Annotated in this window: 56 protein-coding genes and 1 rRNA gene (1 of these 57 only partly in view); 22 read left to right on the top strand and 35 right to left on the bottom strand. The window is 73.6% G+C overall.

Annotated features, from left to right (window positions below; all coding sequences use genetic code 11):
- From ACI8AG_RS07705 to ACI8AG_RS07690, 4 genes are all read right to left on the bottom strand, one after another.
- Positions 1–1682, bottom strand: the 5' portion of a protein-coding gene (locus tag ACI8AG_RS07705) for a vitamin B12-dependent ribonucleotide reductase (protein ID WP_456596548.1). 1201 nt of this gene lie to the left of the window's left edge; 1682 of the gene's 2883 nt are visible here — the first part of the coding sequence; the start codon lies at positions 1680–1682; its stop codon lies off the left edge, out of view.
- Between the two features lie 144 nt (positions 1683–1826).
- A complete protein-coding gene (nrdR, locus tag ACI8AG_RS07700; protein WP_456589378.1) occupies positions 1827–2348 on the bottom strand; it encodes a transcriptional regulator NrdR in 522 nt (173 codons plus the stop codon).
- Between the two features lie 514 nt (positions 2349–2862).
- Entirely contained in the window at positions 2863–3615 is a 753-nt protein-coding gene (locus ACI8AG_RS07695; protein WP_456596547.1) for a hypothetical protein, read from the bottom strand.
- A gap of 125 nt (positions 3616–3740) precedes the next feature.
- The gene (locus tag ACI8AG_RS07690) at positions 3741–4037 is read right to left on the bottom strand and encodes a LysM peptidoglycan-binding domain-containing protein (RefSeq protein ID WP_456596546.1); all 297 of its coding nucleotides are present in this window, start codon (positions 4035–4037) and stop codon (positions 3741–3743) included.
- Between the two features lie 421 nt (positions 4038–4458).
- Between ACI8AG_RS07690 and lexA the strand changes: the two genes are divergently transcribed.
- Positions 4459–5226, top strand: a complete 768-nt coding sequence (gene lexA / locus ACI8AG_RS07685; protein ID WP_456589375.1) for a transcriptional repressor LexA — start codon at positions 4459–4461, stop codon at positions 5224–5226.
- Between the two features lie 67 nt (positions 5227–5293).
- On the opposite strand, the gene ACI8AG_RS07680 is transcribed toward lexA, so the two are convergent.
- The 5 genes from ACI8AG_RS07680 to ACI8AG_RS07660 all read right to left on the bottom strand — a co-directional run bounded on the left by ACI8AG_RS07680 (position 5294) and on the right by ACI8AG_RS07660 (position 11537).
- Positions 5294–6082: an enoyl-CoA hydratase/isomerase family protein gene (locus ACI8AG_RS07680; protein WP_456596545.1), complete on the bottom strand. Its 789-nt coding sequence runs from the start codon at positions 6080–6082 to the stop codon at positions 5294–5296.
- Entirely contained in the window at positions 6079–7905 is a 1827-nt protein-coding gene (locus ACI8AG_RS07675) for an ABC transporter permease (protein ID WP_456596544.1), read from the bottom strand. The genes ACI8AG_RS07680 and ACI8AG_RS07675 overlap by 4 nt, the downstream gene beginning before the upstream one ends.
- 46 nt (positions 7906–7951) lie before the next feature.
- Positions 7952–9043, bottom strand: coding sequence for an ABC transporter substrate-binding protein (locus ACI8AG_RS07670; RefSeq protein WP_456596543.1), 1092 nt, complete (start codon positions 9041–9043; stop codon positions 7952–7954).
- A 68-nt stretch (positions 9044–9111) separates the two neighbouring features.
- Entirely contained in the window at positions 9112–10266 is a 1155-nt protein-coding gene (locus ACI8AG_RS07665; protein WP_456596542.1) for an ABC transporter ATP-binding protein, read from the bottom strand.
- Positions 10263–11537 carry a CaiB/BaiF CoA transferase family protein gene (locus tag ACI8AG_RS07660; protein WP_456596541.1) on the bottom strand — a complete coding sequence of 425 codons (1275 nt, stop codon included), beginning with the start codon at positions 11535–11537 and terminating at the stop codon, positions 10263–10265. Before ACI8AG_RS07660 ends, ACI8AG_RS07665 begins: the two co-directional genes overlap by 4 nt.
- 111 nt (positions 11538–11648) lie before the next feature.
- On the opposite strand from ACI8AG_RS07660, the gene ACI8AG_RS07655 reads away from it, so the two are divergent.
- Positions 11649–12404 carry an IclR family transcriptional regulator gene (locus tag ACI8AG_RS07655; RefSeq protein ID WP_456596695.1) on the top strand — a complete coding sequence of 252 codons (756 nt, stop codon included), beginning with the start codon at positions 11649–11651 and terminating at the stop codon, positions 12402–12404.
- Positions 12405–12408: 4 nt separating this feature from the next.
- Here ACI8AG_RS07655 and ACI8AG_RS07650 read toward each other — a convergent pair whose 3' ends face one another.
- The 3 genes from ACI8AG_RS07650 to hflX are packed head-to-tail and all read right to left on the bottom strand — an operon-like array spanning position 12409 to position 15695.
- Positions 12409–13452 carry a hypothetical protein gene (locus ACI8AG_RS07650; protein ID WP_456596540.1) on the bottom strand — a complete coding sequence of 348 codons (1044 nt, stop codon included), beginning with the start codon at positions 13450–13452 and terminating at the stop codon, positions 12409–12411.
- Positions 13424–14146, bottom strand: coding sequence for a phosphatase PAP2 family protein (locus ACI8AG_RS07645; protein ID WP_456596539.1), 723 nt, complete (start codon positions 14144–14146; stop codon positions 13424–13426). The genes ACI8AG_RS07650 and ACI8AG_RS07645 overlap by 29 nt, the downstream gene beginning before the upstream one ends.
- 58 nt (positions 14147–14204) lie before the next feature.
- Positions 14205–15695 carry a GTPase HflX gene (gene hflX, locus ACI8AG_RS07640; protein ID WP_456596538.1) on the bottom strand — a complete coding sequence of 497 codons (1491 nt, stop codon included), beginning with the start codon at positions 15693–15695 and terminating at the stop codon, positions 14205–14207.
- 114 nt (positions 15696–15809) lie between these two features.
- Here hflX and ACI8AG_RS07635 point away from each other — a divergent pair, with 114 nt between their 5' ends.
- Positions 15810–16016: a hypothetical protein gene (locus ACI8AG_RS07635; RefSeq protein WP_456589371.1), complete on the top strand. Its 207-nt coding sequence runs from the start codon at positions 15810–15812 to the stop codon at positions 16014–16016.
- A gap of 4 nt (positions 16017–16020) precedes the next feature.
- Here the strand turns inward: ACI8AG_RS07635 and dapF are convergent, their stop codons facing one another.
- The 3 genes from dapF to ACI8AG_RS07620 are packed head-to-tail and all read right to left on the bottom strand — an operon-like array spanning position 16021 to position 18568.
- A complete protein-coding gene (dapF, locus tag ACI8AG_RS07630) occupies positions 16021–16893 on the bottom strand; it encodes a diaminopimelate epimerase (protein WP_456596537.1) in 873 nt (290 codons plus the stop codon).
- The gene (gene miaA / locus ACI8AG_RS07625; protein WP_456596536.1) at positions 16890–17846 is read right to left on the bottom strand and encodes a tRNA (adenosine(37)-N6)-dimethylallyltransferase MiaA; all 957 of its coding nucleotides are present in this window, start codon (positions 17844–17846) and stop codon (positions 16890–16892) included. The genes dapF and miaA overlap by 4 nt, the downstream gene beginning before the upstream one ends.
- A complete protein-coding gene (locus tag ACI8AG_RS07620) occupies positions 17843–18568 on the bottom strand; it encodes a hypothetical protein (RefSeq protein ID WP_456596535.1) in 726 nt (241 codons plus the stop codon). Before ACI8AG_RS07620 ends, miaA begins: the two co-directional genes overlap by 4 nt.
- A 40-nt stretch (positions 18569–18608) precedes the next feature.
- On the opposite strand from ACI8AG_RS07620, the gene ACI8AG_RS07615 reads away from it, so the two are divergent.
- Positions 18609–20114, top strand: coding sequence for a DUF349 domain-containing protein (locus ACI8AG_RS07615; protein WP_456596534.1), 1506 nt, complete (start codon positions 18609–18611; stop codon positions 20112–20114).
- 73 nt (positions 20115–20187) lie between these two features.
- Here the strand turns inward: ACI8AG_RS07615 and miaB are convergent, their stop codons facing one another.
- Complete coding sequence (gene miaB, locus ACI8AG_RS07610) at positions 20188–21669, bottom strand: tRNA (N6-isopentenyl adenosine(37)-C2)-methylthiotransferase MiaB (RefSeq protein ID WP_456596533.1); 1482 nt, start codon at positions 21667–21669, stop codon at positions 20188–20190.
- Positions 21670–21741: 72 nt separating this feature from the next.
- Between miaB and ACI8AG_RS07605 the strand changes: the two genes are divergently transcribed.
- The 9 genes from ACI8AG_RS07605 to ACI8AG_RS07565 all read left to right on the top strand — a co-directional run bounded on the left by ACI8AG_RS07605 (position 21742) and on the right by ACI8AG_RS07565 (position 27661).
- The gene (locus ACI8AG_RS07605; protein ID WP_456596532.1) at positions 21742–22368 is read left to right on the top strand and encodes a DUF2975 domain-containing protein; all 627 of its coding nucleotides are present in this window, start codon (positions 21742–21744) and stop codon (positions 22366–22368) included.
- Complete coding sequence (locus tag ACI8AG_RS07600) at positions 22365–22613, top strand: helix-turn-helix domain-containing protein (RefSeq protein ID WP_456596531.1); 249 nt, start codon at positions 22365–22367, stop codon at positions 22611–22613. The genes ACI8AG_RS07605 and ACI8AG_RS07600 overlap by 4 nt, the downstream gene beginning before the upstream one ends.
- 115 nt (positions 22614–22728) lie before the next feature.
- Entirely contained in the window at positions 22729–23484 is a 756-nt protein-coding gene (locus ACI8AG_RS07595) for an amino acid ABC transporter ATP-binding protein (protein ID WP_456596530.1), read from the top strand.
- Between the two features lie 16 nt (positions 23485–23500).
- On the top strand, positions 23501–24394 hold the full coding sequence (locus tag ACI8AG_RS07590) for a glutamate ABC transporter substrate-binding protein (protein WP_456596529.1): 894 nt from the start codon (positions 23501–23503) through the stop codon (positions 24392–24394).
- Between the two features lie 75 nt (positions 24395–24469).
- Positions 24470–25120, top strand: a complete 651-nt coding sequence (locus tag ACI8AG_RS07585; protein ID WP_456596528.1) for an amino acid ABC transporter permease — start codon at positions 24470–24472, stop codon at positions 25118–25120.
- Positions 25117–26028, top strand: a complete 912-nt coding sequence (locus ACI8AG_RS07580; protein WP_456596527.1) for an amino acid ABC transporter permease — start codon at positions 25117–25119, stop codon at positions 26026–26028. The genes ACI8AG_RS07585 and ACI8AG_RS07580 overlap by 4 nt, the downstream gene beginning before the upstream one ends.
- A gap of 78 nt (positions 26029–26106) precedes the next feature.
- The gene (locus ACI8AG_RS07575) at positions 26107–26595 is read left to right on the top strand and encodes a hypothetical protein (RefSeq protein ID WP_456596526.1); all 489 of its coding nucleotides are present in this window, start codon (positions 26107–26109) and stop codon (positions 26593–26595) included.
- Positions 26596–26669: 74 nt separating this feature from the next.
- Complete coding sequence (locus ACI8AG_RS07570; RefSeq protein ID WP_456596525.1) at positions 26670–27047, top strand: nuclear transport factor 2 family protein; 378 nt, start codon at positions 26670–26672, stop codon at positions 27045–27047.
- A gap of 71 nt (positions 27048–27118) precedes the next feature.
- On the top strand, positions 27119–27661 hold the full coding sequence (locus tag ACI8AG_RS07565) for an AAA family ATPase (RefSeq protein ID WP_456596524.1): 543 nt from the start codon (positions 27119–27121) through the stop codon (positions 27659–27661).
- A gap of 31 nt (positions 27662–27692) precedes the next feature.
- Here the strand turns inward: ACI8AG_RS07565 and ACI8AG_RS07560 are convergent, their stop codons facing one another.
- From ACI8AG_RS07560 to ACI8AG_RS07545, 4 genes are all read right to left on the bottom strand, one after another.
- Positions 27693–28304, bottom strand: a complete 612-nt coding sequence (locus ACI8AG_RS07560) for a regulatory protein RecX (protein ID WP_456596694.1) — start codon at positions 28302–28304, stop codon at positions 27693–27695.
- Positions 28305–28350: 46 nt separating this feature from the next.
- A complete protein-coding gene (gene recA / locus ACI8AG_RS07555; RefSeq protein WP_346619486.1) occupies positions 28351–29388 on the bottom strand; it encodes a recombinase RecA in 1038 nt (345 codons plus the stop codon).
- A 176-nt stretch (positions 29389–29564) separates the two neighbouring features.
- Entirely contained in the window at positions 29565–29759 is a 195-nt protein-coding gene (locus ACI8AG_RS07550) for a DUF3046 domain-containing protein (RefSeq protein WP_456589355.1), read from the bottom strand.
- Between the two features lie 146 nt (positions 29760–29905).
- Positions 29906–31183, bottom strand: a complete 1278-nt coding sequence (locus tag ACI8AG_RS07545) for an MFS transporter (RefSeq protein ID WP_456596523.1) — start codon at positions 31181–31183, stop codon at positions 29906–29908.
- 88 nt (positions 31184–31271) lie between these two features.
- Between ACI8AG_RS07545 and ACI8AG_RS07540 the strand changes: the two genes are divergently transcribed.
- Positions 31272–35867, top strand: a complete 4596-nt coding sequence (locus tag ACI8AG_RS07540) for an ATP-dependent helicase (protein WP_456596522.1) — start codon at positions 31272–31274, stop codon at positions 35865–35867.
- 16 nt (positions 35868–35883) lie between these two features.
- On the opposite strand, the gene ACI8AG_RS07535 is transcribed toward ACI8AG_RS07540, so the two are convergent.
- Entirely contained in the window at positions 35884–36420 is a 537-nt protein-coding gene (locus ACI8AG_RS07535; protein ID WP_456596521.1) for an antibiotic biosynthesis monooxygenase, read from the bottom strand.
- A gap of 149 nt (positions 36421–36569) precedes the next feature.
- Between ACI8AG_RS07535 and ACI8AG_RS07530 the strand changes: the two genes are divergently transcribed.
- Positions 36570–37427: a DNA-formamidopyrimidine glycosylase family protein gene (locus tag ACI8AG_RS07530; RefSeq protein ID WP_456596520.1), complete on the top strand. Its 858-nt coding sequence runs from the start codon at positions 36570–36572 to the stop codon at positions 37425–37427.
- 4 nt (positions 37428–37431) lie between these two features.
- On the opposite strand, the gene ACI8AG_RS07525 is transcribed toward ACI8AG_RS07530, so the two are convergent.
- Complete coding sequence (locus ACI8AG_RS07525) at positions 37432–38268, bottom strand: PspA/IM30 family protein (protein ID WP_456596519.1); 837 nt, start codon at positions 38266–38268, stop codon at positions 37432–37434.
- A gap of 118 nt (positions 38269–38386) precedes the next feature.
- On the opposite strand from ACI8AG_RS07525, the gene ACI8AG_RS07520 reads away from it, so the two are divergent.
- Positions 38387–39394 (top strand): PfkB family carbohydrate kinase, encoded by a 1008-nt coding sequence (locus ACI8AG_RS07520; RefSeq protein ID WP_456596518.1) that lies wholly within the window; start codon positions 38387–38389, stop codon positions 39392–39394.
- Complete coding sequence (locus ACI8AG_RS07515; protein WP_456589348.1) at positions 39391–39909, top strand: GNAT family N-acetyltransferase; 519 nt, start codon at positions 39391–39393, stop codon at positions 39907–39909. Before ACI8AG_RS07520 ends, ACI8AG_RS07515 begins: the two co-directional genes overlap by 4 nt.
- On the opposite strand, the gene ACI8AG_RS07510 is transcribed toward ACI8AG_RS07515, so the two are convergent.
- The 6 genes from ACI8AG_RS07510 to ACI8AG_RS07485 form a co-directional block, all read right to left on the bottom strand.
- The gene (locus tag ACI8AG_RS07510) at positions 39885–40418 is read right to left on the bottom strand and encodes a TetR family transcriptional regulator (protein WP_456596517.1); all 534 of its coding nucleotides are present in this window, start codon (positions 40416–40418) and stop codon (positions 39885–39887) included. The two genes, ACI8AG_RS07515 and ACI8AG_RS07510, sit on opposite strands and share 25 nt — an antisense overlap.
- A 72-nt stretch (positions 40419–40490) precedes the next feature.
- Complete coding sequence (locus tag ACI8AG_RS07505) at positions 40491–40898, bottom strand: helix-turn-helix domain-containing protein (RefSeq protein WP_456589346.1); 408 nt, start codon at positions 40896–40898, stop codon at positions 40491–40493.
- A 106-nt stretch (positions 40899–41004) separates the two neighbouring features.
- A complete protein-coding gene (locus ACI8AG_RS07500) occupies positions 41005–41544 on the bottom strand; it encodes a CinA family protein (RefSeq protein WP_456596516.1) in 540 nt (179 codons plus the stop codon).
- Between the two features lie 6 nt (positions 41545–41550).
- Positions 41551–42216 (bottom strand): CDP-diacylglycerol--glycerol-3-phosphate 3-phosphatidyltransferase, encoded by a 666-nt coding sequence (pgsA, locus tag ACI8AG_RS07495; RefSeq protein ID WP_456596515.1) that lies wholly within the window; start codon positions 42214–42216, stop codon positions 41551–41553.
- A 5-nt stretch (positions 42217–42221) separates the two neighbouring features.
- A complete protein-coding gene (gene rimO, locus ACI8AG_RS07490) occupies positions 42222–43679 on the bottom strand; it encodes a 30S ribosomal protein S12 methylthiotransferase RimO (protein WP_456589343.1) in 1458 nt (485 codons plus the stop codon).
- A 76-nt stretch (positions 43680–43755) separates the two neighbouring features.
- On the bottom strand, positions 43756–46269 hold the full coding sequence (locus ACI8AG_RS07485; protein ID WP_456596514.1) for a DNA translocase FtsK 4TM domain-containing protein: 2514 nt from the start codon (positions 46267–46269) through the stop codon (positions 43756–43758).
- Positions 46270–46355: 86 nt separating this feature from the next.
- On the opposite strand from ACI8AG_RS07485, the gene ACI8AG_RS07480 reads away from it, so the two are divergent.
- On the top strand, positions 46356–48296 hold the full coding sequence (locus ACI8AG_RS07480; protein ID WP_456596513.1) for a dipeptidyl-peptidase 5: 1941 nt from the start codon (positions 46356–46358) through the stop codon (positions 48294–48296).
- On the top strand, positions 48293–48826 hold the full coding sequence (locus tag ACI8AG_RS07475) for a GNAT family N-acetyltransferase (RefSeq protein WP_456596512.1): 534 nt from the start codon (positions 48293–48295) through the stop codon (positions 48824–48826). The genes ACI8AG_RS07480 and ACI8AG_RS07475 overlap by 4 nt, the downstream gene beginning before the upstream one ends.
- On the opposite strand, the gene ACI8AG_RS07470 is transcribed toward ACI8AG_RS07475, so the two are convergent.
- From ACI8AG_RS07470 to thyX, 5 genes are all read right to left on the bottom strand, one after another.
- The gene (locus tag ACI8AG_RS07470) at positions 48801–50501 is read right to left on the bottom strand and encodes a ribonuclease J (protein WP_456589339.1); all 1701 of its coding nucleotides are present in this window, start codon (positions 50499–50501) and stop codon (positions 48801–48803) included. The genes ACI8AG_RS07475 and ACI8AG_RS07470 overlap by 26 nt on opposite strands.
- A complete protein-coding gene (dapA, locus tag ACI8AG_RS07465; RefSeq protein WP_456589338.1) occupies positions 50498–51412 on the bottom strand; it encodes a 4-hydroxy-tetrahydrodipicolinate synthase in 915 nt (304 codons plus the stop codon). Before dapA ends, ACI8AG_RS07470 begins: the two co-directional genes overlap by 4 nt.
- Positions 51413–51421: 9 nt before the next feature.
- Complete coding sequence (locus ACI8AG_RS07460) at positions 51422–51925, bottom strand: dihydrofolate reductase (RefSeq protein ID WP_456589337.1); 504 nt, start codon at positions 51923–51925, stop codon at positions 51422–51424.
- 35 nt (positions 51926–51960) lie between these two features.
- A complete protein-coding gene (locus ACI8AG_RS07455; RefSeq protein WP_456596511.1) occupies positions 51961–52767 on the bottom strand; it encodes a thymidylate synthase in 807 nt (268 codons plus the stop codon).
- Positions 52768–52841: 74 nt separating this feature from the next.
- A complete protein-coding gene (thyX, locus tag ACI8AG_RS07450; RefSeq protein WP_456596510.1) occupies positions 52842–53594 on the bottom strand; it encodes an FAD-dependent thymidylate synthase in 753 nt (250 codons plus the stop codon).
- Between the two features lie 39 nt (positions 53595–53633).
- Here thyX and ACI8AG_RS07445 point away from each other — a divergent pair, with 39 nt between their 5' ends.
- Complete coding sequence (locus ACI8AG_RS07445; RefSeq protein WP_456596509.1) at positions 53634–54065, top strand: DUF1232 domain-containing protein; 432 nt, start codon at positions 53634–53636, stop codon at positions 54063–54065.
- Here ACI8AG_RS07445 and ACI8AG_RS07440 read toward each other — a convergent pair.
- Positions 54028–55251, bottom strand: a complete 1224-nt coding sequence (locus ACI8AG_RS07440; protein WP_456596508.1) for a winged helix-turn-helix domain-containing protein — start codon at positions 55249–55251, stop codon at positions 54028–54030. The genes ACI8AG_RS07445 and ACI8AG_RS07440 overlap by 38 nt on opposite strands.
- A 65-nt stretch (positions 55252–55316) precedes the next feature.
- Between ACI8AG_RS07440 and ACI8AG_RS07435 the strand changes: the two genes are divergently transcribed.
- Both ACI8AG_RS07435 and ACI8AG_RS07430 read left to right on the top strand, forming a co-directional pair.
- Positions 55317–55874: an N-acetyltransferase family protein gene (locus ACI8AG_RS07435; RefSeq protein ID WP_456596507.1), complete on the top strand. Its 558-nt coding sequence runs from the start codon at positions 55317–55319 to the stop codon at positions 55872–55874.
- Entirely contained in the window at positions 55871–56536 is a 666-nt protein-coding gene (locus ACI8AG_RS07430) for a DUF2461 domain-containing protein (protein WP_456596506.1), read from the top strand. Before ACI8AG_RS07435 ends, ACI8AG_RS07430 begins: the two co-directional genes overlap by 4 nt.
- Positions 56537–56679: 143 nt before the next feature.
- On the opposite strand, the gene rrf is transcribed toward ACI8AG_RS07430, so the two are convergent.
- A 5S ribosomal RNA gene (gene rrf, locus ACI8AG_RS07425) occupies positions 56680–56796 on the bottom strand.
- Positions 56797–56805 lie beyond the last annotated feature (9 nt).

The raw sequence follows: 56805 nt of genomic DNA, 5'->3' as shown, positions 1-56805 counted from the left end.
ATCATGAAACCGATCGTGCCGGTGGGGGCCAGCACCGAGGCCTGGGCGTTGCGCCAGCCGTTCTCGGCGCCGATCTCCAGGCACTCCTGCCACTGCTGGGTGGCGACCTTCAGCACGTCGGCGTCGTCGGCGCCCACCGGGCGGATCGCGTCGTTGGCCGCGGCGTGCTTGCGCATGACCCGGGCGTGCGCGTCGGCGTTGCGGGCGAAGCCCTCGTAGGCCCCCACGATGCCGGCGAGCTCGGCCGAGCGCCGGTAGGCGGTGCCGGTCATCAGCGAGGTGATCGCCGCGGCCAGCGTCTGGCCACCGCGCGAGTCGTAGGCGTGGCCGGTCGCCATGAGCAGGGCGCCCAGGTTGGCGTAGCCGATGCCCAGCTGCCGGTAGGCGCGGGTCGTCTCGCCGATCGGCTCGGTCGGGAAGTCGGCGAAGCAGATCGAGATGTCCATCGCGGTGATGACCAGCTCGACGGCCTTCACGAAGTTCTTGGCGTCGAACGTGCCGTCGTCCTTGAGGAACTTCATGAGGTTCAGCGACGCCAGGTTGCACGAGCTGTTGTCCAGGCTCATGTACTCCGAGCACGGGTTGGACGCGTTGATGCGGCCGGTCTCGGGGTTGGTGTGCCAGTCGTTGATCGTGTCGTCGTACTGGATGCCCGGGTCGGCGCACTCCCAGGCGGCCTGGGTGACCTTGCGGAACAGCGACTTGGCGTCGACGGTCTCGATGACCGAGCCGTCGAGGCGGGCCCGCAGGCCGAACTCGTCGCCCTCCTCCACCGCGCGCATGAACTCGTCGGAGACGCGGACCGAGTTGTTGGCGTTCTGGTACTGGACGCTGGTGATGTCCTTGCCACCGAGGTCCATGTCGTACCCGGCGTCGCGCAGCGCGCGGATCTTGTCCTCCTCGCGCGCCTTGGTCTCGATGAACTCCTCGATGTCGGGGTGGTCGATGTCGAGGACGACCATCTTCGCCGCGCGGCGGGTGGCGCCACCGGACTTGATGGTCCCGGCGGAGGCGTCGGCGCCGCGCATGAAGCTGACCGGGCCGGAGGCCGTGCCGCCGGAGGAGAGCAGCTCCTTGGAGGAGCGGATGCGGGAGAGGTTCAGGCCGGCACCGGAGCCGCCCTTGAAGATCAGGCCCTCCTCGCGGTACCAGTTCAGGATCGAGTCCATCTCGTCGTCGACGGCGAGGATGAAGCAGGCGCTGACCTGCTGCGGCGCGCTCGTGCCGACGTTGAACCAGACCGGCGAGTTGAAGCTGAAGTACTGGTGCAGCAGCATCCAGGTCAGCTCGTGCTCGAAGACCTCGGCGTCGCCCTCGGTGGCGAAGTAGCCGTGCTCGCGGCCGGCCTCGGTGTAGGTGAGCACCACGCGGTCGATGAGCTGGCGCAGGCTGGTCTCGCGCTGCGGGGTGCCGACGGCGCCGCGGAAGTACTTCGTGGTGACGATGTTGGTGGCGTTGATGCTCCACTCGGCCGGGAACTCGACACCGCGCTGCTCGAAGTTGATCGAGCCGTCCCGCCAGTTGGTCATGACGACGTCACGACGCTCCCAGGTCACCTCGTCGTACGGGTGCACACCAGCGGTGGTGAAGACACGCTTGATCTTGAGGCCCTTGGCCCGGCTGGGAGTCTTGGCGCTGCGGCGGGGGCGGGCGCCGGCCACGCGGTCGTCGGTCTCGGTCATGGTGTGGAGCTCTCCCTGGTCGTGTGTCGCGTGGTGCTTCGCGGGGCTGCGCGGTGGTGCTGCGCGGTGGTGGATCGGGGGCTGGGGAAGAGCCGCGATCGGTAACTGCTCGAACTGCTGTCTATCGGGTGGCACCGACAGTTCTCAGGTGCCGGCGCCGGTGCCGGACGGGACGGGTCGCCGGGGCTCGGGCGGGCCCGTCTCCCCCGGCGGTGCGGCGGGCTGCCGGGCCTTCAGCTCGGCGATCTCCCGCTCGAAGTCGGCCACCGAGGTGAAGGAGCGGTAGACGCTGGCGAAGCGGAGGTAGGCCACCTCGTCCAGCTCGCGCAGCGGGCCGAGGATGGCCAGGCCGACCTCGTGGCTCGGCACCTCCGCCGCGCCGCTGGCGCGGATGGCGTCCTCCACCTGCTGGGCGAGGAGCTTGAGCTGCCCCTCGTCGACCGGCCGGCCCTGGCAGGCCCGCCGGACGCCCGCGACCACCTTGCTGCGGTTGAACGGCTCGCTGACGCCGTTGCGCTTGACGACGGCGAGCACCGCCTCCTCGACGGTGGTGAACCGCCGCCCGCACGCAGGACAGGAGCGACGACGCCGGGTGGTGGCGCCCTCGTCGGCCTCCCGCGAGTCGATGACCCGACTGTCGGCGTTGTGGCAGAACGGGCAACGCACGGTGGTTCACCTCCCTTCGCGCCGCGCCCGCCACCGGCCGGCTGTGCACTCCCCTGGGGACATCCGGTGGATGCGCCGGGGACAACCTGAGGACCAGCCTGTGGACGGACTTACAGCTCTGTAACTACTAGATGTAGGGGAACCCTAGGACGGGCCACACAAGATGTGCAAGTGATCGTTCCGTCGGCGTGTTCCGCCCCGACACTGCGGTGCGCAGGCGGAACAGCGGTCCCCAGCTGTCACAGGACACGCCGCGACGACGCGCCGAACTCCGTGCCCGACGCTCCCCGGAGAGGGGGTCGAGCGCGGCGGCGCACCGCAGGAACGACCCGGGGACGCTCGCCCCGGCAAGGCTGTGCGCTCATGCGCGGTTCCGACTCGCAGAGCCACGCGCCGGCGCACACCGTTCGGCGAGCTGGGCGGTCCGCGCCCGGCACGGGCGACCCGCCGGGCACGCGACGGCGGCGCCGAGCACCCCCGCGGGGTCGACGCGGCGAGGGCCGCCGAACGACGATCAGACGCTGACCGCGCCGCCCACCCGGGGCCGCCGCGAGTGCGGGATCTGGTCACTCAGCCGCATCGGGCGGGTCAGGAGATCCTGGTCGAGGTCGGCCGGCGGGGTCCAGCCGCTCGCCGTGGAGCGGGTCTCGACCGTGCTCGCGGAGCGGGCCGCGGGCACCGACCAGCCACCGCCCCGCGGTCGGTCCTCGCGGGTCGGGGACTGCGCGTCCGGCGCGCTCTCGACGACGGCCGGGAAGAGGTCGGTGTCGGCGGCGCGGTGCCGGCCCACGACCGGGCTGAGCTCGGTGGCCGGAGCGCGGTGCCGGCCCGGGGGCGGCACCGGCACCGAGGACGCCGGCGCGGCCTGCACGGCGTCGCTCTCCGGCGCGCGCCGGCGACCGCCCGGCCGCTGGGCACCGGTTCGCGGCTCGCAGCGGTCGCGCAGCAGCGGCAGGCTGGCGGTCGCCTCGACATCGGTCGACGGACCGTCACGCAGCGATGCCGCTGACGGGGAGGCGGGCATCGCCTGCGTCACCGGCGGCACCTCGACGGCCGGCGACTCCGGAAGCCGCACATCCCCCAGGTCGATCCAGAGCGCCTGCTCTTCGCCTCCGGCGACGACCCGCACCCACATCTGGCACGCGCCGGAGTCGTCGTGTCGCCACCCCAACAGCTCCCCCGCACACCAGGCACCCGCCTGGTGGACCTCGACGGCCTGGGGACGAGTGGTGAACACGGCGGCGCGGTTCTCCATGACGCTGGACACGGACGTACCGTAGGTGGCCGACCAGCACGCACGGTGAACGTGCCTGTACTGAGGGTTGACGAAGTCGGCGAGCCGCGTTGTGAACACCTTGCCCTGGCGCGCAGACACCGAGCCCTACGGGGCCGTCAGGGCAGGACGAGGACCTGACCAGGCGAGATGGCCGCGGAGCCGAGCCCGTTCAGCCGCTGGATGTCGACGACGACGTCGCGGACATCGCGCCCGTCGGCGACCGCGCCGGCGATGGACCAGAGCGTGTCACCCGGCTCGACGATCACCTTGGTCGTCCCCATGAGCTCCAATCCGCCACCCGCATCCCCGAGGACGGCGCTGCCGAGGACGATCACGCCCGCGGCGAGGATGAGGGTGAGGACCGCGAGCACGCGACGCCCGCGCGACGTCAACCGGAGCGGCGGCTGCTCCACCCGCTCCCGACGCCCCCGGCCGGGCGATCGCCCCACCGTCGCCCGCGGGCCGCTCGTCCTCCCGCGAGCCGGCGCGGGCAGAGGTTCGGGCATCTCCGCGTAGGAGCGAGGCGGCGGGAGCACCCGGAGATGCCGGGCGGGTGGCGGACCGGCGCGCCGCTCCCCCGGGTCGACCGGCACCTGGCCGCGGACCCGCAGTGCCGTGCTGCTCGTCATGTGTTCAGCCCTCCTGGCCGGCACCCGCCGGACCCGAACGTGTGTTCGATTCGAACGCCTGTCCGATGTCTACCGGACGGGACCGACACTTGGGGAGCGACACGAGAAAGTTTCGAACACGTGTTTGAAGTGACCGCCGATCGGCGCTACCGTTCCTCCGACGACGAGGGTCGAGAGCTGCGCGGGCAGCCGGCGAGGAGGAGACGTGGCGGACTCGAGCAGGACGTCCGGCAACCGGGGCGGCACCGCGGGCGTGGCCCCGGGGACGGCGGACGGTTCGGCGTCGGTACGGGCCTTTCCCGACCGCGCGGCCGATGGGGACGGGCTCACCCAGCGGCAGCGGCGGGTGCTCGAGGTGATCCGCGACTCCATCGACCGGCGCGGCTACCCGCCGTCGGTGCGTGAGATCGGCGAGGCCGTCGGGCTGTCCTCGGCATCCTCGGTCGCGCACCAGCTCTCGGTGCTGCAGAAGAAGGGCTGGCTCCGGCGCGACCCGAACCGCCCGCGCGCCCTGGACGTGCGACTGCCCGGGGATGCCGGCCGGGCCACCGCCGCACCAGTCGAACCCCCCGTGGTCGGCGACGGCGTGCAGGCCGCCGCGCCCGCCTATGTCCCGCTCGTGGGCCGGATCGCCGCCGGTGGCCCGGTGCTCGCCGAGCAGGCGGTGGAGGACGTCTTCCCGCTGCCGCGCGAGCTGGTCGGCGAGGGAACCGTCTTCATGCTCAAGGTGGCCGGCGACTCGATGGTCGAGGCCGCCATCTGTGACGGCGACTGGGTCGTCGTCCGCCAGCAGCCGACCGCCGAGAACGGCGAGATCGTGGCGGCGATGATCGACGGCGAGGCGACGGTGAAGACCTACAAGCGCCGGGACGGTCACGTGTGGCTGCTGCCGCACAACCCGGCCTACGAGCCGATCCCCGGCGACGAGGCGACGATCCTCGGGCGGGTGGTGTCGGTCCTGCGTCGGGTCTGACGCCGAAGGCCTCCGACGGTGCCTCCCCAGTGGAGGCACCGTCGGAGGCCGTCCGCACCCGATGTCGTCACCGACGCCGGTAGTCACCGTCCCGCTTCTCGAAGAACGCCTGGAGCGCCTCCTGGTGGTCCTCGGTGCGGAACATCTCCAGGAAGCGCTTGGTCTGGAGCGCCTGCCCCTGCGCGAAGTCCATCTCGAAGGCGCCCGTCACCGCCTCCTTCGTCACCTCGACCGACAGCGGGGCGCGGGTAGCGATTCGCTGGGCCTTGGCCAGCGCGGCGGGCATGAGATCTGCCGGGTCGTGGACCTCGGTCACCAGCCCCCAGTTCAATGCCTGCTGCGCGGTGTACCGGGCACCGGTCAGCAGGATCTCCTTGGCCGGCCCCAATCCGATCACGCGAGGCAGGCGCCAGAAGCTGACGATGAGGCCCACGTTGACGCCGGCGGCCACGAAGAACGCCTCCGTCGAGGCGATGCGGATGTCGCAGCACAGCGAGAACTCCAGCCCGCCGCCGATCGTGGCCCCGTTGATGGCCGCGATCACGGGGGCACGGAAGTTCTGCACCCCGTTGAGGACCCGGCCGAACTCGGCGAGATAGTCGGTCAGCTGCTCGTCGCTCATGGACTGGTCCTCGCCCAGGTGCGCACCTGCGGTGAAGGCCCGCCCCTCACCGGTGATCACCAGGCACCGGACGTTCTCGTCGGCGTCCAGAATGTCGAGCGCTCGCATGAACGAACGCCGGCTCTCCCAGCTGAACGTGTTGGACGGAGGACTGTCCAACGTGAGGACGGCGATGTGCGGGGTCTCGTATCGCAGGTGGACGCCGCTGCCGACGTCTGTCGTGGTCTCGGTCATGCTGCTTCCTCCGGTGGTGTGTTGAGTGCGACGGACGGGGCCCGGCGGGACCGCCGGGTGGACTGGCCGGGGCGGCGGTCGAGCAGCCGCATGGCGAACACGGTCACTACGATGTTGATGAGCAGGACCACCACGGAGAGCGCCCCGACCCGCTGGTAGAGCGATTCGCTGGCCAGGCTGTAGAGCACCGTGGACACGGTGGGATTCGCGCCGGTGTAGAGGAACACCGACATCTCCAGCTCCCGGAAGAGCAGGACGAAGTTGAGCATGCCCGCGGCGAGCAGCGACGGGCGCAGCAGCGGCACCGTGATCCGTCGCCACGTACGCGCCCAGGACGCACCGAGGCTCCGGGATGCCTCTTCCACCTCCGCGCCGATCTGTCCCATCCCGGCGTGGACGTAGGCGAAGGTCAGCGGCAGCGCGCTCCCCGCATAGGCGATCAGCAGGATGGTCAGCGTCCCGCCGAGCCCGAACGGCTGCCCGGCGTAGGCGATGATCAGGCCGACGCCGAGCACCGCGCCGGGGAAGGCCAGCGGCGCGGCCATGGCTCCCACGATGACGGCGTTGCTCCGCGCCTTGGTGCGGTGCACCAGCCACGAGGCCAGCAACGCGACGGCAAGAGCCAGCACCGTGGCTCCGAGCGCCAGAACGAAGCTGTTGCCCATCGCGGCCGCGATCAGCGGCCGGCCGAAGACCTCCTCGTAGTTCCCCGTGAGGGTGAAGTTGTCCCAGCCCAGAGGCCGGCCGAGCGCCTTGCGGAACGAGGTCACCAGGAGGACACCGAACGGCAGCACGAGGCTCAGGACCACGACGAGCGAGCAGAACCCCACGGCGAGGAAGCGGGCACCCCCCAGGTGCGTCACGTCCTGCCGCCCCGGCTTGCCACCGATGACGGTGAACTTCTTCCCGCCGACCAGCTTTCGCTGCAGGATCAACAGCACGGCGATGATCACCAGGATCGGCACGGATATGACCGCGGCCGCCTCGATACGCGGCGGGAACTGCATCAGGCTGAGCAGGACCGTGGGGATGGTCTGGAAGCCGGTCGGAGCACCGAGGATGGCGACCGGCCCGAAGATCACCGCGGCGCTGACGAACACCAAGATCGATCCGGCGATCAGCGACGGCAGGATCACGGGGAACGTGACGGTGCGCAGCACCCGGGCACGAGAAGCACCCAGGCTCGCTGCGGCCTGCTCCAGGGCCGGGTCGATGCCCTCCAGCGCCGCGGACACCGGCAGGAACACCAGGGGGTAGAGGAACAGCGAGAGGACGAAGATGATCCCCCACGGTGTGAAGATGTCGAACGGTGCTTCCTCGAGGCTGAAGGCGGACATCAACGCCGTGTTCAGCATCCCGTTGCGCGGCCCCAGCAGCAGGATCCATCCCAGCGCCGCGATGAAGCTCGGAGCCGCGAAGGTGAGGACCGCGCTGCCACGGAAGAACCGGCGGAACGGCATGTCGGTGCGCACGGCCAACCAGGCCACCGGCAGGCCGAGCAGCAAGCTGCCGATCACCGTGCCCACCGCGATCCACAGCGAGTTGAGGACCCCTTCCATCAGCCGTGGCTCGCTGCTCAGGAGGCCGTAGTTGTCCAAGGTCAGGCCACCGTCGTCGGCGACGAAGCTCTGCCCGAACACCTGCGCTACGGGGTAGCCCACCAGCGCGAGGATGGCCGCGACCCAGACGAGCCGCATCACCCGCTCGAACCCGGTGCCCTTCCGGCGGCTCGGGCCCCGAGCGGCCGGCGGGCCGCTCGCCGACCCCTCCCCCGCCGTGTCGGTGGTCGACACGGCGGGGGACGTCGAACTGGTCAGCGCCACAGCTGGTTCTCCTCAGTCGGGTCGCGTGCGATCAGGGCACCGGCCCTCATCGGCCGAACAGGGAGGCGAAGCGGGCAACCACCTCGTCCCCGCGAGAGGCGATCTCCTCGAGGTCGGCCGGCAGAAGGGTGGCGTCGGACAGGTCAGCGCCCTCGGCGGGCTGAGGCCCGTCCTGCAGAACGCTGCGGCCGCCGAGCTCGGTCAGTGCGGTCTGGAAGTCCTCGCTGAGGTGGTACTGCACGAGGAGCTTGGCCGCGTTCGGGTGAGGAGCCTCGGCCAGCATCGCCAGTTCACTCGTGAACGTGGGCACGCCGTCCTCCATGAAGGCGATCGCCAGCGGCTCACCCTCGGCGGCGGTGCTGATGACCGCGGACTCGATCGCCGGGATGCCGAGGTCGGCCTCGCCGGTCAGCACCAGCTGCGCCAGGGCCAGGCTGCTGTCGGTCACGATCACGTCCCGCTGGGCGAGCTGCTCCAGCCAGCCTTCTCCGAGCTCCCCGGAGAGAGTGGTGTAGTACGACAGCGCGGTGCCGGACGCGCCTGGGTCGGCGCTGACAATGGTTCCGTAGTCCCCGTTCGCCAGCTCCTCCCAGGTAGTGGGCAGGTCGGCAGGGTCGGTGTTGGCGGAGTTGTACATCAGCCCGAGAGGCACCAGGCTGTAGGGCACCTGCGGGTCGTCCGGGTTGTCCAGCCCATCGATGAGCTCGTCCGCATTGGGCACCTCCGCGTCGGCGATGACGCCGTCCTCCGCCCACTGCATCATCGTCTCCGGATCGGTCAGGCTCACGACGTCCGCATTCAGCGAACCGCTGGCGAGCTCTGCCTCCACCGAGTTGGCGACCGCGCCGGAGTCCTCGCGCGTGAAGGTCAGTTGGATGCCGAAGAGTTCCTGCATCCGCTCCTGGAGGAGTTCGACGCCCGGCCGGGTGTGGCCACCGCCGTAGAGCACCACACCACCCTCTTCCTGCGCCGCGGTGATCAGCTCCTGGCTGATGCCCTCGATCTCCGCAGCCGCGGAGTCGCCGCCCGAGCCGGACGTGCCCTCCGATCCGTTGCCGCAGGCCGCTACCAGGAGGACGGCCGCCGGAACTGCGAGACAGGTGGTCAGACGACGGCGGGGCGAGCGGGATGCGAACACGGTGCCTTCTTCCGGTGGGAGGTGGAACGGGTGGTCGGTGGGAACGGCGATTGCGTGGACGGATGCGGTCATGCCGCGGACCGGCCGGCCGCCACAGCGCCGGCATCCGTGGCCGACGAGGCGTGGTGGGACCCGCCGTCCGGTGCGTCGTCGAGCAGTGCCACGGCGGAGTCCTCGATCCCCATGGCGACGTCCTGGCCGACCTCGAAGCGCCCGGAACCAGGCCCGGTCGCCTTCACCGGCGCGGCGTGGCCGGGCACCTGGAGCGTGTAGGCCACGTGGTCACCGAAGAAGAGGGCCTCCACGACGCGGGCCGTCCCGGAGCGCCCCTCGCCCGCCTGGAGCCGGATGTCCACCGGCCGTACCGAGACGGCGACCTCCGCACCCTCCTGCAACGCGAGATGGGCGGGCCGATGCGCGATCACCGTCCCGCCGGTAGGCAGCCGCAGCGGCACAGTGTCCACCCCAGGGGCTGCGCCCACGGTGGCGGTCAGCACGTTGGTGGCGCCCAGTGCCCGGGCGACGAAGCTGTTCCGCGGACGGCTGTAAACCTCTTCGGGCGGCCCGCTCTGCACGATGCGACCCGAATGCATGACGACCAGCCGATCGGCCAGGGACAACGCCTCGGCCTGGTCGTGGGTGACGTACACCATTGTCACGCCCAGGGAGCGCTGGATGCGCTTGATCTCCGCACGCATCTCCTCGCGCAGCCGGGTGTCCAGGTTGGACAGCGGCTCGTCCAGCAGGAGGAGCGCGGGTTCGTTGACCAGGGCCCGCGCGAGAGCGACCCGCTGCTGCTGGCCGCCGGACAACTGGTGGGCGTAGCGGTCACCCATCCCGTCCAGGTGCACCATGGCCAGGGCTTCGTCCACCCGACGACGGATGTCCTCCCGCTTCGCTTTCGCCGTCGTCGGGCCGTACGCCACGTTCTCGTACACGCTCAGGTGCGGCCACAGCGCGTAGCTCTGGAAGACGACCGACATCTTCCGGCGCTCCGGCGGCACGAAGACCTTAGGCCCCACCAGCGTGCGGTCGCGCAAGCCGATCTCTCCGGCGTCCGGCCGTTCGAACCCGGCGATCATGCGGAGGCAGGTGGTCTTGCCGCAGCCGCTCGGCCCCAGCAGGACGACGGACTCGCCCTCTTCGATGGAGAGGTCGACGCCGTCGACGACGGGCGCCGCACCGAAGCTCTTGGTGAGTCCGGACAACACGAGGTGGGTCATGCCGAAACCTCCGTGGGGTCGATGGCGGTGGAGTCGGTGTCGGACGTCCGCTCGTGGGCGGCGGTGGCCAGGAGTACGCCCGCCGTGAACAGCTCCTCGATCTGGGCCGGCGACATCCCGGCCTCGGCGAGGACCTCGCGGCTGTGCTGACCCAGCAGCGGTGCCGGGCGGCGCACGGTGGATGGCGTGGCCGAGAGCTTCACCGGGGCACCGATGTGGCGCACCGTCCCCATCCGTGGGTGCACCGTCTCGACCACCATGTCGCGGGCCTGCACGTGCGGGTCGGCGTAGACCTGCTCGATGTCGTACAGCGGACCGCTCGGCACCCCGGCCCCGTGCAGCACCTCCAGCCACTCGGCGGTGGGCCGCTGCCGGAGCGTCGCCGCCAGCTCACCGGCCAGCTCGAACCGGTACTTCATACGGGCGGCGTTGTCCTGGAACCGCGGGTCCTGCAGTAGGCGGTCCACACCCAGGGCGGCGCACAGCCGTCCCCAGTTCCGGTCGTTGGCCGCACCGATGGCGATCCACCCGTCAGCGGTGGGCAGTGCCTCGTACGGCGCGGAGAGTCGGTGAGCCGATCCCATGGGTCGGGCGACCTCGCCGAAGCTGAAGAACATGGCTGTCTCCCAGACGGTGTAGGCGATTCCCGCCTCGAGCAGCGACGCGTCGACGAACTGCCCCTCACCGGTCTTCAGGCGGTGGATGTAGGCCGATAGCACGCCGTACGCGGCGAAAACTCCGGCGTTCAGGTCGCAGATCGGGACCCCGACCTTCGCCGGCGCACCATCGGGTTGGCCGGTCATACTCATCAGGCCGCTCATCGCCTGCGCGACGAGGTCGTAGCCCCCCCGGCCGGCGTACGGCCCGGTGGCCCCGAACCCGGAGATGGAGCAGTAGATGAGCGCCGGGTTCTCGGCGCGCAGCGCATCCTGACCTAGGCCGAAGCGCTCGAGCAGCCCTGGCCGGAAATTCTCGACGAGGACGTCGGCGTCCCTGACCAGCCGGCGGACGACCTCGGCGCCGCGGGGGTCCTTCAGATCGACGGCGATACCCCGCTTGTTGCGGTTCATGGCGTTGAACGCCGGGGAGTGCTCGACGTCCGACCCGCGGGACATCCGGCGCGTGTCATCCCCGCCCTCGGGTCGCTCGATCTTGATGACATCGGCCCCCATGTCCGCCAGCAGCATGGAGCAGTACGCCCCCGCCATGACCTGGGTGAGGTCGAGGACCCGGACCCCCGCGAGGGCGCCCGGCCGGGCCGGATCTGACACCTGAATCTCCAGACTGTTGACCGTTCGTGCCACGGTGTGGCACGCTTTCCCGCGTAGTGGCACGCTGTGGTGCGGGCCACAGTAAGTCGGGTGAATGGTGACGTCAAGCACATGAGATCGGTCTCTGTCGCGCTGGCCGTGCTCGAGGCCGTCTCGGATCGGCAACCCGTAGGGGTCAGCGACCTCGCCCGAGCGATGCAGCTTCCGAAGTCCACCGTGCAACGGATGCTTCTGACCTTGGGCGAGCTCGGCTGGATCCGGGCGAGCGTGGATGAGCCCACGCGGTGGTCGCTCACCGCCAAGGCCCAGGCCATCGGATCGCGGCACCGGGGCGACGAGGAGATCCGACGCATCGCGCTGCCCGCGATGCACCGGCTTTCCGCGGCGACCGGCGAGACGGTGCACCTGTCGATCCCGGAGGACCGGCGGATCGTCCTTCTGGACAAGATCGACGGCGCCCACCCGGTGCGGACCCACGCCTCCGTCGGCAACGGGGCGCCGCTGCACACGACGGCCTCCGGGAAGGCGGTGCTGGCCTTCCTGCCCGAAGGAAAGGCGGCCGCGCTGCTACGCGCCGCACCGCTGGAGCGACTCACGCCGAACACCGACACCGATCCGGAGGCTCTGCTGCGGGAACTGCCCCGGGTGCGCCGACAGGGCTACGCCGTATCGGTCGGCACCCGACACCCGGACATCGCCGCGGTCGGCGCTGCCATCCTGGACCGCTCCGGCGCGCCGGTGGCGACCCTGAGCCTCTCGCTACCGACCCACCGGTTCCCCCGGCGCCTGTGGCCGGTCCACGGGGAGCAGGTCACCCGAGCCGCGGAGGAGTGCAGCCGGCAGCTCGGCTGGCAGCCCGGCGTCTGACCGGTCAGTGTCGGCGGCGCAGCCTTCCGCCCACCCAGACCACGACGGTGGCGACGGTGGCGGCGATCAGGGCCGCGGCGATGGGTGAACGGTCCGAGCGGGTGAGCTCTGCGATGGACGGCAGCGGATCACCTTCGGGAGAGGTGCTCGCGGCGGCGGTCGCGGCGGGCAGGGGAACCACGGTGACGGCGCTGGGCAGGCCCTCGCTGGCGACCACGAGCGCCCGGTTGTCGGCGGAGAAGCTGACGGCCTCGCCCTGCGGCGACTCGGGGAGCGCCACCCGCACCGGTTCGCCGGCCAGCGCACCGGGCACGTCCGAACCGGACAGCGGCCACACGTAGGCGTCCGTGTAGGTGCGCAGCGCCAGTGCGCCCCCGTCGCCGGCAACGGCACCTCCGGTGATCAGCAACTGCCCCGCACGACCCACGGGGCCACCCGGGGTTCCGGTGAGGGTGACGTTGACCGTGCCCACCCGCTCCATCGGCACAGTGCCGCCGTCGACGAGCGCGGCGGCGGGCCGGTAGACCCCGCTGGAGCCGAGCACTTCCTTGGTCACGAGGTACGGCGTCCCGTCCGGGGCCAGGAGCAGCGCCTCGGCGTCGTGCGCGCCGTCGGGGTAGGTCAGCCGGTGCAGCGCTGCCGCGCCGTCGGGCCGGAGGACATGCAGCGCGACGGTGGCACGGCTCGTGCCGTTGTCACCGGTGTCGGCGATCCAGACGCTCCCGTCCGAGCCGACGCCGAGGTCTTCCGGGTCGAAGGGGTCCGCGGCCCCGGCCTGCACGTCGACCACCGCACAGGCGGCATCGAGCCCGAGGACTTCGACCCGGTCACCGCCGTCGTTGAGGGCGAGCATCTGCTCTTCTACCACCACCAGGCCGGACAGCTCGGCGAGTCGGGGGTCCGTGATGGCGCACCGGACCTCCGGCGCCGGCTCCTCCGCCGACGCGGACGCGGGAACGAGCACGGCCAGGGCGCCGGTCAGGGCGCTCGCGACGACGAGCCGACGCCGCCGGACGCGGCTAGGAACTCGCTCGGCCTGCTCGGGCACGTACCAAGCGTGACAGAACCATCGCGTCCAGTGCATGAACCACGCCCAGGAGGACGATCCCGACAGCGGCGCCCACGACCGCGTCGGTGACCCAGTGGAAGTCCAGCGACACCATCGCCGCGCCAGTGGCGACCGGCCCGACGACGCTCAGCCACCAGAAGGTCCGCTGTACCGCCGGCGGGAGCCCGTACTCGACCGCCTGCCAGCGGGCCACCCCCCACATGAGCACCGCGTTGGCGACGTGACCGGAGGGGAACGAGGCGCCGTCGGCGTGGAAGAAGTAGGAGCCCGGGAACGCCGGCGCCGTCCGCCCGATCCCGTGCTTGATCGCGTACACCCCGGCGGTCAGCACCCCGAGCGCCAGCAGCACGCGGAGGGCCGGCAGCCAGGTGCCCCGCCGCCACAGCAGGTATCCGACCAGGCCGGCGAGGACGACGAGGATGGTCACGCGCCCGCCGAGCTGCGTGACCACCCACACCGCCGGGTAGCCCGGCGTGTCCCGCAGGCCCCAGTCGCTGACGATCTCCGACACCCGGAGGTCCATCCGCTCCGACGGCCCGTGGCGGAGCAGGTCGGCGGTGATGAGGACGCCGACCAGCAGCGTCACGGCGACCAGCCACCACGGCGGCCGGCCGGGCGGGACCACGGGGGCGGCGCGCGGTGACTCGGCCACCCGCACCGCACCCCTGGTCACGCCGCCACCGTACCGGCCCGTGACCGGATCGTGATCCGAGCCGATCGACCGCCCCGGCTCAGCCCACCGGGACCGCGAACTCCTCGAGCACCGCGGCGAGGGCGCCGTCCACCCGCGCGGTGAGCCGTGTGCCGCCGTCCTCGTGCCGCTCGCCGAGCACCTCGCCGTCCCGGTGCACCCGGGCCACGAGGTCACCGCGCTCGTAGGGCACGAGCACGTCGACCTCGACGTCGGGGTGCGGCAGCCGCTCGGCCACCAGCGTGCGGAGGGTGTCGATACCGACGCCCGTGCGGGCCGAGACCCAGACCGCGCCCGGCAGGGCCTGGCGGAGGGTGAGGATGTCCTCCTCGCTCATCGCGTCGACCTTGTTGACGACGATGACCTCCGGCACGGCCGCCGCGTCGATCTCGCTCAGCACGACGTGGACGGCGTCGATCTGGCCGAGCGGATCGGGGTCGGAGCCGTCGACCACGTGCAGCAGCAGGTCCGCCGCGGCGACCTCCTCCAGCGTGGAGCGGAACGCGTCCACCAGCTGGTGCGGCAGATGGCGCACGAAGCCGACGGTGTCGGTGAGCGTGTACTCCCGGCCGTCCGGCGACTGCGCCCGGCGCACCGTCGGGTCGAGGGTGGCGAACAGCGCGTTCTCCACCAGCACGCCGGCGCCGGTGAGCTGGTTGAGCAGGCTGGACTTGCCCGCGTTGGTGTACCCGGCGATCGCCACGCTCGGCACGGCGTTGCGTCCCCGGCTCGCCCGCTGGGTGGCGCGGGCGGTCGCCATGCCGGCGATCTCCCGCCGCAGCTTGCTCACCCGGGCGCGGATGCGCCGGCGGTCGGTCTCGATCTTCGTTTCACCCGGTCCGCGGGTACCGATGCCACCACCGCCGGCGACCCGGCCACCGGCCTGCCGGGACATCGACTCACCCCAACCGCGCAGCCGCGGCAGCATGTACTGCATCTGGGCGAGCTCGACCTGCGCCTTGCCCTCCCGGCTCGTCGCGTGCTGGGCGAAGATGTCGAGGATCAGCGCCGTCCGGTCGACGACCTTGACCTTGAGCACCTTCTCCAGCTGGTTGAGCTGGCCGGGGGTGAGCTCACCGTCGCAGATGACGGTGTCGGCGCCGGTGGCGGCGACGATGTCGCGGATCTCGTTGGCCTTGCCCGAGCCGACGTAGGTGGCGGCGTCGGGCTTGTCGCGCCGCTGGCTGACCGCCTCGAGCACCTGCGAGCCCGCCGTCTCGGCCAGGGCGGCCAGCTCGGCCAGCGAGCGGTCGGCGTCGGCCTGGGTGCCCTCGGTCCAGACGCCGACGAGCACGACGCGCTCGAGTCGCAGCTGCCGGTACTCGACCTCGGTGACGTCGGCGAGCTCGGTGGAGAGACCGGCCACCCGGCGCAGGGCGCCGCGCGCCTCGAGCGCGTAGGAGCCGGTGGTGTCGTCGGCCTCGGCCCACCGCCCGGTGGGCGCGGAGCGGGTGTCGAGGTCGGCCTGCTCGTCGAGGGGCAGGGCGTCGGGGGCGGTCGTCATCGTCTCCAGCGTGGCACGGTCTTGCATGGAAAGCACCTGAGTTGTCATCGCCCGGTACAACGCATCGACGCCCCGGATGCATCCCGACCGGCGGCAGGGGTAGGGCCAGCGCGACGAACGCGACGCACGGAGGAGGAACCGATGAGCGAGAGCGGATCGAGCCGGCTGGGTTCGAACAGCGAGCTGGACGACCCGGGCCGGGACCCCGAGGGCATCGGCGGCCCGCCGCGCAACCCGATGGGTGCCGGCGCCGACCAGGACAGCGGCCGGGGGGCGCCGCCCACCCCTCCGGCCACCGGCGACGACGACGCGATGGTCCCGCTGCCGCCCGACGACGACCGCCGCTGACGCCTCAGGCCCGGAGCCACTCCGGGCACAGCGTGCCGGCCGACACCAGCACGGCCGGACCGCTGAGGACCGTCGTCCCGGGGGTCACCTGCACCGACAGGCGGCCCCCGGGGACGTCGACGACGACCGTGCCCTCGTCGGCGCCCGCGGCACGCAGGGCCGCGTAGGCCGCGGCGCAGGCGCCGGTGCCGCACGACCGCGTCTCGCCCACCCCGCGCTCGCTGACCCGCAGCCGCACGTGGGCACCCGGCTCCAGGACGTTCACCAGCTCGACGTTGACGCCCTCCGGGAACAGCGCCTCGTCGAACGCCGGGGTACCGGTCAGGTCCAGCTGCTCGACGGGCACGTCGGTCAGGCAGGCCAGGTGAGGGTTGCCCATGCTGACGGCGAGACCGGCGAATGCCCGGCCGTCGAGCAGCGCCTCGCCCTCGCCGAACGGGCGGGCGGGGCCCATGTCGACCCAGTAGCCGCCGTCGGCACCGGCGCCCACCCGGCGCGGCCCGCCCCGGGTGCCGACGAGCAGGCCGTCGGCGCAGGCAGCGCGGTCGACGAGCCCCTCGCTGATCAGCGCGTGCAGGAACAGCCGGATGCCGTTGCCGCACATCTCGGCGTAGGAGCCGTCGGCGTTGCGGTGGTCCATGAACCACTCGCACCGGGGCAGGTGCTCCCCCAGCACGGCGGGAGCGTCGGGCACGTGGGCGCTGCGCACCAGCCGCAGCACGCCGTCGCCCCCCAGGCCGGCCCGGCGCTCGCACAGCCGCCGCACCATGGCGGCATCCAGCCGCTCGCCGGCCCACACGGTGCCGTCGGGGTCGGGCAGCACCACGAAGTCGTTCTCGGTGCCGTGCCCGAGCAGCACGCGCGGCGAGGAGGTCACGGATCGATCGTACGGCCGGTGATCACCCCGGTCGCTGCGTCGGCCAGGTCGGCCCGGGCGGCGTCGAGCCACGTCGTCGCGGCGTCCCGCCGGAACCAGGACCGCTGCCGACGCACGAACCTGCGGGTCGTGGTGACGGTGCGCTCGCGTGCCTCCTCGGCCGACAGCGTGCCGTCGAACTGGGCCAGCACCTGGGCGTAGCCGAGGGCGCGGGAGGCCGTCGGCCCCTCGCGGAGCCCGTCGGCGGCGAGCGCCGCCACCTCGTCCACGAACCCCGCGGCCCACATCCGGTCGACCCGGACGGCGATCCGTTCGTCGAGCTCCGCGGGTTCGCGGTCCAGCCCGAGCACCACCGCCGGGTAGTGCGGGCGCGGCTCGGGGAGCTCGGCGCGGAACGGCCCACCGGTCAGCTCGATCACCTCGAGAGCGCGCACGATCCGCCGGCCGTTGCTGGGCAGGACGGCCGCGGCGGCGGCCGGGTCGAGCCCGGCCAGCCGGGCGTGCAGCGCGGCCGGACCGACGTCCGCGAGCTCCCCCTCCAGGCGGGCGCGGACCACCGGGTCGGTGCCCGGGAATTCCAGCTCGTCGAGGACGGCGCGCACGTACAGCCCCGAGCCGCCGACGAGCAGCGGCACGGTGCCGGCGGCCCGCAGCCGGTCGATCTCGGCTCGCGCCCGCCGCCGGTACTCGGCCACCGATGCCGGTTCGCGCACGTGCCACAGGTCGAGCAGGTGGTGCGGCACCCCGCCGCGCTCGGCGAGGTCGGGCTTGGCGGTGCCGATGTCCATGCCGCGGTAGAGCTGCATCGAGTCGGCGTTCACCACCTCACCGCCCAGGCGCCGGGCCAGCTCGACGGCGAGCGCGGTCTTGCCGGTCGCCGTCGGGCCGACGATCGCGACCACCGGCGGCGGGGTCGGGACCACTGGTCCGCTGCCGCCGGGCGCTCCGCTCACGCGACCACCCAGTCGGCGACCGGGTAGCCCACCCCGAACGGCGCCCCGTCGTACCGCAGCCGCGCGGTGACGTGCCGGCCCGCGAGCGCGGCTCCCACCGCCCGCCAGACCGGTACGCCGGCGGCGAGGAGCCGCTCCCCCGCCGCCGGGTCGAGCGCGGCCAGCCCGGCGGTGTCCCCCGTCGCCAGGGCGGTGGCGACGGCGGCGTCGAACGGCTCGGCCGCCGGATCCAGGTACCCGGGTGCCTTGACCGAGCGCCGGGCCGAGCCGTCGCCCATCGCGAGCACGCCCACCGGCGGCGGCAGGTCCCGCAGCAGCTGGCCGAGGTCGGCCGGCCCGACCCCGACGCGGGTGCCGGCGAACGACGCCTGGTCGAGCAGCCAGGTACCGACGGTGTGCGCGAGGGGGAGCCGGAGACCTCCCGGGCGCAACCACCCGTCGAAGGGCAGCTCCAGGTCGACGCCGAACCCGCGGAGGTCACCGCCGTCGCCGGGCCCGAAGCGTTCCCCGGACGCCGCACCGGGCCCCACGACGACCACCACCTCCGGCGCGGCACCGAGCAAGGCGGTCACCGCATCCGCGCAGGCCGACCGCAGCGCGGCGGTCTCGGGCGAGGGCCGCCCCTCCACCGCCGGCACCAGCAGCGGCGGGCACGGGCAGAAGGCGACGGCGGCCGACGGGCGGGGCGTCCGGGCCGGGACGCCGCCGGGGTGGGAGGTCACCGCAGCAGTGTCGCCGATGCGACGTGGGACACTGCCGGACGTGTCGAGCACGGACGACCCCGGCAACGGGGTGCAGCAGGCCGCTCCGCCGATTGCGGAGACCCCCGAGACCCCCGCCCCCGAGGCGGCGACCCCGACCGACGGCGCCGACGCGGTGACCCCCGCGGCCGGCACGCCGGCGGCGCCGACCCCCGCGGAGGCGGCCCTCGCCGACCCCACCGGCGCGGCGCCGGCACCGGAGCCGGCGCCCGCACCCGCGGCCGAACCGGAACCCGCGACCACCCCGGAGCCGACGCCGGCCCCGGCCCCGGCGGCTCCTCCGGTCGAGCGGGTGGTGAGCGACCCGGCGCAGTGGGGCCGGGTCGACGAGGACGGCACCGTCTACGTGCGCACCGCCGACGGCGAGCGCGAGGTCGGCTCGTGGCAGGCGGGCGACGCCGAGGCGGGGCTCGCCCACTACGGCCGCCGCTTCGACGACCTCGCCACCGAGGTGTCGCTGCTGGAGGCCCGGCTCAAGGCGCACACCGGCAACCCCGGCGAGATCAAGGCGAAGGCCCAGGCGCTGGCCGAGTCGATCCCGACCGCCGCCGCGGTGGGCGACCTCGAGGGGCTGGCCGCCCGGGCCCGCGCCATCGTGGCGACCGCCGAGGCCGCCGCCGTCGAGTACCGGGCGGAGAAGGCCGCCGCCCGGGCGGCGCAGGTGGCGCGCAAGGAGGCCCTGGCCGCCGAGGCCGAGCAAATCGCCGCCGAGTCGACGTCCTGGAAGGCCGCCGGCGACCGCCTCAAGGCGATCGTCGAGGAGTGGAAGACCATCCGCGGAATCGACCGCAAGACCGACGACGCGCTGTGGTCCCGGTTCGCCGCCGCCCGCGACGCCTTCGGCCGCCGGCGCGGCGCCCACTTCGCGCAGCTCGACGCCCAGCGCGGCGAGGCCCGCGCGGCCAAGCAGGAGCTCATCGCCGAGGCACGGCGGCTGTCGACGTCCACCGACTGGGGTCCCACCAGCGCCGCGATGCGCTCGCTGATGGACCGCTGGAAGGCCGTGCCGCGCACCGGCCGGGACGGCGACGACGACCTGTGGAAGGAGTTCCGCGCCGCGCAGGACGTGTTCTTCAGCGCCCGCGCCGAGCAGGACAAGGCGCGTGACGCCGAGCAGGTCGCCAACCAGCGGGCCAAGGAGGAGCTGCTGGCCGAGGCCGAGCAGCTCGACCCGGGCAAGGACCTGCGCGGGGCCCAGAACGCGCTGCGGAAGATCCAGGAGCGCTACGACGCCATCGGGCACGTGCCGCGCGCCGTGATGCGCCAGCTCGAGGACCGGATGCAGGCCGTGGAGCAGAAGGTGCGCGGGGCCGCCGACGCCGGCCGGGTGCGCACCGCCCCGGAGAACCCGATGGTCGCCTCGATGCGGGCCGCCGTCACCAAGGCCGAGGAGCAGCTGGCCAAGGCGGAGGCCGCGGGCGACCAGCGCCGCATCGCCGAGGCGCAGGCGAACCTCGACACCCGGCGGGAGTGGCTGGCCGAGGCCGAGAAGTCCGCTCGCCGCTAGCCCTGCCAGGCATAGGAAGCTTTACCTACGGTTCTGCTCGCGATCCCGTAGGTAAAGCTTCCTATGCCCTGGTTCAGCAGCCGGTCGTGAGCACCGGGAGCGGCTCGGGGACGCCGATCCGCGGCATGCCCAGCGAGACGCCCGGCGTCGTGGGCCGGCTCCCGGCCTCGCTCGCGTCCCCGGCGCGGGTGCGCCGGTGGGACTGCAGCGGGCCGTCGGCTACGAGGTGGTGCGGCGCGGCCTGGGTGACAACCGTCTCGACGACGTCGCCGGGGCGCACCCCGTCGGCCGCCGTGAAGTGCACGAGCCGACCGTCGCGGGCGCGGCCGGAGAGCCGGCCGCGCGCGGCGTCCTTGCTGCCCTCCCCCGCGGCGACGAGCAGCTCCACCCGCGCGCCGACGAGCTTCCGGTTCTCGTCCCAGCTGATCTCGTCCTGCAGGGCGGTCAGGCGGAGGTAGCGCTCCTGCACGACCTCCTTGGGCAGCTGCCCCTCCATCTCGGCGGCGGGCGTGCCCGGCCGCTTGGAGTACTGGAAGGTGAAGGCGCTGGCGAACCGCGCCTGCCGGACGACGTCCAGGGTCTGCTCGAAGTCCTCCTCCGTCTCCCCGGGGAACCCGACGATGATGTCGGTGGTGATCGCGGCGTCGGGCATGGCGGCGCGCACCCGGTCGATGATCCCGAGGTAGCGCTCCTGCCGGTAGGCGCGACGCATCCGCTTGAGGACGTCGTCCGAGCCGGACTGCAGCGGCATGTGCAGCTGGTGGCAGACCGCCGGCGTCTCGGCCATGGCGGCGATGACGTCGTCGGTGAACATCGCCGGGTGCGGGCTGGTGAACCGGATCCGCTCCAGCCCCTCGATGCGGCCGGTGGCCCGCAGCAGGTCGGCGAACGCGCCACGGTCACCGAAGTCGCTGCCGTAGCTGTTCACGTTCTGCCCGAGCAGGGTCACCTCGAGCACGCCCTGGTCGACCAGCGCCTGCACCTCGGCCAGGATCTCGCCGGGACGGCGGTCCTTCTCCTTGCCGCGCAGCGCCGGGACGATGCAGAACGTGCAGGTGTTGTTGCAGCCGACGCTGATCGACACCCAGCCGGAGTAGGCCGAGTCCCGCTTCGCGGGCAGGGTCGAGGGGAAGACCTCCAGCGCCTCGGCGATCTCCACCTGCGCCTCGGCGTTGTGCCGGGCCCGCTCCAGAAGAGCCGGCAGCGAGCCGACGTTGTGGGTGCCGAAGACGACGTCGACCCACGGCGCCCGCCGGACGATCTCGCCGCGGTCCTTCTGCGCGAGGCAGCCGCCGACGGCGATCTGCATGCCGGGGCGGGCGTCCTTGACCGGGCGGAGGTGCCCGAGGTTGCCGTAGAGGCGATTGTCGGCGTTCTCGCGCACGGCGCAGGTGTTGAGGACGACGACGTCGGCGTCGTCCCCGTCCGCCGCGGCGGTGTACCCCGCCTGCTCCAGGAGGCCGGACAGCCGCTCGGAGTCGTGCACGTTCATCTGGCACCCGTAGGTGCGCACCCGGTAGGTGCGCGGGGCGGGGCTCTCCACAAGGCTGCTCATGACAGGAGGAAGGGTACGTCGCGGTTGGCACAACGATCGTCGTTGTTATCGACTTTCGTTATGGTCCGCGCCATGACGACGAGCCGCCCCTTCCTCGGCCGCACCGGCACGAACCTGGGCGCCGCCGTCCTGTTCGTCGTCGCCGGCGTCGCGGCCCTCTTCGCGGTGGTGCAGCCGATCAACCAGCTCACCCAGCCGGGCGGCAGCATCACGGTGAACGCGGCCGAACCGGACGGGGACCGCGCGCTCGACCTGCCCGGGCTGCCGGAGGGCGTCTGGGTCGTCGACTCCACGCCGGAGTCGACGCTGGTCGCCTCCGACCTCCCGGCCGGGCTGCGGGCGCTCACCGAGCTGCCGGCCTCGCTGAGCGCGATCGCCGTCGCTGTCGGCGCATGGCTGCTGGCGCGGGTGCTCTGGGCCATCCACGACGGGCACCCCTTCGACCGGCGCAACCCCGGCCGGCTGGCCGGCCTCGCCGCGGCCGTCGTCCTCGGCGGCCTGGTCGTGCCCATGGCCGAGGGGCTGGTCGCGGCCGCCGTGCTCGAGCACCTCGACCTGGCCGGGCCCGACTCCCCGCTCGTCCTGCTCGAGGTCACGATCCCGTTCATGCCGATCGGGCTGACCCTCGCCCTCCTGGCCGCGGCCGAGGCCTTCCGCCGCGGGCGCGCGTTGGAGGACGAGGTCGAGGGGACCGTGTGAGCCCCCGCGAGGCCGCTCAGGCGGCCGAGGAGGAGGCCGCCCACCGGGTGGTGTGCCACCTCGACCGGCTGCTCGACGAACGCGGCATGACCCTCGTCGAGCTCTCCGAACGGGTCGGTGTCTCCGTGGTGAACCTGTCGGTGCTCAAGAACGGGCGGGCGCGCGCCGTCCGGTTCTCCACGCTGACCGCGGTGTGCGATGCGCTGGGCTGCCAGCCGGGCGATCTCTTCTCCGTCGCGCCGTAGCGGTCACCCGAACGGGCGGACACCGAGCCGTGAGCCCGCGACCTACCGGGGTTCGTTACGCCTTCGTGATCGCGCGGTGCGGGAACCGCGACCTCCCACCCTTAGGGTCCCCAGGGTGACCAGCCGTCCGAACGGAGAGCCTCTCGTCCGCCTGTCCGGCGTCAACAAGTGGTTCGGCGAACTGCACGTGTTGCAGGACATCGACCTCGAGATCGCCCGCGGGGAGGTCGTCGTCGTCATCGGCCCGTCGGGCTCGGGCAAGTCGACGCTGTGCCGCGCGATCAACCGGCTCGAGCCCATCGAGAAGGGCGAGATCACGATCGACGGGGAGCGCCTGCCCGAGGAGGGCAAGCAGCTCGCCCGGCTGCGCGCCGACGTCGGCATGGTCTTCCAGAGCTTCAACCTCTTCGCGCACAAGACGATCCTCGAGAACGTCACGCTGGGCCCCATCAAGGTCCGCAAGCAGTCGAAGGCCGACGCCGAGAAGCGGGCCCGCGAACTGCTCGACCGGGTCGGCGTCGGCAGCCAGGCCGACAAGTACCCCGCTCAGCTCTCCGGCGGCCAGCAGCAGCGCGTGGCGATCGCCCGGGCGCTGGCCATGGAACCCAAGGTCATGCTCTTCGACGAGCCGACCTCCGCCCTGGACCCCGAGATGATCAACGAGGTCCTCGACGTCATGGTCGGCCTGGCGCGTGACGGCATGACGATGGTGGTCGTCACCCACGAGATGGGTTTCGCCCGCAAGGCGGCCAACCGCGTCGTGTTCATGGACGGCGGCCGGATCGTCGAGACCGCCGAGCCCGAGACCTTCTTCACCAACCCGCAGTCCGAGCGGGCCCAGGACTTCCTGTCCAAGATCCTCAACCACTGACCCTGAAGGGATCACCATGCGCATCACCCGCTACGCAGCGACGTTCGCGGCCCTGAGCATCGCGCTCACCGCCTGCTCCAGCGAGGCCGGCAACGAGGCGGAGGAGGCCGCCGAGGAGACCCAGGAGGTCGCCGAGGACGTCCAGTTCGAGGAGGGCACGACGATGGCGGAGCTCGCCGAGGCCGGCGAGATCACCATCGGCACCAAGTTCGACCAGCCCGGCTTCGGTCTGCTCAACCCGAACACGCAGACCCCCGAAGGCTTCGACGTCGAGATCGCCGAGCTGATCGCCGCCGAGCTCGGCATCGCGCCGGAGTCGATCAACTGGGTCGAAACCGTGTCGGCCAACCGCGAGCCCTTCATCCAGAACGGCCAGGTCGACATGGTGGTCGCCACCTACACCATCAACGACCAGCGGAAGCAGGTCGTTGACTTCGCCGGGCCCTACTACGAGGCCGGGCAGGACATCATGGTCGCCGCGGGCAACCCCGAGGGCATCGAGGGGCCGGAGGATCTCGCAGGGAAGACGGTCTGCTCCGTCGAGGGCTCCACGCCGGCCCAGAACATCCGGGACAACTACCCCGAGGCCGAGCTCATCACCTACGACGTGTACTCCAAGTGCGCGGATGACCTGGCGAACGGCAACGTGCAGGCCGTCACCACCGACAACGTGATCCTCACCGGTCTGGTCGCCGGCAGCCCTGACGAGTTCGAGCTCGTCGGCAACCCCTTCACCGAGGAGCCCTACGGCATCGGCCTGGAGAAGGGCGACGACGAGTTCCGCGACTTCATCAACGACGTGCTCGTGGAGTCCTTCGAGAACGGTGAGTGGGCCGCGGCCTGGGACCGCACGGCTGGTGACATCACCGGCACGGAGGCCCCCGAGCCCCCGTCGGTCGACCGCTACTGATCGCCGGCGGCGTCACCGGGCGGGCACCCGCCCCCCGGTGACGCCGTCCCCGGCCGGACCTCGGGAGGAGGCACGGTGCAGTTCCTGATCGACAACTTCCCGCTGCTGCGCAGCGCCTTCCTGACCACGCTCTCGCTGGCGGTGGCCAGTGGTGTCTTCGCGCTGGTGCTGGGCACGATCCTCGCCGGCATGCGAGTGAGTCCCGTGCCGACGCTGCGCGGGCTGGCCACGTTCTACGTCGAGGTCTTCCGGAACACGCCCCTCACCGTCGTCTTCTTCTTCCTGTTCTTCGGCATCGTCGAAGTCGACCTGCAGTTCCCGAGCCGGTTCACGGCCGCCGTCGCGGCCCTGGGGCTCTACACCGCCGCCTTCGTCGCCGAGGCGCTGCGGTCGGGGATCAACGCGGTCTCCACCGGCCAGGCCGAGGCCGCCCGGGCCATCGGGCTGGACTTCGGCCAGAGCCTGCGCTCGGTCGTGCTGCCGCAGGCCTTCCGGACCGTGGTGCCCCCGCTGGGCAACGTGTGGATCGCCCTGGCGAAGAACACCTCGATCGCGGCCGGCTTCGCCGTCACCGACCTCACCGCCGCGCTGCAGCGGCTGGCCAACCTCAACGCCGACCAGATCCTGATGGTCTTCTTCGCGATCGTGCTCGGCTACCTCGTCATCACGCTGCCTTCCGCGTGGGCCATCCGCGCGATCGAGAACCGGGTGGCGATCGTCCGATGAGCACCTCCACCGTCCTCTTCGATCTGCCCGGCCCCCGGGCACGACGTCGGCAGCGGATCGGCACCATCCTCGGTGGCCTGCTGATCCTCGCGCTCATCGGCCTGGCCCTGTGGCGGCTGGGCATCAACGGCCAGCTGGACCCTGCCCGCTGGGCCGTGCTGTTCGACGTCCGGGCCGGCGTGCCCCAGGCCCTCGGTGAGGCGCTGCTCAACACGTTGGTGGTGGCTGCCGTCGGCATGGTGGCGGCCACCGTCCTGGGTGCCTTGCTCGCAGCCGGACGACTCTCCGACCACCTCTGGGTGCGGATCCCGGTGACCGCCGTGATCGAGTTCTTCCGCGCCGTGCCGCTGCTGGTCCTGATTCTGTTCGCGTTCCTGTTCCTGCCCACCGTGGGCGTGCCGATGACCGCGTTCCGCGCCCTGGCGATCGGCCTGACGCTCTACAACATGGCCGTGCTCGCCGAGATCTTCCGGGCGGGCATCCTGTCGGTCGACCGCGGCCAGCGGGAGTCCGCGTTCGCCTTGGGCATGCGCAAGACCCAGGTCATGACCCTGGTGCTGCTCCCGCAGGCGGTCCGCCGGATGCTGCCGGTCCTGGTGGCGCAGCTGGTGGTGCTGCTCAAGGACAGCTCGCTGGGGTTCATCGTCGGCTACCTGGAGCTGCTACGGCAGGCCCGCGCGCTCGTCGAGTTCTTCAACTTCCGCTTCGGCGACATCTACACCTTCCAGCTGTACGTCGCGGCTGGCCTGCTCTACATCATCGTGAACGTGCTGCTCTCCCAGCTCGCCCGGTACGTGGAGAAGCGCACCGCGCTCAACGCCAAGACAGCAGCGACCGAGGCGGTGGAACAGCCGATCGACGTCCAGATGGGACAGGGCGGGGCCGTGCCCGGTCGCATGGGCCACTGACGGTGATCGACGAGCACTGCCCCGGCTGACCCACTCGTCCCAGCCGGGCGCGCCGGACGGCCGCGCAGCCGAACGGTCGTGAGACTGGTCGGCACGATGGAGACGATGCACGCGGCCGGGCGCCGCAACCTGCCCCCGGTTCCCCGGAGTTCCACTGAGACGATCCCGCCGGGCGCCGACGCGCCCGTCGTCGCCCCCGTGATGGTGGATGCGACGGCCCAGCTGGACGCGGGCCAGGCGTTCGTCGAGCGTCTACGCGCCGCCGCGCCGGCGCTCGCCGAGGCAGCCGGCGCGGAGAGCGCGGTCGTCCGCGAGGTCGTGCCGCCGGCCCGGCACCGGCGGTCGCGGTGCCGGGTGGTGCTCCGCTACGAGGACGGCACCGAGACCGATCTGACGTTCGTCGGTGAGCGCCGCCGCCCGAACGCCTCGGACGAGGACGCCTTCGACGCGGAGATCACCCGCTGGCTGTCGAGCGGCCAACTCCGGGACCCGGCCTGGCTGGTGGCCGACCCGGAAGCCCCGGACGGGGTGGCCGTCGACGTGACCGCCTGGCTCGCCGCAGGCTGAGTCTGGCCGACGAACGCGATGGTGGCCGGTCCTCGCCCGGTGCGATCGTCTCGCGGACAGGCACAGTGGCGTGCATGGGTGCCTCGGACGTCACCGCCGTCCTCGACGAACTGATGGCCCGGGAACCTCTGTTCCACCGAACCGAGCGAGGAACGAGCCGGTCCGCCTTCGAGGCCATGACCGCCGAGGACTTCTGGGAGGTCGGCGCGTCCGGCGCCCGCTACGACCGCGAGCACGTGTGGTCGGTGCTGGAGCAGCGCTACGCAGACGGCGTCCTCGATGACTGGGAGACCAGCAACGTCGCCTGCCGCCCGCTGGGTGGTGACACGTTCCTGCTGACCTACCGACTCCGGCAGGGTGCCCGACTCACGCGACGCGCGACCATCTGGGAACGCACGGCCGACGACTGGCGCGTCATCTACCACCAGGGCACCGAGGTCGCCGGCGGCTGAACGCGCACCGGAGCCCGCCGGACACGTCGTGTCGGCCGGTGCACCGCGCCCCGACACGGCACGGTGAGTGGATGCTGATCGTCATCTCGGGGCTGCCGGGCACCGGCAAGTCCGCGGTCGCCACCGAGCTGGCTGCCCGGCTGAGGGCCGTCCACGTCTCCATCGACCCGATCGAGGACGCGCTCCTGGGCGCAGGGCTCCCCCGCTCCGGGGAGACCGGGGTAGCGGCGTACGAAGCCGCACGGGCCGTGGTGCAGCAGAACCTCGCGCTCGGAGCATCCGTCGTGGTGGATGCGGTGAACGACAGCGAACCCGCCCGCGAGACCTGGCGGGTGGCGGCCGCCACCGCCGGCGTGGACCTCGCCTTCGTGCTGCTGGTCCTCGAGGACGAGGTCGAGCACCGCCGTCGGCTGGAGGGCCGGCTACGAGACCTGTCGCACGTGCCGGAGCCTTCGTGGGGCGAGATCGTCGCGCGTGCGGCGGCGTACGCACCCTGGGCTCATGAATCGCCCCTACGGGTAGACGCCCGACAGCCGGTCACCGACGTGGTGCTCGAGCTGATGCGCCGGCTCGACCGGCCGGCACCAGACGGACCTGGCCGCCACCCCTCGTGAGCCGTACTCACGGCCGGCTCGACCTCGCCGGTCAGGGAAGCGCGCTCTCCTCGTCGAACTCGGAGAGGTCGCCGACGTCATCGCCGAGTTCTGCCTCGTCCAGCGCCTCCCGCACGACCGCCGCGGCGAGACCGCCGTTGTAGCCCTTGCGGGCGAGCATGCCGATGAGCCGGCGGGTGGCCGTCGCACGGTCGAGCCGGCGCATGCTCCCGACCCGCCGAGCCACGAGCCGACGAGCCGCCTCGCGCTCGTCGTCGTCATCCACCGCCTCGACGGCCTCCGCGGCCGTCTCCGGATCGACGCCCTTCGCCCGCAGCTCGGCGGAGAGCGCCCGGCGCGCCAGTCCACGACCGGCCTGCCGGCTGCTCACCCAGGCGCGGGCGAACGCGGCGTCGTCGATCAGGCCGACCTCGGTGAACCGGTCCAGCACCGCCTCGGCCGCGTCATCGGGCACTCCCCGGGTCGCGAGGAGATCCGCCAGTTGCTGGCGGGTCTTCGGGGCCCCGGTCAGCGCACGGAGGCAGATCGACCGTGCTACCTGCTCGGGATCGCCCGCGTCGTCCTCCGGGGAACCGGGGGCGACGTCCGGGGTCAGGGGATCGTCGCCACCCGGCGTCCGCGAACGTCGGCCGGCCCGGGTCACCCCGGAGCCGCGCCGACGGTTCGAGGGCCGGTCGTCCAGCACCGGATCAGAAGTCGGGGGCGTCGACCGGCGCCGGAGCGTCCAGCGTCGGGCCGATGCCCAGCTTCTCCTTGACCTTCTTCTCGATCTCGTCGGCGAGGTCGGGGTTGTCCTTCAGGAAGTTGCGGACGTTCTCCTTGCCCTGGCCGAGCTGGTCGCCCTCGTAGGTGTACCAAGCACCGGACTTCTTCACGATGCCCTGCTCGACACCGGCGTCGACGATGCCGCCCTCGCGGCTGAAGCCCTGGCCCCACAGGATGTCGAGCTCGGCCTGCTTGAACGGCGCGGCGACCTTGTTCTTGACCACCTTGATGCGGGTACGGCTGCCGATCGCGTCGGTGCCCTGCTTGAGGGTCTCGATACGACGGACGTCGAGCCGCACCGACGAGTAGAACTTCAGCGCCCGGCCACCGGTGGTGACCTCGGGCGAGCCGTAGACCACACCGACCTTCTCGCGCAGCTGGTTGATGAAGATCGCCGTCGTGCCGGAGTTGCTCAGCGCACCGGTGATCTTGCGCAGCGCCTGGCTCATCAGGCGGGCCTGCAGACCCACGTGGCTGTCACCCATCTCGCCCTCGATCTCGGCGCGCGGCACCAGGGCCGCGACGGAGTCGATGACGATGATGTCGAGCGCGCCGGAGCGGATCAGCATGTCCGCGATCTCCAGCGCCTGCTCACCGGTGTCGGGCTGGCTGACCAGCAGGGCGTCGGTGTCCACGCCGATGGCGCGGGCGTACTCCGGGTCGAGCGCGTGCTCGGCGTCGATGAACGCGGCGATGCCGCCGTTGGCCTGGGCGTTGGCCACCGCGTGCAGGGCGACCGTGGTCTTACCGGAGGACTCCGGCCCGTAGACCTCGATGACCCGGCCGCGGGGCAGGCCACCAATGCCCAGCGCGATGTCGAGGGCGATCGAGCCGGTCGGGATGACCTTGATGGCCACCTCGGGGCTGTCGCCCAGCCGCATCACCGAGCCCTTGCCGAACTGCTTGTCGATCTGGGCGAGGGCCATGTCGAGGGCCTTGTCGCGGTCGAGCGTTGCTGGCATGGTGCGTCACCTTCGGTTCGCGAGAAGCGGGTCGGGACCGACGCTAGGGCGAGGCACCGACAGTTTCCGGATTGCGGGGCGGAGTGTGGAGGAGCGGCCGCCCTGTGGACGTCACAGTAGGCCGAACGCCTGTTCGACTGCCAGGCCGACACGCCGACCCGGCCGTGGGCGTCGTCTCAGCGCTCCTTGACGGGCACGTCGAAGTCCTCGCAGATGGCCAGCCACACCTTGCGGACCGGCACGCCCTCGTCGATGGCGTCCACGGCGGTGCGGCCGCCCAGGGTGGAGAAGACGTGGTCGCGCGCCACGCTCTGGGCGCGCATGGACCCGAACTGACCGTCGAGCCGGGACCAGAACTCCTGCAGGCGCACACCCCGACGCTAACCCGCCGGGCCCCGCTCGCGCCGGTGCCGCCCTAGGCTGGCGCGCATGATCCCGGGCACCGGCTCCGCGACGCTCGACACCGTCCTCGAGATCGGCATCGTCGTCGCCCTCGTCGCGATCATCGTGGTGCTGATCAGGAACTACCGCGGGCGCTGACCCGCGTCCCGAGCCACACCACCACCAGCGGGAGCACCAGCGCGGCGGACACGGCGGACACCAGGCCGAACCCGCCCCAGGCGAGGAGCGGCCCCCCGACCACCCCCGCCAGCGCGGCCCCGAGCCCCATCAGCAGGTCGGTGCCGCCCTGCGCGGTCGGCCGCAGCTCCGGGCCGACCGACGCGGTGACCAGCGCCGACCCCGCGATCAGCCCGCACGACCAGCCCAGGCCGAGCAGCAGCAGGCCGGCGCCCAGCTGCACCGAGTCGGCGGGGGCCGCCGTCCCCGACACGGCGGCCGCGGCCAGCAGCAGCACGGCACCCAGGGCCACGACCGTCGGCGCGCCGACCCGGTCGGCGAGCATGCCGACCAGCGGGGAGAACAGGTACATGCCGGCGACGTGCACGCTGATCACCAGGCCGACGAGGCGGAGCACCGTCCCCTCGGGCCCGCCCGCGTGGCCCATGTGCACCGGCGTCATCACCATGACCCCGACCATGACCGAGTGGGCCACCACGACCGCGGTGATCCCCAGCCGCCCGGCCGGGGTCGCCCACACCGCCCGCAGAGCGGCCCCGGTGGCGTGCCGCGGCCGGGGACCGCCGTCGCCTCCGCCGAGCGCCCGGGCCACCAGCAGCGGATCGGGCCGCAGGAGCAGCAGGAAGCCCACGGCGACGAGCGCGAACACGACCGCCGACACCACGAAGACGCCACCGAGCGCCGGCAGCCCGAGGGCCTCGCCGAGCTCGGCGCCCGGTGCGGCGAGGTTGGGGCCGACCACCGAGCCGACGGTCGTGGCCCACACGACCAGCGACAGCGACCGGCCGCGGCGCTCGGGTGCGGCGAGGTCCGCCGCGGCGTAGCGCGACTGGAGCCCGCACGCCGTCGCGGCGCCGAACAGGAACAGCCCGGCCAGGAGCAGGAGCAGGGACGACGCCGCCGCGGCGAGGACGGTGAGGACGGCGCCGACGACGCTCACGCCGTAGCCGGTGGCCAGACCGGCCCGCCGCCCCGCGGTGTCGCTGATCCGCGCCAGCGGCACCGCAAGCACCGCCGCCCCCAGGACACCGGCCGTCTGCCCCAGGCCCGAGGCGGTGTCGGTGCCGGCGACGTCGCGGGCCAGCAACCCGCCCGCGGTGATGCCGACGGTGACGCCCAGCCCGGCGAGCGCCACACCGCCGCTGAGGACACCCAGGGTGCGGCGCTGCACGCCGGCGACGTCGATGGTGGCCTCGGGCTGCTGCAGCGGTGGCACGTGCACTCCCGTCTCCCGGGCGGGGAGGTCCCGCCGTCCGGCGCCCGCCGGTCAGCGAAGTGTCGTACACGGCGGGGACACTGAGCGCGTGCCCGCCCGCCCGACTCCCGCCCCCGGTGCGCTGGCCCGGTTCTCCGAGCCCACCCGCGCCTGGTTCACCGGTGCGTTCGAGCAGCCGACGGCCGCCCAGGACGGGGCCTGGCAGGCGATCAGCAGCGGCGAGCACGCCCTCGTCGTCGCCCCGACCGGGTCGGGGAAGACCCTGGCGGCATTCCTGTGGTCGCTCGACCGGCTCGCCGCCACCCCGCCGGCCGACGAGCGGACGCGGTGCCGGGTCCTCTACGTCTCCCCCCTCAAGGCGCTGGCCGTCGACGTCGAGCGCAACCTGCGGGCGCCGCTGGCCGGCATCGGCCAGGCCGCCGCACGGCTGGGGCTGCCGCGGCCGGAGATCCGCGTCGGGATCCGCTCGGGCGACACCCCCGCCGACGAGCGGCGCACCTTCGCGCGCCGCCCGCCCGACATCCTCATCACCACGCCGGAGTCGCTGTTCCTGCTGCTCACCAGCCAGGCGCGGGAGGCGCTGCGCGGCGTCGAGACGGTGATCGTCGACGAGGTCCACGCGGTCACCGACTCCAAGCGCGGCGCCCACCTCGCCGTCTCCCTCGACCGGCTCGACGAGCTGCTCGACCGGCCGGCGCAGCGGATCGGCCTGTCGGCCACCGTGCGCCCCATCGAGGAGGTCGCCACCTTCCTCGCCGGCGGCCGGCCGGTGCAGGTGGTCTCCCCCGGCTCGACCAAGCGCTGGGATCTCTCGGTCGTCGTGCCGATCGAGGACATGAGCGAGCTGGGACAACCGACCGGCGAGCTGGACGGCTCGGCGGCCGGGCACCAGCCGCGCAACTCGATCTGGCCGGCGGTCGAGGAGCGGGTGCTCGACCTCGTGCAGGCGCACCGCAGCACGATCGTGTTCGCCAACTCCCGCCGGCTGGCCGAGCGGCTGACCAGCCGGCTCAACGAGCTGGCCTACGAGCGCACCACCGGCAAGCCCGTCCCGCCCGGCACGAACGCCGCCGCCCTGATGGCCCAGGCCGGCTCCGGCGGCGGCCTCCCGGAGGCGTTCCAGCCCGTCGCCGCGGCCCACCACGGCTCGGTCTCCCGGGAACAGCGGGCCGTCGTCGAGGAGGCGTTGAAATCCGGCCGCCTGCCCGCCGTCGTCGCGACCTCGAGCCTCGAGCTCGGCATCGACATGGGCGCGGTCGACCTCGTCCTCCAGGTCGAGGCGCCGCCCACGGTCGCCAGCGGGCTGCAGCGGGTCGGTCGCGCCGGGCACCAGGTCGGGGCGGTCAGCCGCGGGGTGCTGTTCCCCAAGTACCGGGGCGACCTGGTGCAGTGCGCGCTGGTGGCCGAGCGGATGAAGGCCGGCGCGATCGAGTCGATCCGCTACCTGCGCAACCCCCTGGACGTGCTGGCGCAGCAGATCGTCGCGATCGTCGCCGAGCGCCCACGCACCGTCGACGAGGTCGGCGCGCTGGTGCGGCGCTCGGCGGCCTTCGCCTCGCTGCCGGAGTCCGCGCTGCACGCCGTCCTGGACATGCTGGCCGGGCGCTACCCCTCCGACGCCTTCGCCGAGCTGCGCCCACGGCTGACCTGGGACCGGGTCACCGACACGCTCACCGCCCGCGCCGGTGCCCAGCGGCTGGCCGTCACCAGCGGCGGCACGATTCCCGACCGCGGGTTGTTCGGCGTCTTCCTGGTCGGTGGCGAGGGGGCCGGCGGCCGCCGGGTCGGCGAACTGGACGAGGAGATGGTCTACGAGTCGCGGGCGGGCGACGTGTTCCTACTGGGCTCCTCGTCCTGGCGGATCGAGGAGATCACCCACGACCGCGTGCTGGTCACCCCCGCGCCCGGCCAGCCCGGGAAGATGCCGTTCTGGCACGGCGACGCCCCCGGCCGGCCGCTCGAGCTGGGCCGGGCGCTGGGGGCGTTCCTGCGGGAGGTCGGCTCGGCGACGCCGGAGGCCGGGCTGGAGCGGGCGCGGGCCGCCGGGCTGGACGAGTGGGGTGCGACGAACCTGGCGGCCTACCTCGGCGAGCAGAAGGCGGCCACCGGCCACCTGCCCGACGACCGGACGCTGCTGGTCGAGCGGTTCCGCGACGAGCTCGGCGACTGGCGGCTCGTCGTCCACTCCCCCTTCGGCGCCCAGGTCAACGCTCCGTGGGCGCTGGTGCTCGCCGCGCGGCTGCGGGAGCGCTACGGCGTCGACGTCTCCTCCATGCACTCCGACGACGGCATCGTGCTGCGGCTGCCCGACACGACCGGCGAGCCACCGGAGGGCGAGCTGGCCGTGCTCGATCCCGACGACGTCGAGCGCGAGGTCACCGCGGAGGTCGGCGGCTCGGCGCTGTTCGCCAGCCGGTTCCGCGAGTGCGCCGCCCGCGCGCTGCTGCTCCCCCGCCGCGACCCGCGCCGCCGCACCCCGCTGTGGCAGCAGCGGCAGCGCGCCGCCCAGCTGCTCTCGGTCGCCAGCGAGTTCGCCTCGTTCCCGATCACCCTCGAGGCGGCGCGCGAGGTGCTGCAGGACGTCTACGACGTGCCCGGGCTGGTCGAGCTGATGCGCGACGTGCGGGCCCGCCGGGTGCGGGTGGTCGACGTGCAGACCGAGACGGCGTCACCGTTCGCCCAGTCGCTGCTGTTCGGCTACGTCGGCCAGTTCCTCTACGAGGGTGACGCCCCGCTGGCCGAGCGCCGGGCCCAGGCGCTCGCCCTGGACACCGGCCTGCTCGCGGAGCTGCTCGGCCGCTCGGAGCTGCGCGAGCTCCTCGACGCGGAGGCGATCGCCGAGATCGAGGCGGAGCTGCAGCGGCTGCCCGAGCAACGCCACCCCCGCGACGTCGACGGCGCCGGCGACCTGCTCCGGGTGGTCGGGGACCTCACCGCCGCCGAGGCAGCGCGCCGAGGCGCGCCCCGGGAGTGGCTCGACGAGCTGGTCGCCGCCCGCCGGGCCCTGGTCGTCCGCATCGCCGGCGAGGAGCGGTACGTCGCCATCGAAGACGCCGGCCGGCTACGGGACGCCCTGGGCACCGCGCTGCCCGTCGGCGTGCCCGAGGTGTTCACCGAGCCCGTCGCCGACCCGCTCGGCGACCTGGTCGGCCGCTACGCGCGCACGCACGGCCCCTTCCAGCCCGCCGAGGCCGCCACCCGGCTGGGCCTGGGCGTCGCCGTGGTCACCGCGACGGTGCAGCGGCTCACCGGTACCGGGCGGCTCGTCTCCGGGGAGTTCCGCCCCGGCGGCACCGGGCAGGAGTGGTGCGACGCCGACGTGCTCCGGTCCATCCGGCGGCGCAGCCTGGCCAAACTCCGGCAGGAGGTCGAGCCGGTGCCCACCGGCACGCTGGCCCGGTTCACGCCCTCCTGGCAGTCGGTGGGCAGCCGGTTGCGGGGTGCCGACGGAGTGCTCGCCGTCGTGGAGCAGCTGGCCGGTGCCCTGGTACCGGCCAGCGCGCTGGAGTCGCTCGTGCTGCCGGCGCGGGTGCGCGACTACTCGCCGGCCATGCTCGACGAGCTCACGAGCGCAGGCGAGGTGCTGTGGGCCGGCGCCGGGGGGCTGCCCGGCGGGGACGGCTGGCTCAGCCTGGTGCCCGCCGACCTGGCGCCGCTGCTGCTGCCCGAGCAGCTGGAGGTCGCCGGTGAGGGGCAGCCGCTGCTCGAACTGCTCGCCGGTGGGCAGGCGATGTTCTTCCGGGGTCTCTCCGATGCCCTCGGCGCCACCGACGACGCCGCGCTCGCCGACCTGGTGTGGGACCTGGTGTGGGCCGGCGCGCTGACCAACGACACCCTGGCCCCGCTGCGCACCCGGCTCGGCGGGGGCGGCACCCACAAGCGGGCCGCCGCTCCCCCGCGGGTCACGCGCAACCGGTACGGCCGCCCGCGGCTGAGCCGGGGCGCGATGCCGACCCGCAGCGGCCCGCCCACGGTGGCCGGGCGCTGGTCGCGGCTGCCCGACCGGGAGGCCAACGCCACCCGGCGCACCACGGCACGGGCCGAGGCGTTGCTGGAGCGGCACGGCGTCCTCACCCGCGGCGCGGTCATGGCCGAGCAGGTCGTCGGCGGCTTCTCCGCCGTCTACCCGGTGCTGCGGGCGTTCGAGGAGAACGGCCGGGCCCGGCGCGGCTACTTCGTGGAGACCCTCGGGGCCGCCCAGTTCGGCACGCCCGGATCGGTCGACCGGCTGCGCAGCTTCGCCTCGCCCGACCGGGTGCCGGCGAGCGCCGTCGTGCTCGCCGCGACCGATCCGGCCAACGTCTACGGGGCGGCGTTGCCCTGGCCCGAGCGCACGGTCGCGGCCGGCGAGGCGGCCGTGGACCTCGGCGAGGGCACCGGCGCGGGACGGAAAGCCGGGCACCGGGCCGGGCGCAAGGCGGGAGCGCTGGTCGTCCTGGTCGACGGCGAGCTGGTGCTCTACGTCGAGCGCGGTGGGAAGACGCTGCTCTCCTGGACCGAGGAGGAGCAGGTGCTCAAAGAGGCGGCGACGGCGCTCTCCGGCGCGGTGTCCGCGGGTGCGCTGGGCCGGATGGTCGTGCAGAAGGCCGACGGCGCCTCGGTGCACGAGGACACCGCGCTGTCCCAGGCACTGCAGGCAGCCGGTTTCGCGGCCACCCCCCGCGGTCTGCGCCTGCGCGCCTGAGCCCGGCCGGACGGGCTCAGCGGCGGCGCGACCCCTGCAGCCACGGCGCCAGCCGGCGGCTCAGCCGCGGCATGACCAGCCGCAGCGCCGAGACGACGAAGACGGCCGACAGCAGCAGCCGCGGCGGCCAGGGCCACCCGCCCACGAGCGGCACGGCGACCACCTGGAACAGCGACGTGAACACCAGGACGACGGCGACCGTGAGCAGCCAGCTCCGCCATGCCGGCCCCGGCTTCGGCGGCACCGCGAAGAAGCCCTCCAGGCCCGCCACCCGGGCGTAGCGCTCGTCCTCGACCATGCCGGGCAGCCGGGCCAGGAAGTCGCGGCGCTGCGGCGAGTTCTCCCAGGCCGCCAGCGAATCGGCGTCGGCGAACCGGTAGACCAGGTGGTACTCGCTGCTCCCGGCGCCCGGCCGCAGCAGGGTGGCGCCGAGGTTCCCGGGGAAGTTCGCGGCCTCCGCCAGCACCGCAGCCGCGGCCCGCTCGAAGGCGGCCCGCCGGTCGGCCCGGACGACGCGGCCGACCGTCACCGTCACCGGCTCGGGGGCGGGCACGACCGGCTCGGTACGGCCGGAGACGGCACGCAGACGTAGGGGGACGCTCACGTGGGTCTCTCAGCGCGCACAGCGCCGCCGCTCATCCCGGTTGTCGGGGCTCTCACACCGGAGGGGCAGGCCGGCCCACCGCCGGGGATCATGGACACGTGCCCGAGGGAGACACCGTCTGGCTGGCCGCCGAGCGCATGAACACCGCGCTGGCCGGGGCCACGCTGCGGCGCGGCGAGTTCCGGCTCCCCCAGCTGGCCGCGCTGGACCTCACCGGCGCGGCCGTCACCGAGGTCCTCCCTCGCGGCAAGCACCTGCTGATCCGCCTGGCCGACGGGCGCACGCTCCGCACCCACTTCCGGATGGACGGCAGCTGGCACATCCACCGCCCCGGCACCCGCTGGAAGGGCGGCCCGGCCCACGACGTCCGCATCGTGCTGGCCACCGACGAGTGGGAGTGCGTCGGCTACCGGCTGCACGACGTGGAGCTCGTGCCCACCACGGACGAGGAGCAGCTCGTCGGCCACCTCGGGCCGGACGTGCTCGGTCCCGACTGGGACCTCGACGAGGCGCTGCGCCGCCTGCGCGCCCATCCCCATGAGCAGGTCGGCGTGGCGATCCTCGACCAGCGCAACCTCGCCGGGATCGGCAACCTCTACAAGGTCGAGTCGCTGTTCCTGCTGGGCCTGCACCCGTGGGCGCGGGTGGCCGACGTCGACGGCCGCCTGGCTCCGCTGGTCGAGCGCGCTCAGCGGCTCATGCGCGCGAACCTGCACCACCCCGAGCAGAACACCACCGGCGACCCGCGGCGCGGCCGCGACCACTGGGTCTTCGGCCGGAAGGGCCGCCCCTGCTTCCGGTGCGGAACGGCCATCCTGCTCGGCGAGCAGGGGCTGCCGACGCAGGAGCGCGTGACGTGGTGGTGCCCCCGCTGCCAGGCGGCCCGCTCCCCGATCGACCCGCAGGCCCGCACCGGGGAGCCGGACCGCCCGCAGCCGGTGACCGTCTACCGCTAGCTGCTCAGGCCTGCTCGGGGCGCTCCGCCGGCTGCGCCTGCGGCTGGGCGGCCTGCTCCGGCGCGGGCGCACCCTGCTCGATCGCACCCGCGGCGCCGCCGGCCTCGACCGCCGGCGTCCCGCCGCCCATCGTGGCGCGGATCTGGTCCAGCCGCGAGGCCCCGGCCACGTCGAGGGTCGCCTTCTCGACCTCGAGCATCCGGCCCTCGACCGAGGTCTGCGCCAGCTCTGCCTGACCCAGCGCGTTGGCGTAGCGGGCCTCGATCTTGTCGCGGATCTCCCCCAGGTTGGGGGTGTTGCCGGGCGCGGAGAGCTCGTTGACCTGACGCATCGAGTTGGCGACGTGCTCCTGCATCTTCGCCTGCTCGAGCTGGCTCATCAGCTTGGTGCGCTCGGCCAGCGTCGTCTGCAGCCGCATCCGCGACTGCTCCACCGCGCCGCGCGCCTGCTCGGCGGCCTGCAGCGCCTCGTCGTGGCTGCGCTTGAGGTCCTCCATCGACTGCTCGGCAGCCACCAGCTGGGTGGCGAACGCCTGGGCGGCCTGCTCGTACTCGGCCGCCTTCGCCGCGTCGCCCTTGGCGCGGGCCTGGTCGGCCAGCGTCAGGGCCTGGCGGGCCGAGGACTGCAACTTCTCGACCTCGCCCAGCTGGCGGTTGAGCCGCATCTCCAGCTGCCGCTGGTTGCCGAGCACCGCGGCGGCCTGGTTGGCCAGCGACTGGTGCCGCTGCTGCTCCGCCTCGATCGCCTGCGCGATCTGCACCTTCGGGTCCGCCCGCTGGTCGATCTGCGCATTGGCCGATGCGGTGAGGTACTTCCACAGCTTCACGAACGGGTTGGGCATGGGGTCCTCCTGCTCCGGCGCACTCGCCGGACCGGCGATGCTCGTCCCCAGCATCGTCCCAGGTGATCACCCTCGGCAGCCAACGCGGGCCAGCCGCGTCGCGGCTAGGGTGCGCAGAATGCCGCCCGCCAGCCCCGTTCTCTGCGTCCTCGGCGAGCTCGTCGTCGACCTGCTGCCCGTGCCCGGGGCCGGCGAGAGCAGCACGGCGCCGCACTACGTCGCGCGGCCCGGGGGGAACGCGCTGAACGTCGCCGTCGCCGCCGCCCGCCTCGAGACCCCGGTGCGGTTGCTCGCCCGGCTGGGTACCGGCCCGCTGGCCGCCAACCTGCGCCGGCACGCCGAACTGGCCGGCGTCGACACCACCGGCTTCGTCGAGGCCGCCGAACCGGTGAGCCTGGCCGTCGTCGGGGTCGACGCCGACGGCTCCCCGGACTACGGCTTCCACGTGCTCGGCGCCGCCGACTGGCAGTGGACCGACGAGGAGCTGGACCGGGTGCTGCCGGAGGACGTGGGCGCGCTGCACGTCGGCTCGATCTCCAGCTGGACCGAGCCCGGCAGCGATGCGATCTCCCGGCTGGTCCGCCGGCTGTCGGGCCGCGCGCTGGTCAGCGTCGACCCCAACATCCGCCCGATGCTGGCCGAGGGGCCCGTCGGCGCCTCGCTGGGCAACGACCGGGCAGCCGTGACCAGCCGACTGGACGAGCTCGTCGGCCACGCCGACGTGGTGAAGGTCAGCGCCGAGGACCTCGCCTGGCTGGAACCGGGCGTCACCGACCTGGACGACGCCGCCCGGCGCTGGGCCGACCGCGGTCCGGCGCTGGTCGTCCTCACCGACGGCGGCGCTCCGCTGCGGATGGCCCGTCCGGGCCGGCCGGTGCAGCACCGCGAGAGCCCCCGCGTCGCCGTGGTCGACACGGTGGGAGCGGGCGACTCGCTGGCCGCCGGGCTGCTGACCGGGCTGCTGGGCGCGGGACTCACCACGCGAGCCGCCCTGGCGGCCGCTCCCGACCACCAGCTCCTGGCGCTGCTCGACGACGCCGCGCTCGTCGCCGCGGTCAACTGCACCCGGGTGGGCGCCGATCCGCCCACCCGCGCGGAGCTGGCGGCGGCGCGGGGGCCCCGGTGAGTGACGCCGGCCTCCGCCTCGTCGGTCTCGAGGAGCTCTCCGCGGGGGCGCTGCGCGGCCGGCTGCTCGCCCGGCGTGCCGAGTTCTGGGCCGGCTCACCCCTGGAGGACGCCGCCGTCACCGCGCTGCACGACCCGGTGTTCTTCCACCAGCTGGGTGGCTTCGGGGCGGTCGCCCTCACGCCGCACGACGAGGACGCGGGGTACCTGCTCGGTGTCGTGAGCGCCGACCGGCTCGCCGTCGTCCAGGCCGTGGCCGTCCACCCGGCCCACCGCGGCCGTGGCGTCGCCGTCCGGCTGCTGGAGCGGTTCGCGGGCCTCGCGGCCGGGGTGGGCGCCCGGGTCCTCCAGGCCGTCGCCCTGCCCGGGGACGCCGGGGCTGCCGCCCTGGCCGCCCACCTCGGGGCACACTCGGCGCCCTCAGCGGGTCACGCGGGTCCCGACGAGGACCGGGTGGTGTTCACCCGCCGGCTGCCCCTGGAGCACCCGGCTCAGCCGGCGGAATCCAGGAGCTGACCGAGCAGCGCCGCCTGCCGGCGCCGCTGCGTCGTGAGCCCTGGCTGCAGCACCACGCCGAGCAGCCATCGGCCGGCCAGCTGCGCGCCGTCGTCGTCCACGCCGAGGACGACGGCGAGCCGGCCGGTGAGGCCCGCCCACGTCTCGGCGCCGGGCGCCAGCAGCCCGGCCAGCTGGTCGGGCTCGGTCTCGGCCAGCCGGCGCAGCACCGGGTGCGTGGCGAGCTCGTCGGCGAGCACGGCGAGGGCCTCGGCCGCGGGCAGCCCGGCCGCCAGGTCGGTGAGGCGGTGCAGCTCCGCGGCCAGCAGCGCGCGCACCACGTCGTCCTTGGTGCGGAAGTGGTTGTAGAGGGTGGCCTTGGCGACCCCGGCCGCCGCCGCGACCGACTGCATCGTGCTGCGCCGCAGCCCGGCAGCGGCGAACGCGCGCGTGGCGCCCTCGAGCAGCCCCGCGCGGGTGCGGTTCATCCCGCCCCGGGCCCGTCGGTCGGGCACCGGACGCGCCGGCACGGCACCAGGATCCGGGTCGGGGAGCACGTGCCCTGTCTCGCACCGACGGGCGGCGCCGTCAAGTACGGGCGGTCAGGCGGCGAGCGAGACCGCGTCGCGTCGGCGCGCGGTGCGCCCCTGCTGCCCGGCGCCGACCAGCGCCAGCGCGGGCTCGGCGCCGGCGTCCACCGGGACGGGTGCCTCGGCGGTCTCGGCTGCCGGGGCGGCCTCGCCGGAGGCCGCCAGCGGGCGCACCTCCGCGCCGGCGGCGGCACCGCGCAGCTCGAGGCTCACCTCGGCGAGCAGGTCGGCCAGCTCGACTTCGAGCGCGTCGCAGATGGAGGCGAGCAGCTCCGAGGAGGCCTCCTTCTGCCCTCGCTCCACCTCGGAGAGGTACCCGAGGCTGACCCGGGCAGCACCGGAGACGTCACGCAACGTGCGGTGCTGACGCAGCCGGTGGCCGCGCAGGGTGTTCCCGAGCTGGGTGCGCAGCAGCGTCATGGCCGTCTCCTGTCCTGCGAGCGGGGAAGCGGCGGTGCCGTCCGGCACCGTGGGCTCACGGTACGCGGCGCGTGCGCCGTCAGCCCGCCGACGGGGCCGAGTCCGCTCATGGCGTAACGCCGTCCCCGGGCTCGGCGTTCCCGTCGCCCGCTCCACGCAGCCGGTCCCGCAGGGCGGTGAACGCGCTGGCCACCGCGCCCGCGCGCACGGCGGCGCGGTCTCCCGGCAGGTCCAGCCGGACGACGTCGGTGCGCTGCCCGTCGCTGAGCCCCAGGTACACCCGGCCGGGGCCGTGCCCGTCCACCTCGCCGGGGCCCGCGACCCCGGTGAGCCCGATGCCGAAGGTGGCCGAGCACCGGGCACGGATGCCTTCCGCCAGCGCCGCCGCCGTCTCCGGGCTGACCGGCCCGGAGGCCGCCAGCACGTCGGCAGGCACGCCGGCGAGGACCGTCTTCAGATCCGTGGCGTAGACGACGGCCCCGCCGCGCAGCGTGGCGCTGGCGCCGGGGACGGCGGCGAGGGTGGCGCAGAACAGCCCTGCGGTGAGCGACTCCGCGGCCGCCACGGTCGCGCCCCTGGACTGCAGCGCCCGGTGCACATCCGCGGCGAGCGCCTCGAGCGCGGCGGAGCCGTCTGCGGTGGCCACGACCGCTCAGGCGGCGGTGTCGCGGCGGGTGGAGGGGTCGGCACCCGACTGGCGGCGGGCGGTCGCCGCCCGCATGGCCCGGGCACTGGTCTGCCGCAGCGTGATGGCGCGGTAGACGTAGTCCAGGCCGGTCAGCACCGTGAGCACCACGGCGGCGGCCATGACCCACCAGCGGGTGGTGGCCAGGGCGCCGCTGAGCGGCAGGATGTACAGGCCGATCGCGAGCGACTGCAGCACGGTCTTGGCCTTGCCGCCGCGGCTGGCGGCGATGACGCCGTGGCGGATGACCCAGAACCGCAGCAGGGTGACCCCCACCTCGCGGACCAGGATGACCGCGGTCACCCACCAGGGCAGGAGCGCCAGCACGGACAGGGCGACGAGCGCGGTGCCCGTCAGCGCCTTGTCGGCGATCGGGTCGGCGAGCTTGCCGAACTCGGTGACCTGACCGGTGCGCCGGGCGATCAGCCCGTCGTAGCGGTCGGTGATGATCGCCAGGCCGAAGACGACCGTGGCCCAGTAGCGCCCGGCGTCGTCGAGACCGTCCTCGCGCAGCAGCAGCACGGCCAGCACGGGCACCACCGCCAGCCGCAGCACCGTGAGGGCGTTCGGCAGGTTGAGCAGACGCACCGACTGCGGCGGGGTCGCCGCCGGGTCGGGGGCCACGCCGCTCATCTGCGTCACCGCCCGGCCGGTGCGACGGCGGCGACGAGCGCGGTGGCGACGAGGTCGATGCCCTCGGTGCCGACGACCTCCGCGGGGACCACCTGACCGGCGACCGCACCCGCCGGCACGCCGGTGAGGGTGGTGGTGCCGTCGGCGTCCGGGTCCTGGTGGGCCGCGTGCCCCAACCAGGTGCCCGGGCCGTCGGTGGCGGAGAGGTCCTCGCTGAGCAGGACCTCGACCCGCTCGCCGATGCGCTCCTCGGCCCGCTGGGCGGTCAGCTCCTCGACCAGGTCGGTGATCCGGCGGACCCGGGCGTCGATCTCGTGCTGGTCGAGCTTGCCGTCCAGGCCGATCGCCTCGGTGCCCTCCTCGTCGGAGTAGCCGAAGACGCCCACGGCGTCGAGCCGGCCCTCGACGAGGAAGCGCTCCAGCTCGGCGACGTCGTCCTCGGTCTCCCCCGGGAAGCCGAGGATGACGTTGGTGCGGAACCCCGCCGCCGGCGCGAGCGCACGTGCCCGCTCGATGAGCGCCAGGAAGTCGTCGGTCCCGCCGAAGCGGCGCATCCGGCGCAGCAGCGACGGCGAGGAGTGCTGGAAGGAGAGGTCGAAGTACGGCGCCACCCCGTCGGTCGCGGCGATGACCTCCAGCAGACCCGGACGGAGCTCGGCCGGCTGGAGGTACGCGACCCGCACCCGCGCGACGCCCTCGATCGCGGTCAGCTGCGGCAGCAGCTTCTCCAGCGAGCGCAGGTCGCCGAGGTCCTTGCCGTAGGAGGTGGAGTTCTCGCTGACCAGCACCAGCTCGGTGACGCCCTGGCCGGCCAGCCAGGCCGCCTCGGACAGCACCTCGGCCGGCGGCCGGGAGACGAAGGCGCCGCGGAAGGCCGGGATGGCGCAGAAGGCGCAGCGCCGATCGCACCCGGAGGCGAGCTTCAGCGCGGCCGACGGCCCCGAGGCCAGCCGGCGACGGCGCAGCCAGTCGTGCCCGGGGATCGCCGGGCCTGCGGCGGCGTCCGTCCGGCCCCCGGCGCCGGCCAGCACCGCCGAGCGCTCCACGGGGCTGATCGGGAGCAGCGTGCGGCGGTCCCGCGGCGTGTGGGGCACGAGGGGGCGGCCGGTGAGGACGTCGTCGAGGCGGCCCCCGATCTCGGCGTAGTCGTCGAAGCCGAGGACGGTGGCCTCGGGCAGCGCGTCGGCGAGCTCGGAGCCGTAGCGCTCGGCCATGCAGCCGACCGCGACGACGGAGGCACCGGAGTCGGTCGCGGCGAGGATCGCGTCGACGGAGTCCTTCTTGGCCGTCTCGATGAACCCGCAGGTGTTGACGAGCACCGCATCGGCGCCCTCGGCGTCCTCGACCAGCTGGTAGCCCTCCGCGGCGAGCCGGCCGGCCAGCTCCTCGGAGTCGACCTCGTTGCGCGCGCACCCGAGGGTCACCACGGCCACGGTCCGGGCAGGGCTGGGCGTGGCTGTCACCCGGCCATCGTAGTCCGGCCCCGGGGCAGGGTCCCGCCGCGAGCCTGCGAGTGGCGGGGGGCAGCGGGGTCCTTCATCACGATCCGCCGCGGAGGGTGAACAGCGTCGCCTCGAGCTCGTCGGGCTTGACCAGCACGTCGCGGGCCTTGGAGCCCTCGGACGGCCCGACGATGCCGCGGCTCTCCATCAGGTCCATGAGCCGGCCGGCCTTGGCGAAGCCGACCCGCAGCTTGCGCTGGAGCATCGACGTCGACCCGAACTGGCTCGTGACGATGAGCTCCACGGCCTGCAGCAGCAGGTCGAGGTCGCCGCCGATGTCCTCGTCGATCTCCTTCTGCTCGCCCCCGGCGCTGCCCGCGGAGAAGACCTCCTCGCGGTACTCCGGCTCGGCCTGGCGCTTGGTGAACTCGACGACCGCCTCGATCTCGGCGTCGGTGACGAAGGCGCCCTGCACGCGCATCGGCTTGCCGGCGCCGATGGGCATGAAGAGGGCGTCACCCATGCCGATGAGCTTCTCGGCGCCCGGCTGGTCGAGGATGACCCGGCTGTCGGTCAGGCTGGAGGTGGAGAACGCAAGCCGCGAGGGCACGTTGGCCTTGATCAGGCCGGTGACGACGTCGACCGAGGGGCGCTGCGTCGCGAGGATCAGGTGGATGCCGGCCGCACGCGCCTTCTGCGTGATCCGGACGATGTGCTCCTCGACGTCCCGCGGGGCCACCATCATCAGGTCGGCGAGCTCGTCGACGATCGCCAGGATGTACGGGTAGGGCCGGTAGACCCGCTCGCTGCCGGGGGGCGCGGTGATCTCGCCCTTCTCGACCTTGCGGTTGAAGTCGTCGATGTGCCGCACGCCGGTGGACTTCATGTCCTGGTAGCGCTGCTCCATCTCCTCGACCAGCCAGGCCAGCGCGGTGGCTGCCTTCTTCGGGTCGGTGATGATCGGCGTGATCAGGTGCGGGATGCCGTCGTACGGCGTGAGCTCGACCATCTTCGGGTCGACGAGGATCATCCGCAGCTGGTCCGGGGTGGCCCGCAGCAGCAGCGAGGTCAGGATCGAGTTGACGCAGCTGGACTTACCCGCACCGGTCGCACCGGCGACCAGCAGGTGCGGCATCTTCGCCAGGTTGGCGCAGACGAAGCCGCCCTCGATGTCCTTGCCGAGCCCGACCAGCATCGGGTGCGGGTCCTGCTTGGCCGCCTGCGAGCGCATGACGTCGCCCAGGCTGACCTTCTCGCGGTCGGTGTTGGGCACCTCGATGCCCACCGCGGACTTGCCCGGGATCGGCGCGAGGATGCGGATGTTGTCGTTGGCCACCGCGTAGGCCATGTTCTTGGTCAGCTGCGTGATCTTCTCGACCTTGACGCCCTGACCGAGCTCGACCTCGTAGCGGGTGACCGTCGGTCCACGGGTGAACCCGGTGACGGCGGCGTCGATGTTGAACTGGTCGAGCACCCCGCTGATGGCCTCGATGGCGACGTCGTTGGCCTTCGACCGCGCCCGCGGCGGGTCCCCCGCCCGCAGCATGGACAGCGCCGGCAGCACGTAGTCGCCCTCGACCGGCTGGATGGACAGCTGCTCGGGCTCGGTGATCGGCGGCAGGTCCTCGGGCGGGGAGGTGCGGTCCTCGACCGGCCGCCGCACGGTCGGCGGTACCGGCGGCGGGGGGGCCAGCACGGTGTGCTCGGGGTCGGTGGTGCGGGTCGCCTCCGGCGCCTCCGCGTAGGCCCCGTGGTCGATGGGCCCGGTGGTGAGCAGGTCCTCCGACAGCGAGCTGCGGCGCCGGCGCCCCTTGGGCGCGGGCTCCTCGTCGTCCTCGTCGTAGTCGTCGGCGTCGTGGTCCTCGTCGTAGTCGTCGCGGCCCAGCAGCCGATCGGTGAGCTCGCGGACCCGTTCGGGGATCTGGTGGACCGGCGTCGCGGTGATCACGAGCAGGCCGAAGAAGGCGAGCAGCCCGAGCAGCACGACGGTGACCGCGGCACCGACACCGGCCACCAGCGGCGTGCCGACGGCCCAGCCGACCATCCCACCGGACCCGGGTTCGCCCGCCTCCGGCACTGCGGGAGTACCGAGGACGTGCGCGATGCCCAGCACCGACGCGACGGCGCACAGCCAGCCGATCGCCAGCCGGCCGCGCGCCTCCGGACGAGGGCCGCGGCGCAGCAGCCGCAGGGCGGCGAAGAAGAGGACGACGGGCAGCACCATCACCAGCGAGCCGACGACCCAGCGCACCCCGTCGGTGAGGGCGGCCCCGACCGGGCCGATGCCGTTGCTCCATGCGGCGGCCCCGAGCACGATCGCCAGACCGAGGACGGCGAGTCCCACCCCGTCGCGCCGGTGCTCGGGGGCGAGCGGCTCCGCCTCCTCCGGCCGGGCGACGGACCGGGCCAGACCGCCCGCGCCGCGGGCGAGCAGGTTCCAGCCCCCGCTGGCGATCCGCCAGACCGAGCCACCGGACGACGGCTTCTTCCGGGCGGGCTGCCGCCGGTTGGGCGCCCGCTTGGTGGCGGGCCGCTTCTTGCTCGCCGCCGTCGAGCCCGAGCGGCTGCGGGTCGCGGCCGGCCGGCGGTTCGGCGTGGTGCGGGCAGGCATGCGTCAGACCGTAAGCCCGGGGCGGGTTCCCGGCGGGCAGGCCGGACGTCGTGTCCCGCGCACCGCCGTCCCTTAACGTCACACGCATGAGCACCCCGCTCCCCCACGGCAGCTGGCCCACCCCCGTCACCTCCGAGCTCGTCGTGCGGGCGGCGGCCCGTCTCGGGGAGGTGGTCGTGGACGGGGACGACGTCTGGTGGGCCGAGTCGCGACCGGCCGAGGGCGGCCGCACCGCGCTCGTGCGGCGATCCCCCGACGGCGTGGTCACCGACGCCCTGCCGGCGCCCTGGAACGCCCGCACCCGGGTGCACGAGTACGGCGGCGGCGCCTGGACGGTGTCCGACGGCGTCCTGTGGTTCACGGAGTTCTCGGACCAGCGGCTGTACCGACTGGCGCCCGGCCACGGTTCGCCCGTCGCGGTGACCCCGGAGCCGGCCGTTCCGTCCGGCGTCCGGCACGCGGACCTCGCCGTGGTCGCGGACGGCGTGCTCGCGGTGCGGGAGACGCACACCGCCTCCGGCGCAGCGGCCGACGTGGTGAACGAGATCGTGCTGGTGCGCCCGGACGGGGCGACGGAAGTGCTCGTCTCCGGTCCCGACTTCGTCTCCGACCCGCGGCCGGCCCCTGACGGGGTCACGCTGGCACGGCTGCAGTGGGACCACCCGGACATGCCGTGGGACACGGCGCAGCTGGTCGTCCGGTCGGGTGACGGTAACGAGACTGTCGTCGCCGGCGGTCCTGGCGAGTCCGTCGTGCAGCCGACGTGGAGCCCCGACGGCACCCTGTGGTTCCTCTGCGACCGCACCGACGTCTGGTCCCTCTACCGCCGGCGTCCCGGCGGGGCACCGGACCTCGTGCTCGACGCCGGGAGCGACATCGCCGGGCCGCAGTGGGTGTTCGGTCAGTCGCGCTACGCCCTGCTGGCCGACGGCAGGGTCGTCCTGGCCTACGGCCGGGCCGGGCGCGACCGCCTGGCGGTACTGAGCCCCGGCGACGAGCCCCGGGAGCTCGACCTCCCCTACGGCACGTTCCGGTACCTGACCGCGCAGGGCACCTCGGTGGTCTGCGTCGCAGGCGGCCCGGCGAGCGAGCCGGTGGTCCTGCGGGTCGACGTCGACAACGGCGCGGCGGAGGTGCTGCGCCCGGCGCGGGACCTGGAGCTGGACCCGGCCTGGTTCTCCCGGCCCGAGCACGTCACCTTCCCGACCGAGGACCGCGGCACGGGGATCGGCGTCGCCCACGCCCAGGTCTACCCGCCGGCGAACCCGGAGGTGACGCCCCGGGAGGGGAGCCTCCCGCCGCTGGTGGTCGTGGTCCACGGTGGCCCCACCGCGGCCGCCGTCCCGGTGCTGAGCCTGGAGATCCAGTACTGGACCTCCCGCGGGTTCTGCGTCGCCGACGTCGACTACCGCGGCTCCGTCGGCTACGGCCGCCGCTACCGCGACGCGCTGCGGGGCCGGTGGGGAGTCGTCGACCTCGACGACGTCGTCGCGTGCGCGCGCTTCCTCGCCGACGCCGGCCGCGTCGACCCCGCCCGGATGGCGATCCGGGGCGGGTCGGCCGGGGGCTACACCACGCTGGCCGCCCTCTCCATGCGCCCGGGCGTCTTCACCGCCGGGGCCAGCCACTACGGCGTCGCCGACCTGGGCGCGCTGGCCGCCGAGACGCACAAGTTCGAGTCCCGCTACCTCGACGGCCTGGTCGCGCCGTGGCCCGAGGGCGCCGACGTCTACGCCGAGCGCTCACCGATCAACCACGTCGACACCCTCGATACCCCGCTGGCGGTGTTCCAGGGCGACGAGGACGCCGTCGTGCCGCCGTCGCAGGCCGAGGCGATCGTCGCGGCGCTGCGCGACAAGGCGGTGCCGCACGCCTACCTGCTGTTCCCCGGCGAGCAGCACGGCTTCCGCAAGGCGGAGAACATCCGCGCCGCGCTGGACGGGGAGCTCTCCTTCTACGCGCAGGTCTGGGGGTTCGACCTGCCGCCGGGCGAGGCGATCGAGCCGATCGCGGTCGTGCGGGGATGACCGGCGTCGTCCGGGCGGCCGTGCACGCCGACCTGGCCGCGCTCCAGGACGTCGAGCGCGCCGCCGGCCGCCCGTTCGCCGACCTCGGCATGAGCCTGGTGGCGGAGGACGATCCCCCGTCGCTGGAGACGCTGCGGGAGTACGCGGACGCGGGCCGCGCCTGGGTCCGCACGGACGACGACGGCCGGCCGGTGGCCTATCTCCTCGCCGACGAGGTCGACGGTTGCGCCCACGTCGAGCAGGTGAGCGTGCACCCGGAGCACGCCGGCCGCCGCCTCGGTCAGGAGCTCCTCGCCCGCCTGGAGGAGTGGGCGAAGGATCGGGACCTACCGGCGATCACGCTCACCACCTACGTCGACGTCCCGTGGAACGGCCCTCACTACCGGCGGCAGGGGTTCCGGTTCCTGTCGGACGCCGAGCTCACGCCCGGCCTGCGGCGCATCCGCCGGGCGGAGGCAGCTCGCGGCCTCGACCGCTGGCCGCGGGCCGCCATGCGGCGGGAGCTCAGACCTCCAGCACCGTCGGGATGATCATCGGCCGGCGGCGGTGCTTGTCCGACACCCACTTGCCGACCGTGCGCCGGATGATCTGCGACAGGCGGTGGGCGTCCACGTCGTCGTCGGCGAGCGCCCGCTTGAGGTTGTCCTCGACCAGGGCCAGCACCTCGTCGAAGGCCGACGGGTCGTCGGAGAAGCCACGGGTGGACAGGTGCACCGGCCGCACGATGGTGCGCGTGGACGGCTCGATCACCACGGTCAGGGAGACGAACCCCTCGTCGCCGAGGATGCGGCGGGCCTGCAACGACTCCTCGCCGACGTCCCCCACGTTGAGCCCGTCGACGTAGACGTCGCCGATCGGCACCGAGCCGACGATCGAGGCCTTGCCGTCGAGGAGGTCCACGACGACGCCGTCCTCGGCCAGCAGGATCCGGTCGGCGGCCATGCCCGTCTCCTCGGCGAGCTTGGCGTGCGCCCGCAGGTGCCGCCACTCCCCGTGGACCGGCATGAGGTACTTCGGCTTGGCGACGTTGAGCAGGGTCCGCAGCTCGCCGGCGGGGGCGTGCCCGGAGACGTGCACCCGCGCCGTCTCCTTGTGCACTACGGTGGCGCCCAGCCGGGCCAGCCCGTTGATCACCTTGTAGACGGCGGTCTCGTTGCCGGGCACGAGCGACGAGGCCAGGACGACGGTGTCCCCGGCCTCGATGGTGACCTGGTGGTGCTCGCCGCGCGCCATCCGGCCCAGCGCCGACAGCGGCTCCCCCTGCGAGCCGGTGCTGACCAGCACGACCTGCTCGGGCGGCATCTTCGCGGCGTCGTCCAGCGAGACCATGAGGCCCGGCGCCACCCGCAGCAGCCCCAGGTCGCGGGCCACACCCATGTTGCGGACCATCGAGCGGCCCACCAGCGCCACCTTGCGGCCGTGCTTGTCCGCGCAGTCGAGCACCTGCTGGATGCGGTGCACGTGGCTGGCGAAGCTGGAGACGATGAGCCGCTGCGACGCGCGCGCGAAGACGTCGTCGAGCACCGGCCCGATGGACCGCTCGGGAGTGACGAAGCCGGGCACCTCGGCGTTGGTGGAGTCGGCCAGCAGCAGGTCGATGCCCTCGACGCCCAGCCGGGCGAACGCCCCCAGGTCGGTCAGCACCCCGTCGAGGGGTAGCTGGTCCATCTTGAAGTCACCGGTGTGCACGAGCAGGCCCGCCGGCGTGCTCACGGCGACGGCGAGCGCGTCGGGGATCGAGTGGTTCACCGAGATGAACTCGCAGTGGAACGGCCCGGCGACGTGGTCGTCACCGGCGGCGACCTCGACCAGGGTCGCGTCCAGCCGGTGCTCGCGGAGCTTGGCGGCCACCAGCGCCAGCGTGAAGCGGGACCCCACCAGCGGGATGTCCTCGCGCAGCCGCAGGAGGTACGGGATCGCACCGATGTGGTCCTCGTGCCCGTGCGTGAGGACCACCGCGGCGATGTCGTCGAGGCGGTGCTCGATCACGCCGAAGTCCGGCAGGATCAGGTCGACGCCGGGCTGCTCCGCCTCCGGGAACAGCACGCCGCAGTCGATGACGAGCAGCGTGCCGTCGAACTCCAGCACGGCCATGTTCCGGCCGATCTCGCCGAGACCGCCCAGCGCCATCACCCGCAGCCCGCCCTCCGGCAGCGGCGGGGGCGCCTTGAGGTCCAGGTGGGGCTGGGTGGCCTGTCCGCTCACGACGTCGTCGCCTCTCGGAGCTGGACCCCGCCGGCGGCGAGGTCGGCGCGCAGCTGCGCGATCTGTTCGGGGGTGGCGTCGACCAGGGGCGGCCGCACGGGGCCGGCCGGGAGGCCGAGCTCGCGCAGCGCCGCCTTGGCGAGGATGACGCCCTGGGTGCGGAAGATGCCGGTGTAGACCGGCAGCAGGCTGTCGTTGATCTCGCGGGCCTTGACCAGGTCACCGCCCTCGACGGCGGCGACGAGCTCGGCCAGGCGGGGCCCGACGACGTGGCTGACGACGCTGACCATGCCGACGCCGCCCAGGGCGAGGATCGGCAGGTTCAGCATGTCCTCGCCGCTGTAGTAGGCGAGGTCCGTGCGCGCCATCGTCCAGGCCATGGCACCGAAGTCGCCCTTGGCGTCCTTCACCGCGACGATCCGCGGGTGCTCCGCGGCGCGCACGAGCGTCTCCACCTCGATGGGCATCCCGGTGCGGACGGGGATGTCGTACAGCATCACCGGCAGGTCGGTGCTGTCGGCGACGGAGGTGAAGTGGCGGAGCAGACCGGCCTGGGGGGGCCGGTTGTAGTACGGCGTCACGACCAGCAGGCCGTGGACGCCGAGTTCCGCGGCCGCGCGCGCCTTCTCGATCGAGTGCGCGGTGTCGTACGTCCCGACGCCGGCGACGACCGTGGCCCGGTCACCGACGGCGTCCAGCACCACCTCGAGGACGGCGCGCTGCTCGGCGTCGCTGATCGTCGGCGACTCACCCGTCGTCCCGAAGACGACCAGCCCGTCATTCCCACCCCGGTCGACCAGGTGCGCGGCCAGCTCCTGGGCCCCGGCCAGGTCGATCGACCCGTCCTCGGCCAGCGGGGTGACCATCGCCGTGAGGAGGCGCCCGAACGGCCGGGCGGGGTCGGTGGTCATGGGGAGAATCTACCCAGCGGAGGGAACCGATCCCCTCACGTACTCCGACACCGCGAAACGCAGGCCGTCCGACGCCGACACCGACCAGCCCTCGGCCGGCGTGCGCGCGGTGCGGACCCACCCCCCGTCCAGCGCCGGCGCCCAGGTGTCGCCGTCGACGGCGACGTCGACGTCGGTGACCACCACCCGGTCGGCGTGCGGCAAAAACGCGGCGTAGACCTCTCCCCCGCCGATCACCCAGCACGCCGGGTGCTCGGCCAGCACCTGGGCGACCGAGTGCGCGACCAGCGCCCCCTCGGCCGACCACCGGGGATCCGACGTCAGCACGACGTTGACCCGGTTCGGCAGCGGGCGGAAGCGCTCCGGCAACGACTCCCACGTGCGCCGGCCCATCACCACCGTCGACCCGGTGGTCAGCCGGCGGAAGAGCGCGAGGTCCTCGGGCAGGTGCCAGGGCAGGCCGCCGTCGGCACCGATGACGCCACCCCGCGCCTGCGCCCAGATCAGCGCCACGCCGCTCCGCCCGGCTGGCGAGCTCGCCGGGCCGGTCACACCGCCACGGCCGCCCGGATCGCGGGGTGGTGGCGGTAGTCCCGCACCGTGAAGTGCTCGTAGCCGTAGTCGAACAGCGTGGGCGCCGGCGCGAGCTCCAGCGTCGGGAAGGGCAGCACCTCCCGGGAGAGCTGCTCGGTCACCTGGTCGACGTGGTTGTTGTAGATGTGGCAGTCACCCCCGACCCAGATGAACTCGCCGGGCTCCAGCCCGACCTGGGCGGCGATCATCCGGGTGAGCAGCGCGTAGCTCGCGATGTTGAACGGCACGCCGAGGAACATGTCGGCGCTGCGCTGGTAGAGCTGGCAGGAGAGCTTGCCGTCGGCCACGTAGAACTGGAAGAACGCGTGGCAGGGGGCCAGCGCCATCTCGGGCAGGGCGGCGACGTTCCAGGCCGAGACGATCATCCGGCGGGAGTCGGGGTCCGTGCGCAGCGTGTCGAGCAGGTTCGCGATCTGGTCGACGTGCCCGCCGTCGGGGGTGGGCCACGACCGCCACTGCACGCCGTAGACGGGGCCGAGCTCGCCGTCCGGGGACGCCCACTCGTCCCAGATGGTGACGCCGTTCTCGCGCAGCCAGCTCACGTTGCTGTCGCCGCGCAGGAACCAGAGCAGCTCGACGGCGATCGACCGGAAGTGCACCTTCTTCGTCGTCACCAGGGGGAAGGTCTCCGACAGGTCGTAGCGCAGCCGCTCGCCGAACAGGCTCACCGTCCCCGTCCCGGTCCGGTCCGCCTTCGGCGTCCCCTGCGCCAGGATGCGCCGCAGGAGGTCCTCGTACTGGGTGTCGATCGGTGCTGCCACGACCCCGAGCCTACGGCGGCCCGCCTCCACCGGGCCGCGGCCCGGGAACACCCGCCCCAGCCGTCGCGCGGGGCTCAGCCCTCGGTGACGAAGGGGCTCGCCGCGACCTCGGTGCCGTCGGCGAGCCGGTTGATCCGGAAGTCGCCGAAGACGTTGGCGGCCACGCGCTGGAGCTCGCGCAGGCAGGCGATCGCCAGCTCGCGGAGCTCGACGTCGGCGTGCTCGCTGGCCCGCACGGCCACGAAGTGCCGCCAGGCCCGGTAGTTGCCGGTGACGACGATGCGGGTCTCGGTGGCGTTGGGCAGCACCGCGCGGGCCGCCTGGCGGGCCTGCCTGCGGCGCAGCGTCGCGGAAGGGGCGTCGGCGACCCGCTCCTCCAGCCCCTGGAGCAGCGCACCGTACGCGGCGACGGCGGCCTCGGTGGCGGCGAGGAACCGTGCGTGCAGCTCGGGGTCCTCGGCGATGACGGCCGGCTCGACGACGGCCGCGCCGTCCTCGGGGACGTACCGCTGGGAGAGCTGGCTGTAGGAGAACTGCCGGTGCCGCACCAGCTCGTGGGTGAGCGAGCGGGAGACCCCGGTGAGATACATGCTCACCGTTCCGTGCTCCAGCACCGAGAGGTGCCCGACCTCCAGGATGTGCCGCAGGTAGCCGGCGTTGGTGGCGGTGGCCGGGTTCGGCTTGTCCCACGCCTGGTAGCAGGCCCGCCCGGCGAACTCGGCGAGCGCCTGACCGCCGTCGGCGTCGGTCTCCCACGGCACGTCCGCCGGCGCGGTGAACTGCGTCTGCGCGACGACCTGGACCCGGAGCGGCGCGATCTCTGGCACCCGTCGAGCCTACGGCGGCCGGGCGGGCAGACTGGCGGCGTGGAGTGGTGGCGTCCGTTGCTGGCCGTGGTCGGCGGGTTCCTGCTGGTCTGGCTGGTGCTGCTCGCCGCCCTGTGGCGCACCCGGCCCGACGGGCTGACCGTCCGAGACGGCCTGCGCCTGCTCCCCGACGTCGTGCGGCTCGTGCGCCGGCTGGCCGCCGACCGCGCCCTGCCCGCCGCGCTGCGTGTGCGGCTCTGGCTGCTGCTGGCCTACCTGCTCTCGCCGGTGGACCTCGTGCCCGACGTCGTGCCGGTCCTCGGCCAGGCCGACGACGTCGTGGTCGTCGCCTGGGCGCTGCGCTCGGTGGTGCGCCGCGCCGGCGACGACGCCCTCGTGCGGCACTGGCCGGGCGAGCCGGCGGGGCTGCAGGTGGTGCGCCGGCTCGCCGGCCTCAGGCCGGGAGCGGCGGGACCCCCAGCGCACGGCTGAGGTCGGGCCACAGGTCCCCCCGCTGGACCACGGCGACGTCGTCCAGCGCCATCCACCCGGCCATCAGCCGCAGTTCGTCGGCGAGCTCGGCGGCGACCGCAGCGTGCTCCACCCCGGCCTCGGCGTGCGCCGCCTGCACGCGCAGGACGCCGGCCTTCCGGTCCGCCTTGAGGTCGACGCGGGCCACCAGCCGGTCGCCCAGCAGGAAGGGCAGCACGTAGTAGCCGTGCACCCGCTGCTGCGCCGGGGTGTAGATCTCCAGCCGGTAGCGGAAGCCGAAGATCCGCTCGACCCGTGGCCGCTCCCACACCAGGGAGTCGAACGGGCTGAGCAGCGCCCGCGCCCGGATCCACCGAGGACGGCGGGCCGCGGGGTCCAGCCAGGCCGGGCGCCGCCAGCCGGCCACCTCGACCGGAAGGAGCTCGCCGGCGTCGGCCAGCTCGCCGATCGCCGTCCTGGCGTCGGCCGGGGTGAGGCGGAAGTAGTCGCGCAGGTCGGTCTCGGTGGCGACGCCGAGCGCCCGCGAGGCGGTGCGGACGAGCTCCCGCACGGCGTCGGGCCGCTCCGGGGTGGGGGCGGCGAGGACGGCGGCGGGCAGGACGCGCTCCGGCAGGTCGTAGACGCGCTCGAACCCCGGCGTCCGGCGGGCGGCGGTGAGCGCGCCGGTGAAGAAGAGGTACTCCAGCGCGGCTTTGCCCGCGTGCCAGTTCCACATGCTGCCCGGCCGGTTGGGCCGCTCCTCCTGCAGCTCGCCGGCGCGGAGCGGGCCGTCGCGACGCACCCGCTCGAGCAACGCCGCCACGTACTCCGGTCGCTCCCGGTGCACCCGGGTCATGCTGCCCCAGGCCTCCCGCTGGACGGCCGCCATGCGCCAGCGCAGGAAGGGCTGCAGCCGTACGGGGAGGAACGACGCCTCGTGCGCCCAGTACTCGAACAGGTCGTGCCGCCGGTTCGCCAACCCGTCGAGCGCCTCGCGCGGATAGGGCCCCAGCCGGCTGAACGCCGGCAGGTAGTGCGAGCGGGAGAGCACGTTGACCGAGTCGATCTGGACGACGGCCAGCCGCTCGGTGAGCCGCCGCAGCTGCCGTGTTCCGACGGCGGCGACCGGCCGCGGCTCGGCGAAGCCCTGGGCGGCCAGGGCGATCCGCCTCGCCAGCGCGGCGGGCAACCGTTCGACAGAGGTCACACCCGAGGATCCTGCCCGCCCGGTACGACACCCGCCGCTCCGGCCACCGGACCTACGCTGCCCGGGTGACCTCGCTCCCGTTCCCCCGCCGCACGGGCTCCGCCGACGTGTCGGTCCGACCGGCCCGACCGGACGACGCCGCCGCCATCGCCCGGGTGCAGGGTGTCACCTGGCGGACGGCGTACCGCGCGCTGCTGCCGCCGGAGGTTCTCGACAGCTGGGACGAGGCGGCCGTCACGGCGTCCTGGCGGTCGGCCGTCGCGAGCCCGCCCTCGACCCGGCACCGGGTGCTGGTCGCCGTCGAGCGCGAGGCGGTCGTGGGCTTCGCCGCCGTGACGCCCGGGGACGACGCCGCCGAGATCACCACGCTGCTGGTCGAGCCCCGGTGGGGACGGCGCGGCCACGGCAGCCGCCTGCTGGCCGCGGTCACCGACCTCGCCGCTGCCGACGGCACCGCCCGGCTCCAGGTGTGGCTCGCGGAATCCGACCGGGCGTCCGCCGACTTCTACGCATCGGCGGGTTGGGCACCCGACGGGTGGGCGCGCACGCTGGACACCGGGGCAGCACCTCTGCGGGAGCTGCGCTGGCACGTCGCGCTGGACGACGAGGACATGGACCGATGACCTTCGACGGTTTCCCGGACGAGGGACTGGTCTTCTACGAGGGGCTCGAGGCCGACAACAGCAAGGCCTACTGGACCGCGCACCGCGCCGACTACGACGCCCACGTCCGCGCACCGATGACCGCGCTGGTCGAGGAGCTGGCGCCCGAGTTCGGGACGGCGAAGGTCTTCCGCCCGTACCGCGACGTCCGGTTCAGCCACGACAAGACCCCCTACAAGACACACCAGGGCGCCGTCGTCAACCCGGAGGGGCGCGGCGCGGGCGCCTGGTACGTCCAGATCTCCGCCGACGGGCTGTCCGTCTCGGGCGGCGCCTGGCGCCTGGAGTCCGACCAGGTGGCGAGGTACCGGCGGGCGGTGGCCGACCCGGTGCAGGGGCCCCGCCTGGAGGCCGAGGTGTCCCGCCTGCGCACCGCCGGCTGGGAGATCGAGGGTGACCGACTGGTGCGGGTCCCGGCCGGGTACTCGGCTGCGGATCCCCGCATCGAGCTGCTCAGGCACAAGGCGCTGCACGCCACCCGCCGGTGGACGCCGGAGGACTGGCTGCACACCCGGGAGGCCGTCGACCGGGTTCGCGCCGCCTGGCGGGACCTGGGCCGGCTGAACGCGTGGCTCGCCGACAACGTCGGCGCCACCACGAAGGAGCCCCGCCCCCGGCGCTGACCCGGGCAGACGACCGGTGACCCGCCGCCCCTGCCGGCTCCTCCGCGCATAGCGGAGAGGCGCCGTGCGCGGGGGCCGGCGCGGTGAGGGGGGAACGACGAAGGGGCCCCAGCACGAATGCTGGGGCCCCTTCGGGAATGGTTGTCCGGCGGCGTCCTACTCTCCCACCCCGTCTCCAGGGCAGTACCATCGGCGCTGAGAGGCTTAGCTTCCGGGTTCGGAATGTTGCCGGGCGTTTCCCTCTCGCCATGGCCGCCGTAACTCTGTGA

It is taken from the genome of Blastococcus sp. SYSU DS0552 (assembly GCF_054050815.1).
Note: the sequence above shows the minus strand (reverse complement) of the source record. Positions and strands in the feature narration are given on the sequence as shown.

Bases quoted from the DNA above. Each gene is read 5' to 3' on its own strand.
- ACI8AG_RS07590 (WP_456596529.1), top strand. From the start codon at position 23,501: ATGCGCATCACCCGCTACGCAGCGACGTTCGCGGCCCTGAGCATCGCG.
- ACI8AG_RS07525 (WP_456596519.1), bottom strand. From the start codon at position 38,268: ATGCCCAACCCGTTCGTGAAGCTGTGGAAGTACCTCACCGCATCGGCC.
- ACI8AG_RS07580 (WP_456596527.1), top strand. From the start codon at position 25,117: ATGAGCACCTCCACCGTCCTCTTCGATCTGCCCGGCCCCCGGGCACGA.
- ACI8AG_RS07680 (WP_456596545.1), bottom strand. From the start codon at position 6,082: ATGACCGAGACCACGACAGACGTCGGCAGCGGCGTCCACCTGCGATAC.
- miaB (WP_456596533.1), bottom strand. From the start codon at position 21,669: ATGAGCAGCCTTGTGGAGAGCCCCGCCCCGCGCACCTACCGGGTGCGC.
- ACI8AG_RS07570 (WP_456596525.1), top strand. From the start codon at position 26,670: ATGGGTGCCTCGGACGTCACCGCCGTCCTCGACGAACTGATGGCCCGG.
- ACI8AG_RS07665 (WP_456596542.1), bottom strand. From the start codon at position 10,266: ATGACCCACCTCGTGTTGTCCGGACTCACCAAGAGCTTCGGTGCGGCG.
- recA (WP_346619486.1), bottom strand. From the start codon at position 29,388: ATGCCAGCAACGCTCGACCGCGACAAGGCCCTCGACATGGCCCTCGCC.
- ACI8AG_RS07565 (WP_456596524.1), top strand. From the start codon at position 27,119: ATGCTGATCGTCATCTCGGGGCTGCCGGGCACCGGCAAGTCCGCGGTC.
- ACI8AG_RS07635 (WP_456589371.1), top strand. From the start codon at position 15,810: ATGAGCGAGAGCGGATCGAGCCGGCTGGGTTCGAACAGCGAGCTGGAC.
- ACI8AG_RS07485 (WP_456596514.1), bottom strand. From the start codon at position 46,269: ATGCCTGCCCGCACCACGCCGAACCGCCGGCCGGCCGCGACCCGCAGC.
- pgsA (WP_456596515.1), bottom strand. From the start codon at position 42,216: ATGAGCGGCGTGGCCCCCGACCCGGCGGCGACCCCGCCGCAGTCGGTG.
- ACI8AG_RS07505 (WP_456589346.1), bottom strand. From the start codon at position 40,898: ATGACGCTGCTGCGCACCCAGCTCGGGAACACCCTGCGCGGCCACCGG.
- ACI8AG_RS07430 (WP_456596506.1), top strand. From the start codon at position 55,871: ATGACCTTCGACGGTTTCCCGGACGAGGGACTGGTCTTCTACGAGGGG.
- ACI8AG_RS07655 (WP_456596695.1), top strand. From the start codon at position 11,649: ATGAGATCGGTCTCTGTCGCGCTGGCCGTGCTCGAGGCCGTCTCGGAT.
- ACI8AG_RS07480 (WP_456596513.1), top strand. From the start codon at position 46,356: ATGAGCACCCCGCTCCCCCACGGCAGCTGGCCCACCCCCGTCACCTCC.
- ACI8AG_RS07475 (WP_456596512.1), top strand. From the start codon at position 48,293: ATGACCGGCGTCGTCCGGGCGGCCGTGCACGCCGACCTGGCCGCGCTC.
- ACI8AG_RS07520 (WP_456596518.1), top strand. From the start codon at position 38,387: ATGCCGCCCGCCAGCCCCGTTCTCTGCGTCCTCGGCGAGCTCGTCGTC.
- ACI8AG_RS07605 (WP_456596532.1), top strand. From the start codon at position 21,742: ATGACGACGAGCCGCCCCTTCCTCGGCCGCACCGGCACGAACCTGGGC.
- hflX (WP_456596538.1), bottom strand. From the start codon at position 15,695: ATGCAAGACCGTGCCACGCTGGAGACGATGACGACCGCCCCCGACGCC.
- dapA (WP_456589338.1), bottom strand. From the start codon at position 51,412: ATGACCACCGACCCCGCCCGGCCGTTCGGGCGCCTCCTCACGGCGATG.